The sequence below is a fragment of the Streptomyces sp. NRRL F-2580 genome (genome assembly GCF_000720115.1).
Lineage (GTDB): Bacteria > Actinomycetota > Actinomycetes > Streptomycetales > Streptomycetaceae > Streptomyces.
Genome location: NZ_JOIR01000006.1, coordinates 54,714 through 110,493 on the forward strand (window position 1 = coordinate 54,714; position 55,780 = coordinate 110,493).

General features: G+C 73.7%; 52 protein-coding genes and 2 pseudogenes (2 of these 54 only partly in view). 31 read left to right on the forward strand and 23 right to left on the reverse strand.

Going from position 1 to position 55,780, the window contains the following annotated elements; all coding sequences use genetic code 11:
* Positions 1-132: the 5' portion of a SigB/SigF/SigG family RNA polymerase sigma factor gene (locus IF88_RS0108335; RefSeq protein ID WP_078892769.1), read on the reverse strand. Its footprint begins 801 nt before the window's first position; only the first 132 of its 933 coding nucleotides appear in the window; the start codon lies at positions 130-132; the stop codon falls past the left edge of the window.
* Between the two features lie 168 nt (positions 133-300).
* On the opposite strand from IF88_RS0108335, the gene IF88_RS40135 reads away from it, so the two are divergent.
* The gene (locus IF88_RS40135; protein ID WP_051836599.1) at positions 301-690 is read left to right on the forward strand and encodes a helix-turn-helix transcriptional regulator; all 390 of its coding nucleotides are present in this window, start codon (positions 301-303) and stop codon (positions 688-690) included.
* Between the two features lie 56 nt (positions 691-746).
* Positions 747-1,013: a DUF6296 family protein gene (locus IF88_RS0108345; RefSeq protein ID WP_051836601.1), complete on the forward strand. Its 267-nt coding sequence runs from the start codon at positions 747-749 to the stop codon at positions 1,011-1,013.
* An 83-nt stretch (positions 1,014-1,096) separates the two neighbouring features.
* On the opposite strand, the gene IF88_RS0108350 is transcribed toward IF88_RS0108345, so the two are convergent.
* From IF88_RS0108350 to IF88_RS0108360, 3 genes are all read right to left on the reverse strand, one after another.
* The gene (locus IF88_RS0108350; protein ID WP_030708840.1) at positions 1,097-3,520 is read right to left on the reverse strand and encodes a SpoIIE family protein phosphatase; all 2,424 of its coding nucleotides are present in this window, start codon (positions 3,518-3,520) and stop codon (positions 1,097-1,099) included.
* Positions 3,517-7,536: a HAMP domain-containing protein gene (locus IF88_RS0108355; RefSeq protein WP_030708842.1), complete on the reverse strand. Its 4,020-nt coding sequence runs from the start codon at positions 7,534-7,536 to the stop codon at positions 3,517-3,519. Before IF88_RS0108355 ends, IF88_RS0108350 begins: the two co-directional genes overlap by 4 nt.
* Positions 7,537-7,774: 238 nt before the next feature.
* Positions 7,775-8,119, reverse strand: coding sequence for an STAS domain-containing protein (locus tag IF88_RS0108360; protein WP_030708844.1), 345 nt, complete (start codon positions 8,117-8,119; stop codon positions 7,775-7,777).
* Positions 8,120-8,337: 218 nt separating this feature from the next.
* On the opposite strand from IF88_RS0108360, the gene IF88_RS0108365 reads away from it, so the two are divergent.
* From IF88_RS0108365 to IF88_RS0108400, 8 genes are all read left to right on the forward strand, one after another.
* Complete coding sequence (locus IF88_RS0108365; RefSeq protein WP_030708846.1) at positions 8,338-9,264, forward strand: SigB/SigF/SigG family RNA polymerase sigma factor; 927 nt, start codon at positions 8,338-8,340, stop codon at positions 9,262-9,264.
* A gap of 9 nt (positions 9,265-9,273) precedes the next feature.
* Complete coding sequence (locus IF88_RS0108370) at positions 9,274-9,633, forward strand: STAS domain-containing protein (RefSeq protein ID WP_030708848.1); 360 nt, start codon at positions 9,274-9,276, stop codon at positions 9,631-9,633.
* Positions 9,630-10,604, forward strand: coding sequence for a sensor histidine kinase (locus IF88_RS0108375; protein ID WP_030708849.1), 975 nt, complete (start codon positions 9,630-9,632; stop codon positions 10,602-10,604). Before IF88_RS0108370 ends, IF88_RS0108375 begins: the two co-directional genes overlap by 4 nt.
* A gap of 77 nt (positions 10,605-10,681) precedes the next feature.
* On the forward strand, positions 10,682-11,146 hold the full coding sequence (locus IF88_RS0108380) for an ATP-binding protein (protein WP_030708850.1): 465 nt from the start codon (positions 10,682-10,684) through the stop codon (positions 11,144-11,146).
* A gap of 80 nt (positions 11,147-11,226) precedes the next feature.
* Positions 11,227-11,349: a hypothetical protein gene (locus tag IF88_RS49000; protein WP_267884484.1), complete on the forward strand. Its 123-nt coding sequence runs from the start codon at positions 11,227-11,229 to the stop codon at positions 11,347-11,349.
* A gap of 52 nt (positions 11,350-11,401) precedes the next feature.
* A complete protein-coding gene (locus IF88_RS0108390) occupies positions 11,402-12,064 on the forward strand; it encodes a DUF4230 domain-containing protein (RefSeq protein WP_030708851.1) in 663 nt (220 codons plus the stop codon).
* Positions 12,065-12,179: 115 nt separating this feature from the next.
* Positions 12,180-12,629 (forward strand): SRPBCC family protein, encoded by a 450-nt coding sequence (locus IF88_RS0108395; protein ID WP_030708853.1) that lies wholly within the window; start codon positions 12,180-12,182, stop codon positions 12,627-12,629.
* Between the two features lie 194 nt (positions 12,630-12,823).
* Positions 12,824-13,432, forward strand: a complete 609-nt coding sequence (locus tag IF88_RS0108400) for a response regulator transcription factor (protein WP_030708855.1) — start codon at positions 12,824-12,826, stop codon at positions 13,430-13,432.
* A gap of 58 nt (positions 13,433-13,490) precedes the next feature.
* Here the strand turns inward: IF88_RS0108400 and IF88_RS0108405 are convergent, their stop codons facing one another.
* From IF88_RS0108405 to IF88_RS0108445, 9 genes are all read right to left on the reverse strand, one after another.
* A complete protein-coding gene (locus tag IF88_RS0108405) occupies positions 13,491-15,269 on the reverse strand; it encodes an ATP-binding cassette domain-containing protein (protein WP_063754766.1) in 1,779 nt (592 codons plus the stop codon).
* Positions 15,266-17,110 (reverse strand): ABC transporter ATP-binding protein, encoded by a 1,845-nt coding sequence (locus IF88_RS0108410; protein WP_063754767.1) that lies wholly within the window; start codon positions 17,108-17,110, stop codon positions 15,266-15,268. Before IF88_RS0108410 ends, IF88_RS0108405 begins: the two co-directional genes overlap by 4 nt.
* Positions 17,111-17,178: 68 nt before the next feature.
* Positions 17,179-17,313, reverse strand: coding sequence for a SapB/AmfS family lanthipeptide (locus IF88_RS0108415; RefSeq protein WP_030708858.1), 135 nt, complete (start codon positions 17,311-17,313; stop codon positions 17,179-17,181).
* Positions 17,310-19,952: a class III lanthionine synthetase LanKC gene (gene lanKC / locus IF88_RS0108420; RefSeq protein ID WP_030708863.1), complete on the reverse strand. Its 2,643-nt coding sequence runs from the start codon at positions 19,950-19,952 to the stop codon at positions 17,310-17,312. Before lanKC ends, IF88_RS0108415 begins: the two co-directional genes overlap by 4 nt.
* A 132-nt stretch (positions 19,953-20,084) precedes the next feature.
* Positions 20,085-20,693, reverse strand: a complete 609-nt coding sequence (locus tag IF88_RS0108425; protein ID WP_234323459.1) for a VanZ family protein — start codon at positions 20,691-20,693, stop codon at positions 20,085-20,087.
* Positions 20,694-20,703: 10 nt separating this feature from the next.
* Positions 20,704-21,186, reverse strand: a complete 483-nt coding sequence (locus IF88_RS0108430; RefSeq protein ID WP_030708867.1) for an ATP-binding protein — start codon at positions 21,184-21,186, stop codon at positions 20,704-20,706.
* Between the two features lie 114 nt (positions 21,187-21,300).
* Complete coding sequence (locus IF88_RS47200; protein ID WP_199808042.1) at positions 21,301-21,456, reverse strand: DUF6131 family protein; 156 nt, start codon at positions 21,454-21,456, stop codon at positions 21,301-21,303.
* 155 nt (positions 21,457-21,611) lie between these two features.
* A complete protein-coding gene (locus IF88_RS0108440; protein ID WP_030708869.1) occupies positions 21,612-21,983 on the reverse strand; it encodes a PRC-barrel domain-containing protein in 372 nt (123 codons plus the stop codon).
* A gap of 207 nt (positions 21,984-22,190) precedes the next feature.
* On the reverse strand, positions 22,191-22,370 hold the full coding sequence (locus tag IF88_RS0108445) for a CsbD family protein (RefSeq protein WP_030708871.1): 180 nt from the start codon (positions 22,368-22,370) through the stop codon (positions 22,191-22,193).
* A 499-nt stretch (positions 22,371-22,869) separates the two neighbouring features.
* Between IF88_RS0108445 and IF88_RS0108450 the strand changes: the two genes are divergently transcribed.
* The 5 genes and pseudogenes from IF88_RS0108450 to IF88_RS47700 form a co-directional block, all read left to right on the forward strand.
* Positions 22,870-25,314, forward strand: a complete 2,445-nt coding sequence (locus tag IF88_RS0108450; RefSeq protein WP_030708874.1) for a SpoIIE family protein phosphatase — start codon at positions 22,870-22,872, stop codon at positions 25,312-25,314.
* Between the two features lie 134 nt (positions 25,315-25,448).
* Positions 25,449-25,811, forward strand: a complete 363-nt coding sequence (locus IF88_RS0108455; protein WP_030708876.1) for an STAS domain-containing protein — start codon at positions 25,449-25,451, stop codon at positions 25,809-25,811.
* A gap of 12 nt (positions 25,812-25,823) precedes the next feature.
* Positions 25,824-26,264 (forward strand): ATP-binding protein, encoded by a 441-nt coding sequence (locus tag IF88_RS0108460; protein WP_030708878.1) that lies wholly within the window; start codon positions 25,824-25,826, stop codon positions 26,262-26,264.
* Positions 26,265-26,461: 197 nt separating this feature from the next.
* Positions 26,462-26,833: an SAV_915 family protein gene (locus IF88_RS40140; RefSeq protein WP_037805586.1), complete on the forward strand. Its 372-nt coding sequence runs from the start codon at positions 26,462-26,464 to the stop codon at positions 26,831-26,833.
* Positions 26,821-27,105 (forward strand): annotated as a pseudogene (locus IF88_RS47700) (diaminopimelate decarboxylase); the annotation flags it as partial. The gene IF88_RS40140 and the pseudogene IF88_RS47700, both read left to right, overlap by 13 nt.
* Before the next feature lie 40 nt (positions 27,106-27,145).
* Here IF88_RS47700 and IF88_RS46445 read toward each other — a convergent pair.
* Complete coding sequence (locus tag IF88_RS46445) at positions 27,146-27,319, reverse strand: hypothetical protein (protein WP_158754321.1); 174 nt, start codon at positions 27,317-27,319, stop codon at positions 27,146-27,148.
* Between the two features lie 113 nt (positions 27,320-27,432).
* Here IF88_RS46445 and IF88_RS49005 point away from each other — a divergent pair, with 113 nt between their 5' ends.
* The 3 genes from IF88_RS49005 to IF88_RS0108485 all read left to right on the forward strand — a co-directional run bounded on the left by IF88_RS49005 (position 27,433) and on the right by IF88_RS0108485 (position 28,798).
* On the forward strand, positions 27,433-27,564 hold the full coding sequence (locus tag IF88_RS49005) for a hypothetical protein (RefSeq protein ID WP_267884485.1): 132 nt from the start codon (positions 27,433-27,435) through the stop codon (positions 27,562-27,564).
* A 185-nt stretch (positions 27,565-27,749) separates the two neighbouring features.
* Positions 27,750-28,364 carry a dihydroxyacetone kinase subunit DhaL gene (dhaL, locus tag IF88_RS0108480; protein ID WP_030708882.1) on the forward strand — a complete coding sequence of 205 codons (615 nt, stop codon included), beginning with the start codon at positions 27,750-27,752 and terminating at the stop codon, positions 28,362-28,364.
* Positions 28,361-28,798: a PTS-dependent dihydroxyacetone kinase phosphotransferase subunit DhaM gene (locus IF88_RS0108485; RefSeq protein ID WP_051836603.1), complete on the forward strand. Its 438-nt coding sequence runs from the start codon at positions 28,361-28,363 to the stop codon at positions 28,796-28,798. The genes dhaL and IF88_RS0108485 overlap by 4 nt, the downstream gene beginning before the upstream one ends.
* A 105-nt stretch (positions 28,799-28,903) precedes the next feature.
* On the opposite strand, the gene IF88_RS0108490 is transcribed toward IF88_RS0108485, so the two are convergent.
* Complete coding sequence (locus tag IF88_RS0108490) at positions 28,904-29,296, reverse strand: RNA-binding S4 domain-containing protein (protein WP_030708890.1); 393 nt, start codon at positions 29,294-29,296, stop codon at positions 28,904-28,906.
* A 134-nt stretch (positions 29,297-29,430) separates the two neighbouring features.
* Between IF88_RS0108490 and IF88_RS0108495 the strand changes: the two genes are divergently transcribed.
* The 3 genes from IF88_RS0108495 (at position 29,431) to IF88_RS0108505 (ending at position 32,972) form a co-directional block, all read left to right on the forward strand.
* On the forward strand, positions 29,431-29,826 hold the full coding sequence (locus tag IF88_RS0108495) for a TOBE domain-containing protein (protein ID WP_030708892.1): 396 nt from the start codon (positions 29,431-29,433) through the stop codon (positions 29,824-29,826).
* Between the two features lie 162 nt (positions 29,827-29,988).
* The gene (modA, locus tag IF88_RS0108500) at positions 29,989-30,801 is read left to right on the forward strand and encodes a molybdate ABC transporter substrate-binding protein (RefSeq protein ID WP_030708894.1); all 813 of its coding nucleotides are present in this window, start codon (positions 29,989-29,991) and stop codon (positions 30,799-30,801) included.
* 143 nt (positions 30,802-30,944) lie between these two features.
* Complete coding sequence (locus IF88_RS0108505) at positions 30,945-32,972, forward strand: ABC transporter permease (protein ID WP_030708896.1); 2,028 nt, start codon at positions 30,945-30,947, stop codon at positions 32,970-32,972.
* A 113-nt stretch (positions 32,973-33,085) separates the two neighbouring features.
* Here the strand turns inward: IF88_RS0108505 and IF88_RS0108510 are convergent, their stop codons facing one another.
* Positions 33,086-35,155 carry a SpoIIE family protein phosphatase gene (locus tag IF88_RS0108510; protein WP_030708898.1) on the reverse strand — a complete coding sequence of 690 codons (2,070 nt, stop codon included), beginning with the start codon at positions 35,153-35,155 and terminating at the stop codon, positions 33,086-33,088.
* 419 nt (positions 35,156-35,574) lie between these two features.
* Between IF88_RS0108510 and IF88_RS0108515 the strand changes: the two genes are divergently transcribed.
* The gene (locus IF88_RS0108515; RefSeq protein WP_051836605.1) at positions 35,575-36,516 is read left to right on the forward strand and encodes a S41 family peptidase; all 942 of its coding nucleotides are present in this window, start codon (positions 35,575-35,577) and stop codon (positions 36,514-36,516) included.
* A gap of 12 nt (positions 36,517-36,528) precedes the next feature.
* Here the strand turns inward: IF88_RS0108515 and IF88_RS0108520 are convergent, their stop codons facing one another.
* Both IF88_RS0108520 and IF88_RS0108525 read right to left on the reverse strand, forming a co-directional pair.
* Positions 36,529-37,137, reverse strand: a complete 609-nt coding sequence (locus IF88_RS0108520) for a response regulator transcription factor (RefSeq protein WP_234323464.1) — start codon at positions 37,135-37,137, stop codon at positions 36,529-36,531.
* 137 nt (positions 37,138-37,274) lie between these two features.
* Positions 37,275-38,462 (reverse strand): sensor histidine kinase, encoded by a 1,188-nt coding sequence (locus tag IF88_RS0108525; RefSeq protein WP_030708903.1) that lies wholly within the window; start codon positions 38,460-38,462, stop codon positions 37,275-37,277.
* 126 nt (positions 38,463-38,588) lie between these two features.
* On the opposite strand from IF88_RS0108525, the gene IF88_RS0108530 reads away from it, so the two are divergent.
* The gene (locus IF88_RS0108530; protein ID WP_030708905.1) at positions 38,589-38,828 is read left to right on the forward strand and encodes a hypothetical protein; all 240 of its coding nucleotides are present in this window, start codon (positions 38,589-38,591) and stop codon (positions 38,826-38,828) included.
* Between the two features lie 363 nt (positions 38,829-39,191).
* On the opposite strand, the pseudogene IF88_RS41995 reads toward IF88_RS0108530, so the two are convergent.
* Positions 39,192-40,454 (reverse strand): annotated as a pseudogene (locus tag IF88_RS41995) (DUF6777 domain-containing protein); the annotation flags it as partial.
* A 93-nt stretch (positions 40,455-40,547) separates the two neighbouring features.
* Between IF88_RS41995 and IF88_RS0108540 the strand changes: the two are divergent.
* A complete protein-coding gene (locus IF88_RS0108540; protein ID WP_030708908.1) occupies positions 40,548-41,837 on the forward strand; it encodes a streptophobe family protein in 1,290 nt (429 codons plus the stop codon).
* Positions 41,838-41,943: 106 nt separating this feature from the next.
* Here IF88_RS0108540 and IF88_RS0108545 read toward each other — a convergent pair whose 3' ends face one another.
* Complete coding sequence (locus tag IF88_RS0108545; protein ID WP_030708909.1) at positions 41,944-42,678, reverse strand: hypothetical protein; 735 nt, start codon at positions 42,676-42,678, stop codon at positions 41,944-41,946.
* Positions 42,679-42,684: 6 nt separating this feature from the next.
* On the reverse strand, positions 42,685-45,087 hold the full coding sequence (locus IF88_RS0108550) for an FHA domain-containing protein (RefSeq protein WP_030708910.1): 2,403 nt from the start codon (positions 45,085-45,087) through the stop codon (positions 42,685-42,687).
* A 179-nt stretch (positions 45,088-45,266) separates the two neighbouring features.
* Between IF88_RS0108550 and IF88_RS0108555 the strand changes: the two genes are divergently transcribed.
* The 5 genes from IF88_RS0108555 to IF88_RS0108575 all read left to right on the forward strand — a co-directional run bounded on the left by IF88_RS0108555 (position 45,267) and on the right by IF88_RS0108575 (position 50,580).
* Positions 45,267-46,286 (forward strand): cation diffusion facilitator family transporter, encoded by a 1,020-nt coding sequence (locus IF88_RS0108555; RefSeq protein WP_030708911.1) that lies wholly within the window; start codon positions 45,267-45,269, stop codon positions 46,284-46,286.
* A 145-nt stretch (positions 46,287-46,431) separates the two neighbouring features.
* Positions 46,432-46,929 carry an NUDIX domain-containing protein gene (locus tag IF88_RS0108560; protein WP_030708912.1) on the forward strand — a complete coding sequence of 166 codons (498 nt, stop codon included), beginning with the start codon at positions 46,432-46,434 and terminating at the stop codon, positions 46,927-46,929.
* 48 nt (positions 46,930-46,977) lie between these two features.
* On the forward strand, positions 46,978-48,231 hold the full coding sequence (locus tag IF88_RS0108565; RefSeq protein ID WP_030708913.1) for a Tm-1-like ATP-binding domain-containing protein: 1,254 nt from the start codon (positions 46,978-46,980) through the stop codon (positions 48,229-48,231).
* A gap of 139 nt (positions 48,232-48,370) precedes the next feature.
* Positions 48,371-49,981: a serine/threonine-protein kinase gene (locus tag IF88_RS0108570; protein ID WP_030708914.1), complete on the forward strand. Its 1,611-nt coding sequence runs from the start codon at positions 48,371-48,373 to the stop codon at positions 49,979-49,981.
* Positions 49,978-50,580, forward strand: a complete 603-nt coding sequence (locus IF88_RS0108575) for a hypothetical protein (RefSeq protein WP_030708915.1) — start codon at positions 49,978-49,980, stop codon at positions 50,578-50,580. The genes IF88_RS0108570 and IF88_RS0108575 overlap by 4 nt, the downstream gene beginning before the upstream one ends.
* 370 nt (positions 50,581-50,950) lie before the next feature.
* Here IF88_RS0108575 and IF88_RS0108580 read toward each other — a convergent pair whose 3' ends face one another.
* Positions 50,951-52,240 (reverse strand): ATP-binding protein, encoded by a 1,290-nt coding sequence (locus IF88_RS0108580; RefSeq protein ID WP_030708916.1) that lies wholly within the window; start codon positions 52,238-52,240, stop codon positions 50,951-50,953.
* Positions 52,241-52,400: 160 nt separating this feature from the next.
* Here IF88_RS0108580 and IF88_RS0108585 point away from each other — a divergent pair, with 160 nt between their 5' ends.
* Both IF88_RS0108585 and IF88_RS0108590 read left to right on the forward strand, forming a co-directional pair.
* On the forward strand, positions 52,401-53,855 hold the full coding sequence (locus IF88_RS0108585) for a hypothetical protein (RefSeq protein ID WP_030708917.1): 1,455 nt from the start codon (positions 52,401-52,403) through the stop codon (positions 53,853-53,855).
* A 147-nt stretch (positions 53,856-54,002) separates the two neighbouring features.
* Entirely contained in the window at positions 54,003-54,779 is a 777-nt protein-coding gene (locus IF88_RS0108590) for a trypsin-like serine peptidase (RefSeq protein ID WP_234323460.1), read from the forward strand.
* A gap of 11 nt (positions 54,780-54,790) precedes the next feature.
* On the opposite strand, the gene IF88_RS0108595 is transcribed toward IF88_RS0108590, so the two are convergent.
* Positions 54,791-55,780: the 3' portion of an acyltransferase family protein gene (locus IF88_RS0108595; RefSeq protein ID WP_078892772.1), read on the reverse strand. 228 nt of this gene lie beyond the right edge of the window; 990 of the gene's 1,218 nt are visible here — the last part of the coding sequence; the start codon falls outside the window, past its right edge — the gene reads right to left on this strand; its stop codon occupies positions 54,791-54,793.

Below are 55,780 nucleotides of genomic sequence, written 5' to 3' on the forward strand. Positions count from 1 at the left end.
TTCCCGCGGGCGGGGCACGTACGGCAGCCCGCTGAGGGCAGGGACGGCTCCGACCCCGCCGGTGGGGGCAGGGGTCGCCGTCGGGGCGGGCGCGGCCGGGCTCTTGGCCTCGGCTGTGGCCGTGGGGGTCATCGTCGCTCCTTGGGCACGGGTGCTTGCGGCGCGTTGTGCGTGCTCGGGTCATGCGGAAGTCCGCTTCCGCTCACCTGCACCCTGCCGGGGCCACGGACACACGTCAAGTCATACCGGAAATCCATTTCTGGATTTGCTTTTCTCGGGTGGTCGTCCAAGGATGTCTGCGTGGAGAACGAGCACGCCGGTTCCCGCCGGAACCACTGGACCTTCCTGACGAACCACGCCCGGGTGCTGATCGCGATCGCGCGCGACCCGGGGATCCGGCTGCGCGACCTCGCGGCGATCTGCGACCTCACCGAACGGACCGTGCAGACGATCGTCACGGACCTGGAGGCCGACGGATATCTCACACGGACCCGGGACGGCCGGCGCAACCGCTACGCGATCGCCCCCGGGGCGCGCTTCCGCCACCCGGCGGAGGCCGGCCGCGAGATCGCCGGACTGCTGGCCTACCTCGCCGGTCCCCTGACCGGGCCCGCGGCGTCCGCCGCGCAGGCGTCCCCCGCCGGGGCGGGCGCGCCGCCCGGTGAGGACAGAGGAGCGGGTGAGGCTTAGCGTGGCTGGTGGGGGGCAGCCACCCCGGGCGAACGCCCACGGCAGGAGGGTCCGCCATGAGCACAGGCCACGAAACTGAAGCCCCGCACGAGGACCGGCAGGCGGAAGCCTACGAAGTGGTCTTCGCGGCCACCGACCGCCCCGGGGAGGACGTGGTGCGGATGACCCGCACCGACGCGGCGGGGCCGGGGGGCCACCCCGTCTACGAGGACGCCACCGGCATCCTCCGGGCCGAGATCAGCAGCGGGGGCGAGGTCCGCGTGCTGGCGACAGGCGGCGGTCAGGACCCGGCCCGCGTCCTGCGGGCCCGGGCGGTGGCCTGACCGGCCGCGCCGTGCGGGCGATGGCCCGAGGCCTGACACCGGTGCCGGCACCGGCACCGTAACGAAGTGCGGCGGCGGCGGCCTCAGCCGACCTGGATGCCGATCACGCACGTGTCGTCGTCCGTGTCGGACCGGCTCTGGGCGAGCAGGCGGTCCAGCCGCCCGTCCAGATCCCCGGCTCCGGCGGCCGCCGCCTGCACCAGATGGCCCAGCGAGTCCTGGACCGAGCAGTCCCGCCGTTCCACCAGTCCGTCCGTGAACATCAGCAGCGTGTCGTCCGGTTCGAGCCGCACCTCCCGCTCGACGTACGTGACGTCCGGCAGCGCGCCGAGGAGCAGGCCCTCGATCAGCGGGAACGCGTCGGCCCCGCCCCCGCGCAGCAGTACGGGCGGCAGGTGCCCCGCACGCGCCCAGCGCATCACCCGGGTCCTCGGGTCGAAGAGCCCGCAGACGGCGGTGGCCGTCACGTGCTTGGCCAGGTGGTGGGTGACCGTGTTGAGCCAGGACAGCAGCTGGGCGGGGCCCGCGCCCGTGACGGCGAGGCCGCGCAGGGCGTTGCGCAGCACGACCATGCCGGTGGCCGCCTCGATGCCGTGTCCGGCGACGTCACCGACGGACAGCATGATCAGTCCGGAGGGCAGGACCACGGTGTCGTACCAGTCGCCGCCGACGAGCGACTCGGTCTCCGCCGGCCGGTAGCGGACGGCGACCCGCAGGCCCGGGGCCTCGATGGCCGGTGGCGTGGGGGGCATGATGGCGTGCTGGAGCTGGAGGGCCAGCCGGTTGCGTTCGGCGGATTCCGCCTCGCTGTGGGCGAGCTGGTCCCTGGTCGCGGCCAGCGCGACCTCGGTCCAGTGCTGGGCGGAAATGTCCTGGTAGGCGCCGCGCACGGCGTGCAGCCGCTGGTCCGCGTCGAGTACGGGCTCGGCGACGACCCGGATGTGGCGGGTGATCCCGTCGGACCTCTGGAGGCGGAAGTTGACGGAGGCGGGACGGCAGTGGCGGAGCAGCGCCCGCAGGAAGCGGTCGAGGGCGGCGGAGTCGTCCGGATGGGCGTGCCCGGGCAGTTCCCTCAGCCGGACCGGGGGCGCGGTGGCGGGAAGTCCGTGCAGGGCGTAGAGCTGCGCGTTCCAGGTGGTCTCCCCGGTGGCGAGATTTTCCTCGAAACCGCCGATGCGGCCCAGGCGCTGGGCGTGCTGGAGGAGGTTGGCCAGCCGGGCCCGCTCGTCCTCGATCCGCCAGATCAGCAGGACGGCGGAACCGTGACGGCTGACGCTGATGTCCGCGACCGAGGTGAGCGGGATCTGGTCGACGAGCGCGGTCAGGCTCATGCGTTCGGCCCTGAACGCCTCCCCCGTCGCGTGCACGCGCTCGATGATGTCGAACAGCCCGCTCTCGCCGGCGGCCATCGGATAGGCCTCCAGCAGCAGCGCGCCGTTGACATCGCCGCGCGGCCGTCCCACCGGGTCGACGAACCGGCTGCCCACGTGCCGGATCCGGAAGTCGCCGAGCCGGCCCTCGGCGTCGAGGACCGGAGTGAGCACCACGGCGGGGTCCTGCAGTCCTTCGGCGAGGTCGATGAGCTCCGCGACGTCCGGGAGCACCCCTTCGGTGGCCGCGAGCTCGCGCGGGGGTGCGGCGTCCATCGTCCGGGCGCACAGCTCGGCGAGGGCCTCGACCTGGCGCTCGATCTGCGGCGGCTGCGGCGCCAGGGGCTGCGGCCAGCAGATCTCCAGGACGCCGTGGATGCGTCCGCCCGTCCCCGTCGGTACGGCCATCCGGCCGCCGTCGGGCCACTGCAGGTGGCCGATCGAGGGCAGCCCCTCGCGCTTGAGGCGGGGGAGGGTGACCAGGCGGCGCTCGCGCAGCGCCAGGCGGGCGACGGTGGAGACGCCCGGGGGGACGTGGCGCCAGCGCACGGCCTCCCCGGGCGGGAACCCGGCGTGGCCGGCGAGGGCCAGCGAGCCGTCGGGCACCGCCGTCCACACGGCGACGGCGACCGCTCCCAGCGGGCTCAGGGCGTTCGTCAGGAGGGAGTCGGCCACCGCCTGGGTGTCGGCGTCGGCCGCCAGCATGCCGCTCTCGGCGGTGCGCAGCCGGACCGACACGGTGGAGTACGGCTCGGCCGGGTCCTCGTCCGTCCCGGCGCGCTCGACGAACGCGGCGGCGATCTCGCTGACGTGGTCGCGGGACGCCTGGTTGACGATGTCGGCGGCGAGTTCGAGCGGGGAGGTCCCGCTCTCCCGGCACAGCAGGTCGAGCTGGCGCGCGGCCGCGGCCGGCGTGCAGTGCAACTGCCCGATCAGGATGCCCTTGGCCAGCTCGACCAGGGCGCGGCCGTCGGCGGCGGCCTGTGCCTCCAGGACCTCCCGGCGCAGCCGTTCCACGGTAGCGACGAGGCGTCCCATCGGGGTCGGGACCTGGTGGGGGACGACGCCGGCCGCCGGGTCGCCGACCGGCGTCGGCTGCGGGCGCGCACCGTCGTGGGGCTGCGTGTCGCCGGTCATCGCGTGAGCCAGTACCGGACGCGGCCGATGAGGTCGTCGGCGTCCACCGGCTTCGTCACGTAGTCGCTGGCGCCCGCGGCGAGGCTCTTCTCCCGGTCCCCGGGCATCGCCTTGGCGGTGACCGCGATGATGGGCAGGCCCGCGTACGCCGGCATCTGCCGGATCTCGGCGGTGGCGGCGTAGCCGTCCATCTCGGGCATCATCACGTCCATCAGGATGAGGTCGACGCCCGCGTGGTGGGTGAGGGCGTCGATGCCCTTGCGGCCGTCCTCGGCGTGGACCACGCGCATGCCGTGCAGTTCCAGGACCCCGCTGAGGGCGAAGAGGTTGCGCGCGTCGTCGTCGACGACGAGGACGGTACGTCCGGCCAGGTCGCCGTCGAGCACGTGGGCCGCCTGCTGCCGTTGGCTGTCTCCCTGTACGAGGGGCAGCACGTCCCCCGGCTGTTCGGCGGACAGGTGGAGCGCGATGCGTTCGCGCAACTCGTCGAGGCTGGACAGCAGTTCCACGTGGCGGGCCCCGGGCCGCTCCCGCAGGGCCTCCTCCTGGCCGGTCCTGCCCCGCGGGTTGTTGTGGGCGAGGACGGGGAGCGAGGAGAGGGCCGGGTCCCCGTCGAGCGCGTCGAGGAAGCGCAGTGCCTCGCCGTCGGGCATGTCCAGCTCCAGGACCACGCAGTGGAAGGAGTCGGACGCCAGGGCGGCGGCGGCCTCCCGTGAGCTCGTGACGCCGACCACGTGGATGCCGGGGTGCTCGCGCGTCGTCTGATGGCGGGGGGCGAAGTCCCGGCCGGCGCTCTCGGCGACCAGGGAGAGCAGCCCGCCCGACCGTTCCTCGATCACGAGCAGGCGGCGGGCCCGCCGCTGCGCCGGGAGCACGGGCGTGCCGGGACGGCCCGGAGCGGCCTGCCCGGAGGCGTCCGCGTACGAGGGCTCCGCGGGGGCGTCGGGGTCGGGGGCGTCCTCGTAGGCCGCGCGGCTGACCGGCAGGTAGAGGGTGAAGGTGCTGCCCTGGCCGGGTGTGCTCTCCGCGGTGACGGCCCCGCCGAGCAGCTGGGCGATCTCACGGCTGATGGAGAGCCCGAGGCCGGTGCCCCCGTACTTGCGGCTGGTGGTGCCGTCGGCCTGCTGGAAGGCCCCGAAGACGGACTCCAGCTGCTGTGCGGGGATGCCGATGCCCGTGTCCCGTACCCGGAAGGCCAGCATGGGCCCGCGCCGGGGAAGCCCGGCGGGCATCTCGGAGGCCGTGGCCGGTTCGATCCGGAGCTCGACGCCGCCGCGCTCGGTGAACTTGACGGCGTTGGACAGCAGGTTGCGCAGGATCTGGCGCAGCCGCGAGTCGTCGGTGAGCAGGTCGTCGGGGGCGTCCGGGGCGGTGGTGACGGTGAAGTCGAGGCTCTTCTGGGTGGTCATCGGCCGGAAGGTGGCATCGACGTACTCGAGCAGCTGGGGCAGGTCGACGCGCTCGGGGTTGATGTCCATCTTCCCGGCCTCGACCTTGGACAGGTCGAGGATGTCGTTGATCAGCTGGAGCAGGTCCGAGCCGGCCGAGTGGATGATGCCCGCGTACTCGACCTGCTTGGGGGTGAGGTTGCGGGCGGGGTTCTGGGCGAGCAGCTGGGCGAGGATGAGGAGGCTGTTGAGCGGGGTGCGCAGCTCGTGGCTCATGTTGGCCAGGAACTCGGACTTGTAGGTGGAGGCGAGCGACAACTGCTGTGCGCGGGTCTCCAGTTCCTGCCGGGCCTGCTCGATCTCCAGGTTCTTGGCCTCGATGTCGCTGTTCTGGCTGGCGAGGAGGGCGGCCTTCTCCTCCAACTCGGCGTTGGAACGCTGGAGTTCCTCCTGCTGGACCTGGAGTTCCTCCGAGCGGGCCTGGAGTTCGCCGGCGAGTCTCTGGGACTCGCCGAGGAGCTCGTCGGTCCGTGCGTTGGCGACGATCGTGTTGACGTTGGCGCCGATGGTCTCCATCAGCTGGGCCAGGAAGTCGCGGTGCACGGGGGTGAAGGCGGTGAAGGAGGCGAGTTCGATCACTCCGAGCACCTGCTCGTCCACCACGATCGGGAGGATGATGAGGCTGCCGGGGGTGGTGTGGCCCAGCCCGGAGGAGATGACGTAGCCGCCGGGGACCTGGTCGGTGGCGATGATCCGGTGGCTGCGGGCCGCCTGCCCGACGAGGGACTCGCCGAGGGCGAAGGTGACGCGCTCCTCGGCGTCCGCGGACCGTCCGTAGGAGCCGACGAGGGTGAGCACCGTGCCGCCGGGGCCGTCCTCGGCGAGGTAGAAGGCGCCGTACTGGGCGGCGACGAGCGGCGTCAGTTCGTCCATGACGAGTTCGGCGACGGCGGCGAGACCCCGGTGGCCCTGCATCAGGCCGGAGATGCGGGCCAGGTTGGACTTGAGCCAGTCCTGCTCCTGGTTGGCCCGGGTGCTCTCGCGGAGCGAACCGACCATGGAGTTGATGTTGTCCTTGAGTTCGGCGACCTCACCCGAGGCGTCGACCGTGATCGAACGCGTCAGGTCGCCCTCGGCGACCGCGCTGGCGACCTCGGCGATGGCCCGGACCTGCCGGGTCAGGTTGCCGGCCAGCTCGTTGACGTTCTCGGTCAGACGCTTCCAGGTGCCGGAGACGCCCTCGACCTCGGCCTGGCCGCCGAGCCGGCCCTCGCTGCCGACCTCGCGGGCGACCCGGGTGACCTCCGCCGCGAAGGCGGACAGCTGGTCGACCATCGTGTTGATGGTCGTCTTCAGTTCCAGGATCTCCCCGCGGGCGTCCACGTCGATCTTCTTGGACAGGTCGCCGTTGGCGACGGCCGTCGTGACGAGGGCGATGTTGCGGACCTGGCCCGTGAGGTTGTTCGCCATGGAGTTGACGTTGTCGGTGAGGTCCTTCCAGGTCCCGGCCACATGGGGGACGTGCGCCTGGCCTCCGAGCCGGCCCTCGGTGCCGACCTCGCGGGCCACGCGCGTCACCTCGTCGGCGAAGGCGGAGAGCGTGTCGACCATCGTGTTGATGACCCCGGCCAGCGCGGCGACCTCGCCCTTCGCCTCCACCACGATCTTCTGTGAGAGGTCCCCGCGAGCCACGGCGGTGGCCACCTGGGCGATCGACCGCACCTGGCCGGTCAGGTTGGAGGCCATGACGTTGACGTTGTCGGTGAGGTCCTTCCAGGTGCCGGAGACCCCCCGGACCGTGGCCTGGCCGCCCAGGTTGCCCTCGGTGCCGACGTCGCGGGCCACCCGCGTCACCTCGTCGGCGAACGCGGACAGCTGGTCGACCATCGTGTTGATGGTCTCCTTCAGCTCCAGGATCTCCCCGCGCGCGTCCACCCGGATCTTCTGCGTGAGGTCGCCCTGAGCCACGGCGGTGGTGACCTCGGCGATCGAGCGCACCTGGGCGGTCAGGTTGTCGGCCATGACGTTGACCGATTCCGTCAGGTCCTTCCAGGTCCCGGAGACGCCCATGACGTCCGCCTGGCCGCCGAGCCGGCCCTCGGTGCCGACCTCGCGGGCCACGCGCGTCACCTCCCCGGCGAACCCGGAGAGCTGGTCGACCATCGTGTTGATGGTCTCCTTCAGCTCCAGGATCTCCCCGCGGGCCGTGACGTTGATCTTCTGCGAGAGGTCGCCCTTGGCCACGGCGGTCGCGACCTGGGCGATCGAGCGCACCTGGGCCGTGAGGTTTCCGGCCATGAAGTTGACCGAATCCGTGAGGTCCAGCCAGGCGCCCCCGACGCCCGGCACGTGGGCCTGGCCGCCCAGGGTGCCCTCGGTGCCCACCTCGCGGGCCACCCGGGTCACCTCGGAAGTGAACAGCGACAGTTGGTCGGCCATCCCGTTGAAGACGGTGGCGATCTCCCCGAGCAGCCCGTCCGCCGTATCGGGCAGCCGGGTGCGGAAGTCCCCGTCGCGTACGGCGGTCAGCCCGGCCAGCAGCTGCCGCAGCTCCGACTCGCCGATCCCGCCGTCACCCGGCAAAGACGGCACCCCGTTCAGTGAATCCGTGCCCGCCCGCTCGGCCATCCGCCAACCTCACTCTCGATCTCACTTGCACCGACACCCGGGACAGGACGGGCCCCTGGCATCAGGGCGCGCCGGAGCGCCCGGCTCTGTCGGGATTCCGACATCGCCCGGGCACCGGTCGGGTGAAGGCTAACGCCACCGCAGGGACGACGGACCCCAGTCGATCACACCGGAGGCAGCGCATCAGGCCGCGGGGCACACCCTCGGCAGGCTGCCCGCGCGCCGGGCCGCCCGGGCCTCACGCCCCCAGTGCGTCCTCGACGCTCGCGTGCAGGGAGAGCACGGTATCGGCGCCGGTCACCGCGAATAGCCGGCGCAGCTGCTCGCCGGGGGCGGCGATGCGCAGGGCGGTGAGGTGGTGCACACGCAGCAGCAGGTTCAGGAACGAGGAGTCCCCGAAGGTGATGGCGCCGGCGTCCAGCACCACCAGCGGGTACCGGTCGGTGGCGGCGGTGAGTGCCTCCTCCAGCGGCGCCAGCGTGTCCTGGTCGAGTTCCCCGTGGGCCGCCACCACCCACCCGGTCCCCGCCGGGTAGGCCTCCCCGACCACACCCTGCTGGTGCGCGTCCCTTGCTCCGGTCATGTCCGCCTCCCCGGATCGCCGCCTGTACGTCTGTACGTCGTCCTCAGGGAGTATGCCTGCTCATCGCGTCGACGCGGCCGCCCCCGTCCGAGTCGGCCCTCCTTCGGCCGGGCGGCGCGACCCTGCGGAAAAAGTAATTCCGCTGAGCTGTGTAGAACCGCGAAGTCGGGGCAGAAGGGCCCGGGCAGCCGTCAGTCAATCGGGAGGGAGCGGCCACCATGTCTCGCTCGTCCACCGCAGTAGGCCCCATTCGTGCAACAGAGGCGCACGTCCCTGCTTGTGACCGAGGCACCGCGGGAGCACCAACGCAGGACGAGGACCTGCTTCATGTGGAGAACGCGCGGGAGATGGCTCCCGCCGACGCACGCGAACTGTCGCGGCTCTTCTTCGGGAAGCTGCGCACGCTGGAGGAGGGGACGCGCGAGTACCAGTACACGCGCAACACCCTGATCGAGATGAATCTCTCCCTCGTGCAGTTCGCCGCGCGCAGGTTCCGCTCCCGGGCGGCCGGCGGGGGTCTCGACATGGACGACATCATCCAAGTGGGGACGATAGGCCTGATCAAGGCCATCGACCGCTACGACCTGGAGCGCGAGGTCGAGTTCTCCACCCTCGCCCTCCCCTACATCACCGGTGAGATCAAGCGCTACTTCCGCGACACCACCTGGGCCGTGCACGTCCCGCGGCGCCTGCAGGAACTGCGCATGGAACTCGCCAAGGCCCAGGAGACCCTGACCGACGACCTGGGCAGGGCGCCGACGGTCAAGGAGGTCGCGCGCCACCTGAAGCTGTCCGAGGAGGAGGTCATCGACGGGCTGGTGGCCGCGAACGGCTACACGAGCGGTTCCCTCGACACCGCCGGCGCGGAGAGCGACGCGACGTCCACGGCGAGCCCGACGACGCGGCCGCTGGCGGAACGCCTCGGCGAGGTCGACCCCGCCATGGAGCTCTTCGAGGAGTTCCACACCCTCGCGCCCCTGCTGGAGCAACTGGACGAACGCGACCGGTGGATCCTGCAGATGCGCTTCGGCGAGGAGAAGACCCAGGCCGAGATCGGCGCCGAACTGGGCATCTCGCAGATGCAGGTCTCCCGCATCCTGTCCCGGACCCTGGCCCGCCTGCGCGCCGGCATGCTCACGGTATAGGGCCGGGCCATGACCTCCCTGCGGACGGGAACGGGAGCAGGAGCGGGAAGGGGCGCGGCGGCGCCCCTGACCGTCCTGCCGCTGTCGGGTCGGCCCGGCGCACGCCTGAGCGGCAGCTGTGACCTCGACACCCGGCAGGCCCTGTCCGCCGCGCTCGGCGTCGTGACCGGGATACCCGGGCCCGTCGTCCACCTCGACCTCTCCGCCGTGGCCTTCCTCGACACGGCCGCGGTCGCCGCCCTGGTGCAGGCGTCGGCCGCCCTCAAAGGGCAGGGGCGGCGCCTGCTGCTCCACGACCCGCCATACTCGCTGCGCAAGGTAGTGGAGATGTTCCCGGACGAATGCGCCGCGCTGGAGGTCGCAGCATGATCACTGTTCCTGCGCCCCCCGGGCCCGGGGCCTTCGTCCACCCCGCCCTCTTCTACCGGGATCTCGACGAGTACCTCACCGGTGTGGGTGGCTTCGTACGGACGGCCCTGTCGGCCGACGAGCCGGTGCTCGTCGCCGTGCCGGGCCCGCACCTGGACGCCCTGCGCGAGAGCCTCGACACGGGCGGGGCCGAGATCGCCTGGACGGACATGACGGAGCTGGGCCGCAATCCCGGGCGCATCCTGGCCGCCCTGCAGGACTTCGCCGACCGGCACGCGGGCCGGGCGGCCCGGATCGTCGGCGAGCCGATCTGGCCCGGCCGCTCCCCCGCGGAGGTGCTGGAGGCCACCCGCCACGAGGCCCTCATCAACACGGCCTTCGCCGGCCGGCCGGCCACCATCCTGTGCCCGTACGACGTACGGGGGCTCGCGCCCTCGGTGGTGGCCGACGCCCGGCGCACCCACCCCACGCTGATCGAGGAGGGCCGGGACCTGCGGAGCCCCGCCTACACCGACGCCTCCGAAGTCAGCGGCGACTGCGATCTCCCCCTGCCCGAGCACGACGGCGAGGTGTCCCGGCTCGACTACGCCCCCGGAGGGCTGGCCGAGGTGCGCGAGCACGCCGAGAACTGGGCGCGCGGCACGGCCCTGACCCCGGCGCGGCGCGGCGACCTCGTCCTGGCCATCAGCGAGGCGGCGGCCAACTCCCTCTCCCACGGAGGCGGGAAGGGCACCCTCCGGCTGTGGACCACCACCGGAGCCGGAGCCGGGGCCGGATCGGGAGCGGGAGTCGTCGCCGAGATCCACGACGGCGGTCGCCTGGCCGACCCCCTGGCCGGGCGCCGCCGCCCTTCCCTGGCGTCGGCCCGCGGAGGCCGCGGACTGTGGATGATCCACCAGCTCTGCGATCTGGTCGAGGTCCGTGCCATGGAGAGCGGCTTCACGCTGCGGCTCCACATGGCGACGCTCTGAGAGCGGCGGTCGCCTAGACTGTCACGGGCAAGTACCGAGAGCAGAGTCCAGAGTCGACGTGGGGGTGAAAGACCACAGTGGAGACCATCGGTCCGGAAACGGGCGATACCGTGGGCGCCGCTGTTCCCGTCCGGGGGCAGCGCCGTCGGCTCGCCCTGACGGGCGTCCGCGGCTCCGTGGCCAAGGGCCGCGACTTCACGCGCCAGGCCCTGAAGGACTGGGGCTGGGACGGGACCGAGACCTCCGAGGACACCCTGCTCCTCGTGTCCGAGCTGCTGACCAACGCCTCGCTGCACGCGGGCGGTTGTCAGGAGCTCGTGCTCACGTCCGGGGAATGCCTGCGCATCGAGGTGTGCGACGGTACGACGACGCTGCCCTTTCCCCACCCGGCGCCGCAGCGCGGCCTCCCGGGCGGCCACGGGCTGCACATCGTGGAGCGGCTCTCCGACCGCTGGGGCGCACAGACGCACGAGGGCGGGAAGGCCGTCTGGGCCGAGATCGACGCCGCCCGGCTGGTGTCCGGCAGGCCCACGGGACGCTGACCGCCGGCCCCGTCGGACCGGACCGCCCGCCTGCGCGGTACCCCGGGCGTGAATCCCGCCGCCGCGGGCACACGCGCGACATGACCTCCCATCAGCTCACCACCCTGTCCCTCACCCCGGCGCCCGGGCCCGCCTGGGTGCACCTGCTCGTCATCGGCTTCGCCCTGATCGTCCTCGTACAGTCCCTCGCCCGGCACCGGTAGCCCGGGTACGCGGATCCGCGCTGGAGCCGCGTCCACGGGGTATCCGTGGTGCATGGAAACCTCTTCGGCTCGGCCGGGCGGCTCGTGGCGCCCGTGGTGGGGGCGGATCGCCGTCGGTCTGGCGGTGGTCGTGGTGCTGATCGTGCTCGCGGAGCGCTTCAGCCTGGTTCCGGGATTCGGCGGCCTCTTCGGCGAGGACACCCGGGACCGCTCCGGTCCCGCGCTGCTCAAGTCGATCCAGGACATGGACCGTTACGAGGCCGCCGTCGGCAACTTCCAGGTGGTCGTGGACCTGGAGAAGGACGCGGCGCTGCTGCCGGACGTGATCCGCGGCACCCGCACCCTGTACGTGGGCGCCGGCACCGTCGGGGGCTACGTCGACCTCGGCGGGCTGGACGAGCGGAGCGTCACCGTGAACGGCGACCGCACCAAGGCCTCGATCCGGCTGCCGCACGCGGTGCTCGGCACCGCGGCCCTCGACCCGGCCCGCTCGTACGCGGTGTCGAAGCAGCGGGGCCTGCTGGACCGGCTCGGCGACCTGTTCTCCGACAACCCGGCGGGCGAGCAGGCCGTGCAGAAGCTCGCCGCGCAGCACATCAACGAAGCGGCCCGCGACAGCGGTCTCGTGGAGCGCGCCGAGCAGAACACCACGTCGATGCTGGAGGGCCTGCTGCGCTCCCTGGGCTTCCGCGAGGTGACGGTGGCGTACGGCTGAATCGTGCCGGCCGCGGCGTTTTCCGCTCCGGGCCGGGTAGCCGCGCCTCAAGACGTCCTGACGGACGACCCGCACCCCAGGGTGCGGGGCCGCCCACCACACGGAAGAGGTGCACATGTCGCACGTCGAGGAGTACGTCGAGGTCAACGTCCCCGTACGCACGGCCTACAACCAGTGGACGCAGTTCGAGGAGTTCCCCGCCTTCATGGAGGGGGTCGAACGCGTCGACCAGCGCACGGATACGCTCACCCACTGGGTGACGAACGTGAACGGTGTGCAGCGCGAGTTCGACGCGCAGATCACCGAGCAGCTCCCGGACCGGCGCGTCGCGTGGATGACGGTCGACGGGGAGGCCCGCCAGGCCGGGCTGGTCGTCTTCCAGCCGATCGACGCGACCACCACGAAGGTCGTCCTGCACATGAACTGGGTGCCCGACGGTCTGGCCGAGACGGCCGCCGACAAGCTCGGCTTCGTCAAGCGTCAGGTGACGGGCGATCTGAAGCGGTTCAAGCTGTTCATCGAGTCGCGCGGGGTGGAGACGGGAGCCTGGCGCGGCGAGGTGTGATCCCGGCCGGAGGGGCGGGCAGGGCGGTACGGGCCCCGGTCTTCAAGGGGGTTACCCGCCTAAGGGAAGCCGATTCCCCGGGTATCTCGGCCAAGTTGTCCGTGAGCCCCTGCACGCCCCCCGCAGTGACGTTCCATCACCCCTGATCGGGGGCACCCGTGGTGCGGTTGGTACGTCTACCGAGGAGAGCACTGATGACGAAGGTCCTCGTCCTGCACAGCGTCAGCCTGGTCAGGTCGGCACTGGCCGCCCTGCTCAGATCGGAAGGGCGCTTCGAGGTCACGTCGGCGGGCTGGCGGACCGCCGTGCGCCAGGCCGATTCCATACGACCAGATGTGACGGTCGTCGACCTCGACTGTCCGGGGACCACTGCCGTCCTGGCCGACGACGGGCGCGCGGACCGCCAGGTCCTCGCGTCCCCGTCGCCGGTCCTGGTCCTCGCGTCGACCGGAGCACCCGGTTCCCTCCACCGGGCCTTCCGGGCCGAGGCCCTCGGCTACGTGGACAAGGACGGCTCGCCGGGGCGGCTCGTCCGGGCGGTCCGGAAGGTCGCCGCGGGGGAACGGTTCATCGACGCCTCGCTGGCCTCCGCCTTCATGGAGGCCGACCCCTTACCGCTGAGCCCGCGGGAACTCAGCGTGCTGGCCCGGGCCGCGGAGGGCGATTCCATCGCCGAGATCGCCCGTTCACTGCACCTGGCGAGCGGGACGGTGCGCAACTACATGGCCGCGGCGACCCGCAAGACCGGCGCGCGCAACCTCATCGACGCGATCCGCATCTCCCGGGGGGCCGGCTGGGTGTGATCCGCGGCCGCCGCGGACCGGTGCGCCGTGGGCCGCCCGGCGGTGGCGGCCGGCCGCGTCACTCGTCCGTCCCGTTCCACCCGCCCACCAGATCGCGGTACAGGGGCGACCTGGCCGGGAGTTCCGCGTGCGTACCGCACACGGCCCGGGTCCCGTCGAGGACGAGGACCCGGTCGGCGCGGGCCGCGGACGAGACCCGGTGGGCCACGACGACGAGGGTGCCGGGACGCTCCGCGAGGGCCCGTTCCGCACGTTCCTCCGTACGCGGGTCCAGGTGGCAGGTGGCCTCGTCGAGCAGCAGCAGCGGGGCCGGCGAGAGGTAGGCGGCGGCGAGCGCGAGGTGCTGGCACTCCCCTCGGGACAGCAGCCGGGGGGACACCTCGGCGTCCAGGCCGCCCAGCCGCTCCACCAGCTCCTCCAGCCCCAGGGCGCTGATGGCGCGCCGCACCGGTGCGTCCCCGGACCCTGGGGCGCCCGGTGGCAGAGACAGGTGGGTGAGGTTCTCCCGCACGGTGCCGGTGAACACGTAGGCCTGCTGCGGCAGCAGGGTCCGCCGCGGGTCCGGTCCCGTGGCGGCCCGGTCCCGGCGGGCGGCCGCGCCGGCGACGAGGACCGTCCCCGCGTCGGGTGACAGCATTCCGGCGAGCAGCGCGGTGAGCGTCGACTTGCCGATGCCGCTCGGCCCGACCACGGCGAGGTGCTCCCCCGGCCGCACCACCAGGTCGAGGGCGTCGAGTACGGGGACCGCGCCGGGTCCGTAGGCGAAGGTGACGTCCCGGAGCTCGGCCGCGGCGGCGGTCCGCGGGGCGGTGGGGACGAGTGCCCGCGGCTTCGTCGCGCAGTGGCCGTCCGGCTCCCCCGGCGACGGGTCACAGAAGCGTTCGAGGACCACCACCAGCCGGGTACCGGCGGAACCCAGCGCCGTCATCAGCGAGTCGAGGGCGGGCAGCAGCGCCTGCACCACGTACGTGAGGCCGCCGGCCAGCGTACCGGCCGTGATCCCGCGGCCAAGCAGCCAGGGCGTCGCGGCGAGGAGCGCGATCACCGGGAGCCGGCCCGCCGTCGCGAGGGCCAGGGTGCGCACGGCCGCCCAGCGGGCGAGGGTCCGCGCCAGCCGCTCCTGGGCGGCGATCAGCGGCTCCACCCGGGCGCGCGCGGCCTCCTGGCCACCGCAGGCGACGACGTCACGCAGGCCCTCCCCCAGGGCCCCCACCCGGTCCGCCAGCGCCTCGTCGGTGTCCAGGGAGCGGCGTTGCGCGGACGCCATGGGGCGCAGGGTGGCCAGGAAGGCGGCCACGCCCAGCAGCAGCGGGGGCAGCACGACCAGCAGCAGTACGGGAGCCAGGGCCGCCATGCCCGCGAGGACGCCCACGGCGGTGACCGCGAACGAACGCACCGTCAGGACCAGCCCCGCGAAGGAGTCCCGGGCCATCTCCGTCTGCTGGGTCAGCCGGGACACCGCGCCCGTGCCGGGGGCGCGCACCGGGTCGGCGACCGCGCGGTCCAGTGCCTGCCGCACCGCCCGCCGGACCAGGCCGTCCCGCAGCGGCTCCACGAGGTCGGCGAGTGCGGCGAACACACCGCGCAGTGCGTACCCGCCGAGCAGGGCTCCGGCTCCGGCCGCGGCCAGCCAGGCGAGACCGGTGGCGGTGCGGCCGGCGAGGAAGCCGTCGTCGAGCGCGCGGGCGACGCCGTAGCCGCCGAGGAAGGTGTGCGCGGACTCCAGGAGCGACCAGGCCGCCAGCCGTCCCACGGCGCCCTTGCGGCCGCGCAGGAACCGCCGGCCCTCGGGGGCCACGCGGCGCCAGGCCTCTCCCTCGCCCTGGCCCTCGGTCACCGCGTCGCCTCCGATACCGCTCCGGTCGCCGCCTCCGTCACCGCTTCGATCGCCGCTCCGGGGGCCGCTTCCCCGTCCGCCGCGGCCCCCGCGTCGGCGGCGAACACCGCCCGGTAGGCGGGCTCGTCCCGCCACAGTTCGGCGTGGGGGCCGGCCGCCCGCATCCGCCCCTCCTCCAGCCATACGACGAGGTCGGCGCGGGCCGCGGACGAGAGGCGGTGCGCGACCACGATCCGGGTGCCGGGCCGGATCCGGTGGGCGAGCGCCCGCTCGACCTCACGGGCGGTCACGGTGTCGAGGCTGGAGGTGGCGTCGTCCAGCACGAGGAGCCGGCCCGCGTGGCAGAACGCCCGCGCCAGGCCCAGGCGTTGGACCTCACCACCGGACAGGGGGGCGTCGGCGAGGCGCGTGCCGTAGCCGTGGGGCAGGCGCCGTACGAACGGGTCGGCGCCGGCGGCACGGGCCGCGGCGCGCACCGCTTCGGGGTCCGGCGCCGGACCGGCGCCGCATCCGATCGCCTCGCCGACCGTGTCCCCGAGGAGCACGGGCCGGTCGAAGGCGTGCCCGACCTCGCGGCGCAGCGCTTCGGCGGTCAGCTCCCGCAGGGGTACGCCGTCCAGCAGCACCTCGCCCGCGTCGGGGTCGGTGAGCCGGCCGGCCACGGCGGCGAACAGCGTCTTGCCGGCGCCCGACCGGCCCACCACCGCCACCGTGGAGCCTCCGGGGACCACCAGGCTGATGTCGTGCAGGACCGTCGCGCCTGACCGTACGACCCGGACCCCGCGCAGTTCCAGGGTGCCGGGGCCGCCGTCCGGCAGCTCCGCCCGGCCGTGGTCGAGCACGGGCAGCGTCAGCAGGTCCGCGGTCCTTCGGGCGGCGGCCCGGCCGCGGACCACGGCCGCCAGTCCGCCCGTCACGGCGCCGATGCCGGCCGCGAGGCCGGCGTACCGCAGGACGGCGAGGAGTTCGCCGACGCCGATGGCTCCGGCCGACAGGCGGATGCCGCCGACGGCGAGGACCGCGTACAGGAGCATCGGCATGAGGGCCGCGGACCGGGCCGTGGTGCCGCCGTAGACCTGCCACATGCGCCTGCCCTCGGCGCCGAGTTCGGGCAACCGCGCGAGGATCCGGGCGCGTTCGCGGTCGGCGGTGCCGGCGGCGGCGATCGTGCGCGCTCCGGCCAGGGCCTCGACGAGGCGGCCTGCCGTCGCGAGCTGGACCTGCTGGTAGCGGGCGATGCTGGTACGGGTGTCGCGGGTGAAGGCCCGCAGCAGGAGCACCAGCAGCGGCACCCCAGCGAGGAAGGCGAGCGCCGTCCAGACGTCGATGAGGAAGAGCGCGACCATCGCGCCGAGCGGCGGCAGCAGTGCGGCGAGGGCGTGCGCGACGGCGGCCGGGACCTTCCCGGCCTCGGCGGCGTGCGCGGTCAGCCGCGCGGCGGTTTCGCCGGGCGCGTGGCGGGCCGCGTGGTGCGGGGCCGTCCGCAAAAGTGCGGCGAGGCCGAGCCTGCGCAGCCGGGCGGTGGAACGGCCGTCCACCTCGCCGGTCAGCCGGGCGGCGACGGCGTCCAGGGCCACCTCCGCCACGATGACCGCGGCGCACAGCAGCGTCCAGGCGGGGCCCGACGGGGCCCGGCGGAGCAGCAGGTCGAGGGTGTGGCCGAGGACGGCGGGCTCGGCGAGGGCCGCCGCGGCGGCCGTCACGGCGCATCCGAGGACGGCGGCGGTGCGCCCCCCGCTGTGCCGGGCCGCTGCCACGAGCGCCCGGTCGGCGGTCCGTCCCACGGACGGCTCCCGAGCCGTGTCGGGCACCGTGTCGGGCGCCGCGTCGGGAGGGCTCATCGGCGGATGCCTCCAGAGATGTGGTGCGGGCCCGGGCGGCGAACCGCCCGGGCCCGGGGTGACCTGGGTCAGTTACAGGTCGTGACGCTCAGGCTGCTGTCACCGCAGAGCAGCAGGCTGGCCCGGCTGCCGCCGCCCGTCATCGCGACCTCGGCGGTCTCTTCCTTCGGGGTCTCCATCGACTGCAGGTCAAGAAGCGTCATGTCAGATTCCTCTTCTTCTCTTGAGTGGTGCGATGGGTCACGGCCCCGGACGGGACCGGCTTGGGGGCCGCTGCGCGCTCGCGCAGCGGCGGGAGGAACGGCAGGTGCGCGCGCCCGCCGGGCGCCGCGCTGCCGAGGGCGAGGAGAGCGCCGGCCGTGCCCGTGGCGAGGTCCATGGACAGCCGCATCATCTGCTCGCCCGGGAAGGCCAGATGCCCCTGGTACGGCACCGCGTGCCGGGCCAGTGCGTCGATCTGGCGGGCGATGGCGTCGGGCCCGGTGCCCGGGCCCGGTGTAGTGGTCCGGGCCAGGTAGAGGATCATCCCGGCGGCACCCCGCAGCAGCCCGGGCTGGGCGTAGAACGTCGCCTGCGCCGCCCGTACGATCTCGCGCCGGGCCTCTTCGAAACGGTCGTCGGGACCGTGCTCGAGCCAGTCGTCGAGCACCATGCCGATGCCGACACTGCCCTCGCCGAGGTACGGCATCGTGCGCCAGCCCTCGTTGACCTGGAGGGTGCCGTACGCGCTGGTGACGCAGCGGTCGAGGTCGCGGTGGAGCGCGTGGGCGGCCTGGACCAGCAGCTCTTTGTCACCGGTGCGCTCGTACAGCCGCACGAAGAGCAGGGCGGGACCGGAGTTGCCGTACAGCAGCCCCGCGCGGGAGGGCCGCTGCTCCGGGCGGGCGAGCAGTTCGGCGCAACGCAGGGCCGCGGTGCGCAGCTCGCTCTCGCCGCACGCGGTGCCGAGCGCGTCCAGGGCCAGACCGATGCCGGCGAGTCCGCTGTGCAGGTCGGGGCCCGCGCTCTGCCAGGGCTGGTGCAGCAGCCGGTCGGCAAGGGCAAGGGCACGGTCGTGGTGTCCGAGCCGGTGCAACGTCCAGGCCGTACCGGCCAGGCCGTCGTAGAAGCCGAGCGGAGTGCCGGAGACCGGTTCCGCGGACCGGTCGAGCAGCCACTCCTCGGCCTCGGGCCAGGGTGCGCCGCCGGTCTCGGCGAGGGCGTGCAGCACTCCGGCGATCCCGTAGCCGAAGCCGATGCCTCCGCCGGCGGCCGCGAACTGGGCGATGTCGCCCGGGACGAGGCGGTCCTCGCGGTCCGGGGTGGCGCTCGCGCGCAGCGCCGCGGTCATCGACGTACGGGCGGCCGGCCATTCCCGTGGCTCGACGGGCAGGTACCGCCCGGCCGGTGCGGGCCGACGGCCACCGCCGCCCGCTGCGGTCCGCGGGACGCCGGACAGGATCTCCTCGACAGCCTCGTCGAGGAACCTCCGCGGTACGGGGAACTGCTCGGCGGCGACGGCGGCCAGGTGCGCGGCCTTCGCCCGGTCCAGGACGAGCAGGCTGGTCAGCGGGAGGAACAGGGCGAGCCGCAGGCAGGCGAGGGCGTAGCGGTCCACGGAGAACCCGCGCCGCTCGGCCGGGGCGACGAAGGCGGGGTTGGCCACGGTCTGCCGCATCCCCTCGTCGACGTGCGCGGCGGCTTCGAAGTCCAGGAGCGCGACGGTGGGTTCGCCGCTCTCGTCCTCCGCGACCATGATGTTGAAGAGGTGGAGGTCGTTGAAGACCACGCCGCGGGCGTGCACGGCGTCGACGGCCTCCGTGACCCGCCGGTGGATCGTCAGGGCCCACTCGGTGTAGGAGGCGAGCTCCGCCGGGTCGGGATCCGCCTCGATCAGCGGGTGGCGGCGGGCGAAGTACGTGTTGAGCGGTTTGCCGGCGAGGTGTTCCAGCACCAGGAAGTGGTGGTCGCCGACCGTGAACGCGCCGCGGACCGCCGGGACGCAGTCCAGGCCCGCCAGCCTTTCCAGTGCGGCCCGTTCGCGGTGCAGCCGGGTCACGGCGTCGGCGCCGTCGGCGGCGAGTCCGGCGTGGGGCCGGGCCTCCTTGAGGACCACGGACTCGCCGGTTCGGCTGTCCTTGCCGACGTAGACACCGCCGCCGTTGGAGAAGTGCAGCGCCCGCTCCACCGTGAAGGGGATGTCGGTCAGAGTGACCGCGGAGCGCGCGGCGAGATGCGGCTTCAGGAAGTCGGGCAGTTCGAGCCACTCGGGCGGCTGGAAGGCCGGCCCGCGCCGGTCCGGTACGAGGCGCCCGTCGGGGGCCTCGATCGCCGGGACCAGGGCGCCGTGCTCGTCGTAGCAGTGCCGCAGGGTGAAGCTGCCGTAGCGCAGGTGCACCGGTCCGGCGCCCCACCGCAGGTCGCTGAGGATGTACGGGCCGGCCGCCCCCGCCAGCGCGGCGTCGAGGTCCTCCGCGATCCGGTGGCACTGCCGCTCGTCGGCCGGATAGACGGTGATGAACTTCCCGCTCGCGGCGCGGTCGGCGTACTTGGCGTTGCGCAGGTGCAGCAGGTACCGGCTCGGTATGAACTTGAAGGCGATGTCCCGGGCGGTGCAGTACTCGTACACCGTCGCCAGGAGCGACTCGGCGTTGTCGAGCGTGGCCGATACGTGGATCTTCCAGCCCTGCGAGGGCAGTTCGGCGTCGACGGGACGCAGGGCGAACCAGTCGCCGCTGCGGTGCGAGCGCCACCCCGCCGGGACGGGGGCGTCAGCCGCCGCGTAGTTCTCACCGGCCCGCCGGTACGGCGCGTCGTAGAACCAGCGGTCCGTGTCGCAGAAGGCTGCGTACCCCTTGTTCACACCTGCTCCCTCGGTCGGCGGCAGACCGAAGGTGTCACGCCCGGCGGACGCCGCGACAGTCACCGCTGTCACCGATGGGGTGTGCAGTACTCATGAGTCACAAGTCAGGGCTCACGCGTAAGGGCTCACAAGTCAGTTGTCGCGAGGCTCCGTTGCCGTCCCGCGAACGCCAGGACGGCGGCGGGGCAGGCGGGGGTGGGGCAGGCGGTGCCACCAGTGCCTGCGGCGCGGGTGCACGGCCCGGCCCAGCCGGCGGCCGATCAGCAGGTACCCGAGGAGCGCTCCGGCCGTGTTGAGGATGACGTCGTCGATGTCGAAGACGCGGCCGGTGACGAGGGCTCCCTGGGTGAGCTCCACCAGCGTCATCAGACAGACCGTCACGGCGGCGACCCGCAACAGCCCCCGGGCCGGGGGCAGCAGGACGGGCAGGAGCACGCCGAAGGGCAGGCCCAGCAGGAGGTTCCCGCCCAGCTGGCGCACCGCCTCGGTCGTCGAGGCCCCTTCCAGGTAGGCGTTGATCGAACGGCCGGGGTGCACGTTGCTGTGCACGAGGGCCGCCGAGGCGGCGGACGGTTCCAGCGTCAGCCGGCCCAGGACCACGCTGAACGCGACGGTGCCGGCGAAGGCCGCCACCATGGCCAGTGCCCGGACGGCGGGGTGCGCCGGACGGCGCCGCCCCCCGGAGACCGGTACGGCCACTTCCTCCGCCTGCTCACCGCGTCGCGCTCCACTCCATGTCATACGGGCCCGCCTACCCGGCGAACGGCACGGTACGCGCGCCGGGCTGACGGTCCGCTAGCCGCGAGGCCTCGATCTCCGCCCAGACGACCTTGCCGCTCCCGTGGGCGTAGGAACCCCACCGGTCGGACAGCCGCTGCACGATGTGCAGGCCGTGGCCGCCGGGGACACCCGGCCGGGACGCGGCCCCGGGGCGTGGCAGCGTCCTCGCGCCGTCGAGCACGTCGATGCGCAGGGTCTCACCGGCGGTCAGTACGAGTTCGTGGCAACCACGGGCGTGCAGGGCCGCGTTGGCCACCAGCTCGGACACGAGGAGCAGGGCGTCCTCGGCGCTCTCGCTGCGGTCCCAGCCCCAGTCCCGCAGGGTCTGGCGGGTGAAGTCGCGGCCTTTACCGACTGCGCCCCGGACACTGCGCAGCGCGAGCCGGCGGCGCTGCCCGGTGACCGGTACTCCCGTACGCCGGGTTTCGCCGGCGGCTGCTCCCGTCGTGTCCACTGTCGCCTCACCCCGACCGCCAAGCTGCTGTCTGTGTCGGACGGAGCCGTGCCGCTCCGCCCACGGACCACCCCCGGACCGGCCGCTTCCCGCGTCCGGCCCGGGGCCGGCCGGCTACCAGTAATGGCGCCGGCCGCCGACCGCGTGCCCGACCGACCCCAGGATCCACAGCACCGCCCCCACCACGAGCAGGATGAGTCCGATGGTCCACAGGATGGAAATTCCGGTCAGGAATCCCACGACCAGGAGAATAAGTCCGACGAGAATCATGATGTCCCTCGTTCTCACGTTGGGAATTCGGCGGAGCAATGGGAACCGCCGTGGCCTCTCGGATCGCGTCTACCCTCGAAGTTCGGGTACGAACAGGCCAGCGGCAACAGAAATGGGCCCGAACTCGTCGAGTCCGGGCCCATTCAGGTGCCGGGTCAGACCGGGCGACGGCCGAGAGGGCCGCCGGCCGAGTAGTAGTACGTGCCGAGCGCCTCGCGGTAGTCGACGTCGCCCAGGTGCTTGTCACGGTGGAATTCCGGGGCGTTCCTGATCTGCTCCTTGGTGCCGTCGACGTAGACCTTCTCCTCGTCCGCATCGATCCGGATCACGGTGCTCGCCGGGAGCAGGACCTCCTTGCCGAAGATCCACACACCGGTGTCGACGACCAGGTAGGAGTCACCGGCCTCGTGGGAATGCTTGTCCACCTTGCCGATGTCGCCGTCGGTCGCCTCGACCTTGTAGCCGGTCAGATCGGCGCCGGCCAGGTGGCCTGCGGTCGACCGGTAGGTCCACACATGTTCGGTCACGCGAAAACAACTCCTCCGACGGACAGGGGACGACGAGGTCTTCCTGCCGTCCTGCTCGATGTTCGATGGCGTACGCGGTGGCATCGGTGCCCCGCCCGGAGTCGGTTGCCCCGCCCCCGGCGCTTCATTCACCGGAGTGCGTGCGAGTGCCCCGCCGGGCTGCTGCCCGGCGGGGCACTCCGTACGTGAATCGGGTCGGGAGGCGGGTCAGGACTTGCGCGTGGCGCTCTTCGTCTTGTCCGATGCCTTCGCCGTCGTTTCCTCCGCCTTGCCGCTCATCCGCTCGGCACCGCCTTCCGCCTGCATGCCCTTGTCGTCCATGGCACTGCCGGCGCTCTCCTTGATCTTGCCCTTGACCTGCTTGGCCTTGCCCTTTGCCTTGCTCATGACGGGGTGGTTCCTTTCTGGAAGGGGTGCTGCCCACCTTGCTTCCGTGGCAGGCGCTCCGCAATTCGGGCCGGAATTCCCTGATGGATACGGGTGGTGTCGGTGCCGCCCTCAGTCCGGGGGTTCCGGCACTGCGGGCGGCTCGCCGGGCGTGGGCCGGTCGGGAGCAGGACGGGGATCACGGGGCTTGGGGCCGGGACTCGGGTGGGCCGGCTCGCGGGGCACCGGATCGCGCGGTACCGGATCCGGACTCCCCGGAGTGGGCCCGGGGCCTTCAGGTTCCGGTTCGGTGGTCCAGTCCATGGGGTTCACCTCGTGTTCCTTGGCGTACGTGGCCTCGTCGGCCGGTCCTGCCGAGCAGGCGCCCTTGGCGCCTGCCCCGTCGAACGCGCCTCAAGCGGGGACGGCGGCGGCCGCGTCCGGGCTCCCGCCGCCGGGCTGCCGCCGGGGGCCCCCTCACCTGGGCGCACGCCGAGTACGGCCGTGGCATGCTCAAGGAATGAAGGGCGATGCCGCACCTGCGGGCGAGGGCGCCGGGCCCGAGCTGCTGGCGCTCGCCAAGGTGGTGGCCAGGCTGCGATCGGAGGTCGCGGACCTGGAGGGCGTGGCCGCGACCACGGCCGTCGTGGAGCGGGCCAAGGGCGTCCTGATGGCCCGGTCGGGCGTATCCGCCGACACGGCCCACGAGATCCTGCTCGGCCAGGCCGGTGCGGGGGGCCGCACCCTTCTGGAGGAGTGCTGGCTGACCCTGGGGCAGATCCCCTCGAACCCTCCGCCCGCAACCGCGACCGCACCCGCCGCCGCGCCCGCCACCCGCTCGGCCGACGCGGGGAGCGAACCGGCCACCGCGGCCTTCGGCTCCGGGCGCCGGCTCGTCGGCAGTCGCGCAGGTACGGCCGCCCTGCGCCCGCCGCTGGCCCGGCTCGCCGACGGCCTGGCGGCGGCGCACGGCGGTGACGACGTCGCGGAGCTGCTGCGGACCGTGCTCGGCACCGGGGCCGGTGTGGACGCGGTGTTGATCTACGCCCTGACGTCCGCCGGAAACCTGGAACTGGTCGGCCATGCCGGCATCGACGACGTGCTGGCCGAGCGGTGGCGCCACATCCCCCCGCTCGCGGGCGTGGCCGCCCACGAGGCGGTCACCGGGCGCCGGGCCCTGTGGCTGGAGGATCCGTCGCAGGACGCCCGCCACTACCTGCTGATCGGGGACGCGACGGACCGGTGGCACTCCCGCGCCTGGATCCCCGTCCCCGCCGACGGACCCCCGGACAAGGCCATCGGCTTCCTGCGGACGCGGTGGGGGCCCTTCCCCTCCGACATCCGGGCACTGCTGCGGCGGGCGGCCCGGTTGTGCGCCGGCCCGCTGGGGATGCCGGAGCGGCCCCGCGACCCCGAAGGCGAGCCGGCGGACGTGGACGTGGCCTCCGCCCAGCGGATGCTGGACGCGCTGGCCGGGCCCGCGATCCTGCTCACGCCCCTGCGCTCGGAGACCGGCGAGGTGGAGGACTACCGCATCGACGCGGCCGCGCCCGAGTCGGTGGACGTCGCCGGGCGGCGCGGCAAGGAGCTGGTCGGCCGCCGGGTCCTGGAGACGTACCCGACCGTGGTGGGCACCGCGCTGTGGGACGGGTACCTGGAGACGCTCACGACGGGAACGGCGTACGAGGGCGAGCCCTTCACCTACGAGGAGGTGGTCGCCGGTGTCCCGCAGCAGTCCGTCTACTCGGTCAGGGCTTCCAGGCTGGGAGACCGGCTGGTCGTGTCCTGGATCCGCCATGACACGAGCGAGCGCGAGGCACGGCGGCTGGCCGACATGCAGCGGCTGGGCAACCTCGGCTGGGCCGGATGGAACCTGGCGGCGGACACGATCACCTGGTCCGATCAGGTCTACGCCATCTTCGACCGCGACCCCCGCCACGGGCCGATGGCACTGGAGGAACTGCCGCGGCACGCCGTCCCCGACGACCTGCCCAAGCTGGGCACCGCCCTGCGGCAGCTGCTCGGCGAGGGGGAGCCCGTCGACCAGCCGTTCCGGATCACGACCGCGGACGGCGTACGTCACCTGCGGCTCGTCGCCGAGGCCCAGACGGACGCGGACGGCACACCGGTGGAGGTGCACGGCTTCTTCCAGGACCTCAGCGCGCAGCGCGGCGTCGAGCTCGCACTGCGCGAGAGCGAGCGGGCCGTCCTCCTCCAGCGCGGCATGCTCCAGGCCGAACGGGCGCTCGCCGCGAGCCTCCAGGACACCCTGCTGCCGATCCCCGAGCAGTCCCTGGAACTGGCCGGCCTGCGCATCGACGTCGCGTACGTCCCGGCCGACCGAGGGGTCAACGTCGGCGGCGACTGGTACAGCGCCATCGAACTGCCGGACGGCAGCGCCCTCTTCGTCGTCGGGGACGTGGCCGGGCACGGTCTGGCCGCCGTCGGCACGATGGCCCAGCTGCGGTTCACCACGAAGGGCATGACGATCACCGGCTCGCCCCTGCCCGACGTACTGCGCCGGCTCAACACCCTCCTGCTCCACACCGCCACGGACCCGTCCGCCACCGCGACCGCCACCATGGTCATGGGCCGCTACCAGCCCTGGGACCGGCGCCTGACCTGGGTACGGGCCGGCCACCTGCCCCCCTTGCTGGTCCGCGGCGGTCGGGCGAGCTTCCTCGAACAGCCGCGGGGCAACCTCCTCGGCGCGACCTTCGACGCCTCCTACGGCCAGGCCGTCCTCGACCTGATGCCCGGCGACCGCCTGCTGTTCTACACGGACGGACTCGTGGAGGAACCGGGCGAGGACATCGGCGTCGGACTCGACCGGCTCGCCACGTCCACCCTGCGGCTTCTCCGGGCGGGACGCGGCGAAACCCTCGCCCGGACGCTCGCCGCACTGTGCCCGGGCAACCGCGACGACATCTGCGTCCTCGACGTCCACGTCCCGGACGACCCGTGATCCGGCCCACGGGGCGCGGCCAGGCCACGGCGCCGACCGGCGCTCCGTGCCCGGGCCGCAGGCTTGGACGGCAGCCGACGGGGTAGGCGCGCTGTACCCCGAAAATCCCGGACGGGAGAGGGAGTGTGTGCCTGATGTCCACGGCGAACGGAGAACGATTCACCGTCGAGGCGCGGTCCCTCGAGGGGGCCACGGTCCTGGCCATGACGGGGGAACTCGACCACGACACCGCCGAGCCCTTGCGGCAGGCCCTGGACACCGCCTGGCCCGACGGCGGGCGGCTGCTCGTCGATCTGACCCGCCTGGACTTCTGCGACTCCACGGGCTTGAACGTGCTGTTGCGCGGCCGGCTCGCCGTACAGGAATCCGGTGGCACCCTTGAGCTGGTCGGCCTGCACCCACCGGTCGCACGCATGTTCCACATCACGGGGGCGGACCGGCTCTTCCGGCTCCACACGGACGTGGAATCCGCACTCGCGACGTCGCAGCACCCGTAGGGAGGAGCACCGATGGACGCGGGCCGGTCGCCGGAGCTGACCCGGCTCCTCGTGCTGCACGAGGCCGCGCACGCGGTCACCCGGTGCCGCGACTTCACGCGCCGGGCCCTCACGGACTGGCGCTGGCCGCCGGGACCCGTGGAGGAGGGCACCCCCGGGGCAGACGTCACCGACGACGTCCTGCTCCTGGTGTCCGAAGTCGTGGCCAACGCCTGCCTGCACGCGGGCGGCCCCACGTCCCTGGCGCTGCGCTGTACGAGCGAGCGGCTGCGGATCGAGGTGACGGACGCGAGCCCCGCCGCACCACGGGCCACGCACCGGGCCGACCCGTCCCGGCCCGGAGGCCACGGCCTCCTCATCGTGGAACGGCTGGCCCGCGACTGGGGCTGGAGTCCGGTGGGCGGCATCGGCAAGTGCGTATGGGTGGAGATCGGCTCCCCGCCGGGGGTGTGAACTCGAATTCACCGGTCCGTGCGGGTCCGTCAGTGAAACGTATGGACTCGGCCCGATGCCGTAAAGGTCCCGTCAGGGGGTGGCCGGGGTGGCCGCGAGTGCGTACCGGCGGGGATAGCTTCGGTGTCGCGCCCCGGACTGCCTCCCCGCATCCCGGGGCCCCCAGCCGCCACTCGTGGTTCCTGTGGGAGGGCCTCATGTGTTTGTTCCAGTACGACGACGACCCGGAGCCTGAAGAACGCGTCCCGGCCGGGCCCCTGTACGTGCCGGTCCTGCCGGGAAGGGCGGAAGTGGCGGTACGCCTGTTCCGCACCCCGCTGGGAGCACGTACCGCCGTGGGCTTCACCAGTGCGGGGCGGCTGGCCGCGACGCTCGGCGCCGGCCAGCGCTGGATCCGGCTCTCCGAGTCCGCGCTCCGCGCGATGGCCGAACCGATCGGGGCGCCGTTGCTGACCGTCGACCCGACCCTCACCGCGCCGGCGGTGGCCGGGACGCCGACGGGGGCCGCGACCGGGGCGGTCGCCGCTACGGTCCCGCAGGCTCCCGGGACCGTTGCCCGGACCGTCTGATCGGCCGTCACTCCACGGCCGAGGCCTGCACGGCGACGCTCGTCGGCCGGCACTGCGAGGCCGGGGACGTGCTCGCCGCCGAGGTGGAGCTGCCGGGCGACATCCACCCCGGTGACCGGCTCGCCGTACCGGTGGCCGGCGCGTACCAGCTGTCCGTGGCCTCCGGTTACAACATGGTGGGGCGTCCCCCGGTGGTCGCCGTCCACGAGGGCGCGTGCCGTTTGCTGATCAGGCGCGAGACGCTGGACGACTTCCGCAGCCGGGACATCGGCCGCGAGCCCGCCTCTTGCGGACCGTCCCTTCGGCCCGTACCTACGGTTGGTAGACGAGCTCGATCACCATGGCGGCGATGAGGGCCCAGACGCCGATGCCGAGCAGCCACAGGGCGTCGAGGGCGGCGCCGGTGGTGATGACGGCGAGGCCGGCCGCCGCGAGGGCGAGTACGGTCCGGCGGACGGTGCGGTCGGAGCGCGAGCGAGTGGTCACGCCAGTGAGAATCCCGCCGGGCCTTCGCCGTGGCGAGGGTCCGGCGGGATTCCTGTCGGCATGCACGCGTTCCATACGCGGTGGTGGGAGCGGCGTCAGGCGTCCGTCAAAAGGTGGCGCCCCGTGTTGCCGACCCGCACCCGGGCCGCCCCCTGGCGCCCGAGGAAGCCCGCCAGGTGGCCGTCACGCCGGCCGCTCAGGCCGGCGCCGCCCTGGACCCGGCCGGCCTGCCCCACCAGGCCTGATCGCCGGAGGACGACCCCCGCCGCGTCAGGGGTGGCGTCAAGGGTTCCGTGCCCACTGGACGTACGTGGGTGCCCCGACAACGCGGCGCGGTGCGGTGCCGGGCGGCGCGGGTCAGGCAAGATCCGAAAGAGACGGCCTAAGGTGTCGTGGGACTGGCCAGACCGATGCGAGGCGAGGAGATCCGGTGCGCGACACAGACTTCTTCCGGCGCTGGATGGCGGCCGCCGCGGCCGCGGTCGAGCGGGAGGCGGACCGGCTGACGGAGCTCGACTCCCCCATCGGGGACGCCGACCACGGCAGCAACCTGCTCCGCGGGTTCAGGGCGGTGCTCCCGGCTCTGGAGGCGGAGGACCCGGGGGCGCCGGGCGAGGTGCTGCAGCTGGCCGGGAGGACGCTCATCTCGACGGTCGGCGGCGCCTCGGGGCCCCTCTACGGGACGCTGCTGCGGCGCACCGGCAAGGCGCTCGGGGAGGCGGCCGAGGTCTCCGACGCCGAGCTGCGCGAGGCCCTGGACGCGGGGGTGGCCGCGGTGGCGCAGCTGGGCGGGGCGGCGCCGGGTGACAAGACGATGCTGGACGCGCTCGTGCCGGGGGTGGCCGCGCTGAGCACCTCGTACCGGGCGGCCGCGGAGGCGGCGGAGAACGGGGCGCTGGCGACGGTTCCGCTGCAGGCGCGCAAGGGCCGGGCCAGCTACCTGGGCGAGCGGAGCATCGGGCACCAGGATCCGGGCGCGACCTCGTCGGCGTTGTTGCTCCGGGCGCTGGCGGACGTGGCGGACCCGGGCGAGGACGCGGCATGACCGGCGCGGACGCAGGCGCGGACGCGGGTCCGGGCCCGGCCCTGGTGGGCATCGTGCTGGTGTCGCACAGCGCGTCGGTCGCGGAGTCGGTGGCGCAGCTGGCGCGCGGCCTGGCGGCCGGCGGCCCCCTGGCCCCGGTGGCCGCGGCGGGCGGCACCGCCGCCGACGGGCTCGGCACGAGTGCGGAGCGGATCGTCGCGGCCGCGCGGGAGGTGGACCGGGGCGCCGGGGTCGCGCTGCTGGCGGACCTGGGCAGCTCGGTCCTGACGGTGAAGTCCCTGCTGCTGGACGACGAACTCCCGCCGGACTCCCGGCTGGTGGACGCCCCCTTCGTGGAGGGCGCGGTGGCCGCAGTGGTGGCCGCCTCCAGCGGCCTCCCCGTCCAGGAAGTGGCCTCGGCGGCCACCGAGGCGTACACGTACCGCAAGACCTGACCGTCCGGACCGCGGGTCCGGGGGTCAGGGGGTCGGGGTTCCGCGCCGGCGGCCGGGCCCGTACCGCCGGACCGCCACACCGCCGGACCGCCCCACCGCCGGAGGCTACGGGCGGCCCCGCAGGGATTCGATCTCGCGCCGTTCGCGCTTCGTCGGGCGGCCGGCACCGCGGTCGCGGATGCCGACCACGGCGGCCTCGACGGGGGTCGGCGGCGGCGGGCTCTTGTCGATCATGCATTCCGCGGCGACGGGAGCGCCCACCCGCTTGGACACGGGCCGCTTCACCACCACGATCCGCTCGCGCCCCGCGTGGAAGAGCCGTACCTCGTCACCCGCGCGCACCGCCTGCGCCGGCTTCGCGCGCTCCCCGTTGACCTTCACATGGCCCGCCCGGCAGGCGGTCGCCGCGATCGAGCGGGTCTTCGTCAGACGCACGGACCAGATCCACGCGTCGACCCGCACCGTGCCCGGATCCGTTCCCGATACCTCATCAGCCATGCCCCGACTCTAGCGAGGCGGAGGGGGCGGAGCGGAACGAGTTTTGGCAGATACACCAAGAGGCATGGCATCTGCTATGGAGATGAGCCCAACAGGATTGCAAACGCGCCACATATGCACCTACCTTGTCGCACATGCAGTCCTACACCATCGGACAGGCGGCGCGTCTGCTGGGCGTCAGCCCGGATACCGCGCGCCGCTGGGCCGACGCGGGCCGGGTGGTGACCCATCGCGACGAAGCCGGCCGTCGCCTGATCAGCGGCCGTGACCTCGCGGCCTTCTCCGTCGAGGTGGGCCAGGGCGCACACGCGGAGGACGGCGAGCCGTACACCTCGGCACGCAACGCCTTTCCCGGCATCGTCACCGCCGTCAAACTCGGCGACGTGGCCGCCCAGGTCGAGATCCAGGCAGGTCCCCACCGTCTGGTCTCGCTGCTCACCCGTGAGGCCGTCGAGGAGCTCGGGCTGGAGGTCGGCATGCAGGCCACCGCCCGCGTGAAGTCCACCAGCGTGCACATCGACCGCACCTGAAACCCGGACGGCCCCGCCCGCAGGTCGCCGCCGTCCCCCGCGGTCCCCGCACCACCAGCGCCACCGCACGCCCCCACCCGCTCCGCCCGTCACCGGCGCGGGTCACCACCGCGCGGAACCGGTACCTGCCGGCCGCCGACCCGACCGAGGAGCCCCCCGCTCATGTTCCCGCCCCTGACCCGCCGCCGCGCCGCGGTCGCCGCGCTGACCGCCGCCCTGCTCGTGCCGCTGGCCGCCTGCGGCACGGCCGACGAGAAGCCCGCCGCCGGCCCCACGTCCGGCTCGGCCCCGGCCTCCGCCGAGCCCAAGGCCGCGAACCTCACCGTCCTCGCCGCCTCCTCCCTCACCGACGTCTTCAAGACGGCGGGTGAGGCGTACCGGAAGGCCCACCCCGGTACGAAGATCACCTTCTCCTTCGCCGGTTCGCAGGAGCTCGCCGCGCAGGTCAAGCAGGGCGCTCCGGCCGACGCGCTGGTGACCGCCGACACCAAGACCATGGACGGGCTGAAGGCCGAGACCGGCGAGCCCACGGTCATCGCCAAGAACCGCCTGGTCATCGCCACCGGCAAGGGCAACCCGTTCAAGGTCGACGAGCTCAGGGACCTCGCCGACGCCAAGCTGAAGGTCGTGCTCGCCGCGCCCGAGGTCCCCGTCGGCCGCTACAGCAAGCAGATCCTCGACGCCCAGAAGATCGAGGTGAAGCCGGTCTCCCAGGAGCCCAACGTCCGCGCCGTGCTGAGCAAGGTCGAGCTGGGCGAGGCCGACGCCGGCCTCGTCTACAAGACCGACTCCGCCAAGTCCGGTGACAAGGTCGTCACGGTGGACATCCCGGACGAGCAGAACGCCGTGGCCTCCTACCCGGCCGCTGCGCTGAAGCAGTCCAAGAACGCCGAGGCCGCCGCAGCGTTCGTAGCCTGGCTGAGCACCCCCGAGGCCCAGAAGATCCTCCAGGACGCGGGCTTCCAGAAGGTCTGAGCGCCGCCGGCGTCCGTGTCCGGCGTCCGTGTGACGAGGGGCTGTCCGGTCCGGGGGGACAGGCAGCCCCTCTCGGCGTACCCGCGCGAGTCCGTCCGTACGATCCTTCCCCCGCAGTCCCCCCTCCCCAGCCAGGAACGCCCATGAGCAGCAGACCCCGCACCCGCACCCGGCCCCCGCTGACCCTGGCGATCCCCGCACTGCTCGCCGTCGCGTTCCTGCTGATGCCGCTCATCGGCATCCTCGTCCGCACCCAGTGGGGGGAGCTCGGCACCCATCTCGGCAGCCCCGGCGTGGTCGAGGCGCTGAAGCTCTCGCTCCTGGTGTCCCTGTGGGCCCTCGGCCTCTCGCTGCTCCTCGGCGTACCGCTCGCCTGGCTGCTGGCCCGCGTCCCCTTCAAGGGCAAGGCGCTGGTCCGCTCCCTCGTGCTGCTCCCGATGGTGCTGCCGCCGACCGTCGGCGGTGTCGCCCTGCTCCTGGGTTTCGGCCGGCGCGGGCTGCTCGGGCCCTGGCTGGAGGACGCCTTCGGGATCACCCTGCCCTTCCACACCTCGGGCGCGGTCGTGGCGGCCACCTTCGTCGCCATGCCGTTCCTTGTCATCAGCCTGGAGGGCGCCCTCGGCGGGCTCAAGCAGAGCTACGAGGAGACCGCCGCCTCGCTCGGCGCCTCTCCGGTCCGCGTGTTCTTCACCGTGACCCTGCCCATGGTGGCCCCCGGCCTGATCGCCGGAGCCGCGCTCACCTGGGCCCGCGCGCTGGGCGAGTTCGGCGCGACCATCACCTTCGCCGGGAACTTGCCCGGCACCACCCAGACCCTGCCGCTCCAGGTGTACCTGCTGCTCCAGGACCAGCCCGAGGCCGCCACCTCCGTCTCGCTGCTGCTGCTGGCGATCGCCATGGCCGTACTGATCGCCCTGCGCGGCCGCTGGACGGGGACCCCGGTGACCGCCCGCGAGGCCGTGGCCAGCCCGCCGGTCCCGGACGAGGCGCCCGCGGCCGTGTCCGACGCCGGCCCCGCCACCGGGGCCGCCGCACCGCCGGAGTCAGCGCCGGAGGCCGCGCCGGGGGCCGCACCGGGGGCCGCGCCGAAGTCAGCGCCGGAGTCAGCGCCGGGGGCCGCGCCGCACGAGGGCGGCCACTGGCCGCTGCACGCCACCGTCACCGGTTTCAACCAGCTCACCCTCACTGCCGAACCGGGCACCACCATCGCCGTCGTCGGCGAGAACGGCGCCGGCAAGACCACCCTGCTGCGGGCCCTGCTCGGCCTGACCCCCCGAGCCCACGCCGACCTCCGGCTCGGCGACGCCGACGTCACCGCGCTGCCCCCGCACAAGCGGCAGGTCGCCTGGGTCCCGCAGGACGGTGCCCTGTTCCCGCACCTGAGCGCCCTGGCGAACACCGCGTACGGACTGCGCGCGCACGCGGTGCCGCGTGCCGACGCCCGCCGCGAGGCGCAGGCCTGGCTGGACCGGCTCGGCGTCGGCCACCTCGCCCAGCGCAAGCCGGCCCAGCTGTCCGGGGGCCAGGCCCAGCGGGTGGCCCTGGCCCGCGCGCTGGCCGCCCGCCCGCGGCTGCTGCTGCTCGACGAGCCGCTGGCCGCCCTCGACCAGACCACGCGGGCTCGCGTCCGGCACACCCTGCGCACCCACCTGGCCGGCTTCGGCGGGGTCTGCCTCATCGTCACGCACGATCCCGTCGAGGCGGTGTCGCTGGCCGACCGGGTCCTCGTACTGGCCGACGGCCGCACCCTCCAGGACGCGCCGCCCGCCGAGGTGACCCGGCACCCGCGCTCGCCGTGGGTGGCCCGCATGCTGGGGCGCAACGCCTGGCCGGGCATCGCGTCGGCGGACGGGCTGTCCCTCGCCGAGGGCGGGCGGCTCGTCGTCGCGGAGGCGCTGCCCGAGGGGGCGCAGGCGCTGGCGATCATCGCCCCGGAGGCGGTGTCGGTGCACCGGGAACGCCCGGCCGGCAGCCCCCGCAACGTCTGGCCGGGCACCGTACGGGAGATCACCGCGGTCGGCAGTCGGCTGCGCGTGCTGATCGCCCCCGCCGGTGCGCCCGACCTGGTCGCGGAGATCACCCCGGAGGCGGCGTCCGAGCTGGGCATCGTCGACGGGGCCGAGGTGTGGACCAGCGTGAAGGCCACCGAGATCACCCTCGTCCGCCTGTGACGATCGGACGATCGGACGATCGGGCCGTCGGGCGGGTCGGGCGGTCGGACCCCTCCGCCCCGCACCCGGACGCGGGCACCGGACCCGAGGGCCCGTCGCGGCGGAGCCGCTGCTCAGCCGGCCCGCTCCGACCCGTCCACGGCGAACTCGCACCACACGCGCTTCCCGCCGCCCCGGGGCTCCACGCCCCACTCGTCCGCGAGCCGGTCCACCAGCATCAGGCCGCGCCCCGACACCGCCCAGTCCCCCGCCTCCCGCCGCCTCGGCAGGGCGCTGCTGGAGTCCTCGACCTCGATGCGGATCCGGCCCTGGGCCGTGAGCCGCATGCTGACGTCGCCACCGCCGTCCGTGTGGACCAGGGCGTTGGTCATCAGCTCGTCCGCCGCCAGTTCGATCTCGTCGGCCCGGTCCCGCGCCCCCCACGCGGCCACCGCCGCCCGGATCAGGTGCCGGGCCAGCGCCGGCGCCTCCGTGTCCCCGGGTTCCAGGCGCTGGCGCAGCGGACCGCCGCCGCGCGCGCCGGGCGTGCCGCGGCGGCGCAGGACGAGCAGGGCCATGTCGTCGCCCCCGCCGGAGTCCCCGACCAGGTCGCACAGCACGTCGGCGAGTTCCTCCACGTCGACAGGGCCGCTGTGGACCGCGGCCATGAACTCCCGCATGCCGGTGTCGTGGTCCGCGCCCGGGCGTTCGATCAGGCCGTCCGTGCACAGGACGAGGGTGTCCCCGGGGTGGAGCTCCAGACTGGTGACGGGGTAGCCGGTGCCGGAACCGGACTGTTCGCGGGGCGGCAGGCCGAGCGGCAGCCCGCCCGCCACCTGGATCCGGTGGCAGCTGCCGTCGCCGCGCCGTACCACGGGGTCGAGGTGGCCGGCACGGACCATCCGGAGCATCCCGGTGGTGAGGTCCACCTCGGCGTACGTGCACGTGGCGAACCGTTCCGTCTCCAGTTCGAGCAGGAAGGCCGCGGCCCGCGCCATCGCCGCCGCCGGGGTGTGCCCCTCGACGACGTACGCGCGCATCACGATCCGCAGCTGTCCCATGACGGCGGCCGCGTCCGTGTCGTGCCCCTCGACGTCGCCGATCATCACCCCGACCCGCCCGTCGCCGAGCGGGATCACGTCGTACCAGTCGCCGCCGATGTCCCGCCCCATCCGGGCGGACCGGTAGCGTACGGCGATCCGCGCACCCGGCACCTCCGGGATCCTGCGGGGCAGCATGGCCCGCTGGAGCCCTTCGGCCAGGTCGTGCTCCTGCTCGAAGAGGATGGCGCGCTGGAGGCCCTGCGCGACGCCACTGCCGAGCGCCATCAGCAGGTTCCGCTCCTCGGCGGTGAATTCCCCTTCCCGCGTGTACAGCAGCCCGAGCGCCCCGATGGGCCGCCCCTGGGCGATCAGCGGCAGGTAGACCCCGCTGCGGACGGCCAGCGGCTCGATGTACGGCCACAGCTCCGGGTAGCGGCGCTGGAACTCCTCGCGCGAGACGAGGAACACCGGCTGCATGGTGCGCACGGCCTCGCTCATCGGGAACCGCGCGTCGATCCGCGTGTACTCGATCTCCGGTACGTACGAGCCGAGCTGCCCCTCCGCGACCAGGTGGATGCGGCCGCCGTCGACGATGCCCAGCATCACGCTGACCGCGCCGAGGTGCCCGAGGGCCTGGGGGTCCTTGAGGACGTCGGTCACGTCGTTGACGGTGCGGGCGTGGGCGAGGATCGCGGTGGTCCGCTCGACGACGCCCGTCATCCGGGCCCGTCCCTCGGCCTGCTCCCCGGCCGCCCCGGGCTCGCCCGGGTCATGGGCGGCGTCGCGCAGGATTCCGATGACGCGGTACGGGCGCCCGTCCGGGTGCCGCAGGATGTGGCCCTGGATGTGGGTCCAGGCCGGCGACCCGTCCCGGCGGCGCGTGCGGACGTAGGCCCCGTAGTGGCTTCGGCCCTCCTTGATCGCCTGCGCGACGCGGGTGTCGAGGCGGGCCTCCTCGGCGGGGGCCAGCCGCACCCGGAGCCCCTCGGGGGTGCCGTTGTACTCGTCCGGGCGCAGGTCGAGAACCTCGAGGGCGGTGGGATCCAGGTGCATCCGCCCGCTGTCGAGGTCCCAGTCGAACGTGCCCATGCGGTTGAGCGCAAGGCTCGTATCGGGCCGCGCGGGCCAGTCGACCTCGGGGTTCTTTCCCCAGCGGGCCATGCAGCCAGGGTCTCACTCTCCCCCGCCGGTGTCCCCGTGGGACGCGACCACCTCACGGACCCGCCCGGGTCGACCGTTCCCCCGTCGGCGACCGGCAGCGGACGCGGACGCGACACCGTTGCGGCCCGAAACGCACTTCTGGGTCGCCCAGTGCTTCACGAGACCGGTGACGTCGGCGTTGATCCCACCGTCCGGAGCCGAAGCGCAGCCGGGGTTGCCGCGGGTTTCGGTCGAGGTCGCGTACTTCGCGGTCCTCCGCGGCTGGTTGGTCCAGCCCGAGGCCGTGGTGGGGCCGTCGGCGCCACGGGCCAGGGGCCGCGGCGACGCGCCCCGGACCGTCGCCGACCTGCCGCAGCGCCGCCGCGGGCGCCGGAAAACCCTGTGGTCCGCGGCCTGTTGGCCGTCTAGCATGGCCCGCTATGCCCACGAACGAACAGATCATCGAACAGGCCCTGGACCGGATCGGTGCAGGCTACGTCTTCCCCGAGAAGACCGTCGTCATCGACGCCGCGATCCGCGGCCGTCTCGCGGCCGGCGCGTACGAAGGCCTGGACGGGCCGGCCCTCTGCGAGACCGTGACGGCGGACCTCCAAGAGGTGTGCCCGGACAAGCACCTGCGCCTGCTCTGGACCGAGGAGCCGCAGTCCCTGGAACCGGTGGACGCCGACGGAGGCCAGGCCGCGTTCCTCAGGCTGCTGAGGGAGCACAACCAGGGCGTCCGCCTCGTCGAGCACCTCGAAGGCAACATCGGGCTCATCGAGATCGGGCGCATCGCCACCGCCGTCGAGGGCGCGAGCGTGATCGGCGCGGCCATGCAGCTGGTCGCGGGCACCTCCGCACTCGTGCTGGACCTGCGCGGCTGCCGCGGCGGGGCGCCGGAAGGGGCCGCGATGTGGTGCAGCTACTTCTTCGGCGACGACCAGGTGCACCTGAACGACATCTACGACCGGAGCACCGACACGACCCGCCAGTACTGGACGGCCGGGCACCTGCCCGCGCCGCGTTACACCGACCGCCCCGTGTACGTGCTCACGAGCGAGACCACCTTCTCCGGCGGCGAGGACGTGGCGTACACCCTGCAGGCCCACGGCAGGGCCGTCGTCGTCGGTGCGACGACCCGCGGCGGCGCCCATCCCACGGCCCGCCACGCGGTCGCCGAGCACGTGCTCGTGACCGTTCCGACGGCCCGGACCGTCAACACGGTCACCGGCACCAACTGGGAGGGCGTGGGCGTGGTTCCCGACGTTCAGGTCCCGGCGGACCAGGCGCTCGACACCGCGCTCAAGGCCGCGCTGCGGCAGCCGGAGGCGGAGGTAGGGGCAGCGGGAGTGGCGGAGTCGGGCGGCGAGACGGCCCGCTGACGCCGGCCCGCCTCACCCGGGCGGCGCCTGCGTGCTCGCGTCATGGACCAACAGGGCGATCTGGACACGGTTGTTGAGGTCGAGCCGGGTCAGGATCCGTGACACGTGCGTCTTCACCGTGGGCAGCGCCAGGTGGAGTTCCCGCGCGATCTCCGCGTTGGACAGGCCCCGCCCGACCGCCAGGGCCACCGCGCGCTCGCGTTCGGCCAGCAACGCCAGCCGGGCGCGGGCGGCGGCCACCCGGTCGTCCTGCACCGAGCCGCCCGCCACCTGGTCGATCAGGCGGCGCGTGACGGCCGGGGAGAGCACCGGGTCCCCCGCGGCCACCGTCCGGATGGCCGTCACGATCTCCTTCGGTGGCGTGTCCTTGAGCAGGAACCCGGCCGCGCCGGCGCGCAGCGCCCGCAGTACGTGGGCGTCGGTGTGGAAGGTGGTCAGGACGAGGACCTCCGGAGCTCCCGGCCGCGCGCGCAGGGCCTCGGTCGCGGCCAGCCCGTCGACACCGGGCATCCGGATGTCCATCAGCACCAGGTCGGGTCCGTGGGCGGCGACCAGCCCGGGCACCTCCGCCCCGTCGGCGGCCTCGGCGACCAACTCGATGTCCGGGGCCCCGCCCAGCATCAGTCGCAGCCCGGCCCGGACGATCGCGTCGTCGTCGACCAGCAGTACGCGGATCACCCGCGGCCCCTCCCTCGTCCCCGTCGGCCTTCGCACCTTCGGCCTTCGCGCCCTCGGCCTTCGCGCCCTCGCGCCTTCGGTCAGCCCTGCCAGGGTAGCCAGGCGTCCACCCGGAACCCGCCCTCGGCGGGGACGGCCGTCAGCTCCCCGCCCGCCATCCGGGCGCGTTCCGCCAGGCCGATCAGCCCCTGCCCGCCGCCCGCACCCGCTCCCGCTCCCCCGGCGGCCGGCACCGCGCCCGGAGCCCGATCCGGCCCGGGCGGCCGGGCGTTGCGCACTTCCACCGTGAGCCCGTCCCCCGGGCCCCCGGCCACCCGTACGTCGACGTCCGCGCCCGGCGCGTGCTTGCGTACGTTGGTCAGCGCCTCCTGGACGATGCGGTACGCCGTACGCCCGACCAGGGGCGGCGGCTCGGCCCCCGCGGGCGGCCCGGCCAGCTCGATCCGGCCGCCCGCGACCCGCGCCTGCGCCACCAGCCGGGCCAGGTCCGCCAGTTCCGGCTGCGGCCGCTCGCCCTCGGCCGGCCCCGAACCGGACCCCGCCCGCAGTACGCCGATCACCTCGCGCAGATCGTGCAGGGCCAGGTGGGCGCTCTCCCGCATCACCCCGGCGGCCCGTTCGATCTCGGCCCGCGGGGCGCCCGGGTTGAACTCCAACGCACCCGCGTGCACGCTCAGCAGCGACAGCCGGTGGCCGAGCACGTCGTGCATCTCGCGGGCGATCTCCTCCCGGGCCTCCATGCGCGCCCGCTCCGCGCGTGACTCCGCGTCCGCCTCGGCCAGTTCGGCACGCTCCCGCAGGGAGGCGATCAGCTGCTGCCGGGACCGCCGGAACAGCCCCCAGCCGATGGCCCCGGCGATCAGCGCGAAGTACGTCACGGCCGCGCCCGCCCGCTCCTCGGGCATGTCCGTCACCTGCCACAGGAAGACGGGCAGCGGGGCGAAGGCCAGCGCCGCCACCCACGCCGTGACCTTCCACGGCCGGGTCGCGGCCACCGTGAACACCGCCACCATCGTCGGGCCGGTCAGGTAGTGCGCCTGGCTGCCGGCCAGCAGCAGGACCACGGCGAGCCGGACCGGCCAGCGCCGCCGCAGCAGGACCGCCGCGCACGCCAGCCCGCCGACCGCCTGGTCGGCGGCCCGCCACCCCGGACCGAGGTCCTCCGCGACCGGGATCGACTGCGAGCTGATCGCCGCGAAGCAGGCGGCGAAGAGGAAGAGCCCCAGATCGACGGCCCAGTCGCGGCGGGTTCGGTGGATGCGGCGCATAGCTCCGGAATCTACGCGGGCGGGCCCGTGACGGGACCCGCCCGCCCCGGATCGGATACTTAAGTACGAGCGCTGAGCGCCCTTGGACCGATCCTGGGGCCGGTGCCCGGCTCCTACCGTCGGAACATGACCTCTTCCCACCGGAAATCCCCGCTGACGGGCGTCACCGGGCTGCTCTCCTTCGTGCTCGTCGTCGGCGGCGCGAGCGGTCTCCTGCACGAGTGGCTCGGCTGGATCCGCTTCATGGGCTTCGTCCGTTTCCTCGTCCCCGACGGCTACGAGGTCTACGGCTACGTCGTCATGGTCGTCCTCGGCCTCGCGGTGGGCGCGGCGGGCGACGCGCTGACGCGGCGCGGCCGCGCCTGACCCGGCACCCGGGGATGTACGTGGTGCGCCCGCGTCGTGGGAGTGCGCCGGTTCCCCCGTTCGGGGGAACCGGCGCACTCGGGGGTGCTGCTGGAGGCTGCTGTCGGGCTACTCGGACTGGTCGCCCGTGACCTCCGGCTCCGGCTCTACGGGCTCCGGCTCTACGGGCGCCGGCTCAATCGGGGTTTCGGGCCGCGCCGGGGCCGCTGACTCGGGCTGCTTCGTGGGCGTGTCCGGGATGGTCTCGGGCGTCCTCTCAGGGGTCGTCTCCGGGATGGTCTCGGGCGTCGTCTCGGCCGACGCCCGCGTGTGCGTCTCGGTCGGCGTCACCGGCGTGGGAGTCTCCTTCTCCTTCGGTGTCGTCGGCGTCTCCGTCTTGGGCGTCTGGGTCTCCGTGGGCGTCGTCTTGGGCGTCTCGGTCTCCGTGGGCGTCGTCTTGGGCGTCCCGGTCTCCGTGGGCGTCGTCGTCGGCGTCCCGGTCTCCGTGGGCGTCGTCGTGTGGGTGTCACTCGGCGTCGGCGTCGTGTGGGTGTCCGTAGGCGTCGGCTTCGTGTGCGTGCCCGTGGGCGTCGGGGACGTGTGCGTCCCTGTCGGCGTCGGAGGGGTGTGCGTCCCCGTCGGCTTCGTCGGGATGAGCGTCGGCGTGTGGATCGGCGGCGGGGGCACCGGGCGGTCGGGCCTGCCGTGGTGGCTGCCCTTGTCACGCTCGTACCAGCGCCGGTTGTGCTGGTCGTAAATCACGATCTTGTGGACCACGGTCGGTGCCGGCGCGATGACCACCACCTTCTGCGGCTGGTACGTGGGCCACGTCTGCCCGAAGCGCTTCGGTTCGGCCTTGAGCGCCACCGGCGGACCGAGCGGGTTCCCGCAGGCGCAGCGCACCCTCGGTACCCCTCGGTCGTCCACCAGCACGGCCGTCCCGGCCTGCAGCACGGCCTGGTAGGCGTTGAGCTTGCCGTTCTGGTAGCCGTGGTTCGTGACCCGGGTGTCCATCCGCAGCTGCACCGAGGTGAGCGAGCGGAGGAACGCGGGGACGGACTGCGGCTGGATGCCCTGGGCCGAGGCGAACGCGGCGTTCTTGGACGGATCCGCGGACAGCGACCTGATCAGCTTCTCCACGTCGCAGCTGGCGGTGTCCTTCGTGCCCCCGTACACGCCCGGTGCGGAACCGCTGATGCTCCTGGTGCCCGTCGTGGTGCCCGCGGGGGAGCTCGCGCGGGCGCTGGGGCTACCGGGGGGCCTGGCGCCCGTGGGGGACACCGTCGGGCTCTCCGGCGGCGTGTCCTGGGTGGTCGCGACCGACTCGGTGAACGGGTCGGGACCCGAGGCGGCGGCCGGCTGGAGGAAGACCTCCCCGCCGGCGTTGTCGGTGCCGCTGGGCCGGGTCAGGACGACGGCCAGGGCGACGACCGCCACCACCGCGACGAGCATCGTGGCCAGTCGGGGGACGGATCGCCACCACGGCCCCTTGTCAGGGCCGCCGGGCCCGCCGGGCGGGCCCGACGCGGGCGGTGCGGACGGGGGCGGGGGCGGCGGCGGCCCTTGCTGCCCGCCCGAGAGCGGGCCTGAAGGCGGCCCGCTGGGGCGCTCTGACGAGGGCGGCCGGCCGGAGGGTTGCGTTGTCACGGGCTCTTCTTCCCAGGAGGAGGGAGTTCCCTGCGGACCATTGTGTGCGCCATCCGGGTGGTGCCCGCAAGCCGAGGGTGCCACGGTTGCAGGGTGAGCCGAATACCGAGATCACCCTCGTCCGGGGTCTCCGCGCGAGCATGGCGCGACGCCCTCGTCGCCGTTGTGGCGGGGTTCGCCGTGATGACCGCGGTCGCCGCCGCCGGGCTGGCGTGCGCGGGTGCGGGCGATCTGCCGGGCGGCGCGTTCCCCCGTGTGGTCGCCGCGGTCGTCGTGATGGCGGCCGGCGGCTCGCTGGAGGTGTCGGGCGACGCCGGTCTCCTGGCGGGGGCGGACGTGAGCCTGTCGGTGATCCCGCTGTCGGTGAGCCTGGCCGGCGCCCTCACGGCCGGCTCCTGCTTCCTGCACCCCCTGCACAACCGGGCGGTGGCCCGGCCCCGTGAACTCATCGGCCGGGCCCTGCCGTTGGTGGTGCTGTGGCTCCTCGCCCTGACCGGGGCCGCGCTGCTGGCCCGGCAGACCTTCGGCCTCTCCACCGCCGACTCCCCCGCCGGGGTGATCGGTGAACTCATCGAATCCGCCGCGACGGTGGGGTTCCGGGCCGACCTGCCCGCCACGCTCCTCTTCGGACTGCTGTGGATCCTGGGCCTGTTGCTGATCGCCCTGCTGGTCTCGCGCCGCGCGCCGCTCCCGGCCCGGCTGGTCCGCTTCCACGCGGCGCTGCGCCCGGCCGCCTTCGCCACGATGCTGCTGCTCCTCGCCTACGTCGTCCTCGGCATCGGGGTCGGCCTGGTGGTGGCCGCGACCCAGGGCCACGCCGGCCGGACCTTCGCCGTGATGCTGCTCGGGCTGCCGAACCTCGCCTGGCTCGCCTTCACCCTGGGCTTCGGCGGCGCCTGGCAGGGCCGGGTGGACGGCCCGTTCGGGCTGCCGATGCCGCAGCTGCTGGACCAGGTGCTGCGCGGCTCCGAGCCGTCCACGGTGGACGTGGCCTCGCTCGCGGAGCACGACTCCCGGGCGTGGTGGCTGGTGGCCGTGGCCGCCGTCCTGCTGCTCGGCAGTGGCGTGCTGGCGGCCGTACGGTCCCCCGCCCACGTCCGGCCCCGGCAGCACGCGCTCCACCTGGGCGTGGCCCTGGCCCTGGCGACCTTGACGGTGTGTCTGCTCGGGCGCGTCCAGGCGGAGTTCGGCCTCTCCCTGCTGGGCATCGGCGAGGTGGACGGGCTCGGCGGCACGGTCCTGCTGGATCCCGTCCTGTGGCGCACGGTCGGGCTCGCCCTCCTGGGGGGTGCGGTGGCGGGCTTCCTGGGCGCCCTCCTGGCCCGCCCCCTGCACCGCCGCGGCCGCGTCGCGGAACCCTCCGCGACCCCGGCCGCTCCCTGAGATCCGCCGACCTGAGATCCGCCGACCTGGGAACCGCCGACCACCGGAGACGGAATCCCTTCGTGCCGGGATCCCTCGTGCCGGGATCCCTCGTGCCGGATCGCGTTCAGTCGGCCTCGGGGTCGTGCGTGTCCACGATCCGGGTGGTGTCGTGCTCCGGGTCGGCCCCGGGGTCGTGCGTGTCCACGATCCGGGTGGCGTCGTGCTCCGGGTCGGCCTCCGGGCGGGCCCCGACCGCCCCCTCGGCCTGTGGCGGGCTGGGGGGTACGCCGGACCCGGCTCCCGCCTGCGTCGGCGTCGGCGGGGCGGGTGCGGACGGCGGCTGCGCCGGTCCGGGCGAGGCCCCCGGCGCCGCCACGACCGCGAAGGTCGTCAGGCGGCTCTCGTCTCCGTACAGCCACTTCCCCGCCGTGGGGTCGTAGACCCACACTGCCTCCCCTTCCAGGACCACCCCGGCCCGCAGCCCCCGTACGGTCCGCCGGAAGGAGTCGGCGTCCGTTCTGCCCGAGGCGAGCTCGTCCACGGCACGCCGGTAGCGCTCCAGGGCCTCGGCGGCGCGCGTGAGCTGCGGCCGCGCGTCCTCCGTGCGGGCGAGCGGCCGGTCGGCCGTCGGCGGGGGCTGCGGCACCGACACCAGGAGCCGGCCGTCCACCCAGGCGGACCAGCCGTTGGCGCACAGAACCTCGCCCCAGTCACCGCGCCGGGACAGCAGCTGTACCGGGAGGAAGCCGTCGAGCGGCACGGTGGGCCGGGACACGTCGGGGCTGTCCCAGGCGGGCAGCCCCTCCTGCGGGACGATGTGGGTGGGCCGGAAGTCCTCGGCCGGACCGGGACTGGTCATGGGCGGCTACTTCCTCATGACCGCGGGCTCGTTGCGGCGCAGCATCCGGGCCACCAGAACGGTGAACAGCACGGACAGGACGAGCAGCATCCCGATTTCGAGGAGCCACAGGCTCGTCTTGTGATCGAACAGCGGGTCCTGGGTGATCTTGAGGGGCACGGTCGCGCCGAGGTCGGTGGTGGTGGCCATCGCGCCCATGGCCCACCGGGCCGGCACGAACCAGGCCAGCTGTTCGAGGACGGGGACGCCGGAGATCTTCAGCAGGGCGCCGCAGAACGCGGACTGGACGATGGTGAGGAGGACCAGCAGCGGCATGGTGGCCTCCTCCTTGGTCACCAGGGCGGAGATCATCAGGCCGAGCAGCATCGAGGTGAACGACAGCAGGGCGACGGCGAGGGCGATCTCGACCAGTGGCGGCAGGAAGATCCCCTTGCCGCCGGGGGCGTTGGTGTCGACCCCGGCGAGGCCGACCACGGTGAGGACCACGGCCTGGGCGATGGTGAGCGCGCCGAGGACCACCACCTTTGACATCAGGTAGGCCGACCGGGACAGGCCGACGGCGCGCTCGCGCTGGTAGATGACGCGTTCCTTGACGAGTTCGCGCACCGCGTTGGCGGAGCCGGTCAGGACTCCGCCCAGGACCAGGATGAACAGCGCGTTCAGGCCCGTCTCGGCCGTGAGGGCGCTGCCGGCCAGGGCACGGGCCAGGCAGCCCATGACGAACGGCAGCCCGATCATGATGGCCAGGAAGGTGCGGTCGGCGCTGAGCACGGCGGCGTACCGGCGGATCAGGGTGGAGAGCTGGGAGCCCCAGCTCTGGGCCTTGGGCGGCGGCTGCGGCACGGCGCCGGAAGTGCGTGCCGCCTCCCCCGCGGGAGGTGACGGTGGCCTTCCGGCGGAGACGTCGACGTAGCGGCTCTGCAGCGGGGAGGCCCGGTACTGCCCGGCCCAGTCGCGGTTCTGGTCGTTCTCGAACGCCTCGTAAGCCTCGGGCCACTGCTCGTAGCCGAAGAATCCGAGGGCCTTCTCCGGGGGGCCGTAGTAGGCGGTGCGTCCGCCGGGCGCGAGGATCAGGAGGCGGTCGCACACGTCGAGGTTGAGCACGCTGTGGGTGACGACGATGACCGTGCGGCCGTCGTCCGCGAGGCCGCGCAGCATGTGCATCACCGAGCGGTCCATGCCGGGGTCGAGGCCGGAGGTGGGCTCGTCCAGGAAGAGCAGGGAGGGCTTGGTGAGCAGCTCCAGGGCGACGGACACGCGTTTGCGCTGGCCGCCGGAGAGGCTGTGGATGGTCTGGTCGGCACGCTGCTGGAGGCCGAGTTCGCCGATCACCTCCTCCACGCGGGCCTGGCGTTCGGCCTTGGCGGTGTCCTGCGGGAAGCGCAGTTCGGCGGCGTAGCCGAGGGCGCGCCGCACGGTGAGCTGCGAGTGCAGGATGTCGTCCTGGGGGACGAGGCCGATGCGGCGGCGCAGTTCGGCGTAGTCGCGGTAGAGGTCGCGTCCGTCGTAGAGGACGGTGCCCTGGTCGGCGGGGCGCAGTCCGGTGAGCGCGCCGAGCAGGGTGGACTTGCCGGCGCCGCTGGGGCCGACGACGGCCAGCAGGCACTTGGCTCCGACGGGGAAGGAGACCCGGTCGAGGAGGATCTTGCGGCCCTTGTCGACGGCGACGGTGAGGTTCTGGACGTCGAGCGAGACCTCGCCCGTGTCCACGTACTCCTCGAGCTGGTCGCCTACGAGGCAGAAGGCCGAGTGGCCGATGCCGACGATGTCGCCCTGGCGCAGGGGGGCGGCCCGGCGGTCGAGGCGGGTGCCGTTGAGGTAGGTGCCGTTGTGGCTGCCGAGGTCGGCGATCTCGTAGCCGCCGTCGGCGAGGGCGCGGAGTTCGGCGTGCCGGCGGGAGACGGTGAGGTCGTCGATGACGAGGTCGTTCCCGGGGTCGCGGCCGATGCGCACGGCGGTGCGGGCGAGCAGCGGGCGCACGGTCGTCGGCCGCTGGAACGTACGGGACAGCGACGAGACCCGGGACGGCCGGCCGGCGTACGCGGCGTCCGGCGCCGCGGAGGGCGCGGCGGCAGCCGGCGGGGGCGGCGGGGGACCGACGAGGACGGCGCGCGGGCCGTCCTCCGCGTCGCCGAACCGTAGCTGACTGCCGGCGCCGACGCTCCATTCGTGGACGCGCCGGCCGTCGGCCCAGGTGCCGTTGGTGCTGTGCTCGTCCTCCACCGTCCAGTGGTCGCCCTCCGGGCGCAGGACCGCGTGGCGCCAGGAGACCCTGACGTCCTCCAGGCAGACCTCGCAGAGCGGGTCCCTGCCGACGTGGTACGTCCGGCCCGGGCTCATCGCGACGGAGCCCGTGTCGGTCACCAGGACGAGCTCGGGTGCGGTCGGCACACCGGGGCGCTGGACCATGAGGAGATTTTCCCATGAACCCGCCCACCCGGCAGCGGTCCGGCATCGCCGCAGGTCAGAGGCCTCTTATGGGTAATGACAACGGTCCCCGTTGCAGCCTTTGCCCATCTCGCCGGGGTGCGCTTCACTTCACGCGACGGAACCGAACACACGGGTGCCGCGATGAGACGGGGGACGCCATGAGTGGGCACGACCACGCGCACGACGACCACGGGCCCGGGCACGGACACGGACACGCGGGACACAGCCACGGTGTGTCCGCCGACGCCGACCGCCGCTGGCTGGCGATGGCGCTGGGTCTGATCGGTACGTTCATGGCCCTCGAGGTGGGCATCGGCATCATGGCCAACTCCCTGGCCCTGATCTCCGACGCGGCGCACATGCTGACGGACGCCGTCTCGATCGTCCTCGCGCTGATCGCGATGCGGCTGGCGGCCCGCCCGGCCCGCGGCGGATTCACGTACGGCCTCAAGCGCGCGGAGATACTCTCCGCGCAGGCCAACGGCCTGACGCTGCTCCTGCTGGCGGTCTGGCTGGCGTACGAGGCGGTGCGCCGGCTGATGGATCCGCCGCCGGTGGAGGGCGGGCTGGTCCTGGTGACGGCGCTCGCGGGCATCGTCGTCAACGTGGCGGCGGCCTGGTGCATCTCCCGGGCGAACCGGTCCTCGCTGGCCGTCGAGGGTGCCTACCAGCACATCCTGAACGACCTCTTCGCCTTCATCGGGACGGCCGTCGCCGGTCTGATCGTGCTGACCACCGGCTTCCGGCAGGCGGACGCGATCGCGACCCTCGTGGTGGTGGTGCTGATGGTCAAGGCGGGCTACGGGCTGGTCCGCGAGTCCGGCCGGATCTTCCTGGAGGCCGCCCCGGCCCATGTGGACCCGGACGCGGTCGGCGACCGGCTCGTCGGGCACCCGCCCGTCACCGAGGTGCACGACCTGCACATCTGGACCATCACCTCCGGCCAGGCGGCGCTCTCCGCGCACGTGCTGGTGGAGCCGGCGGGCGACTGCCACGCCGTGCGACGCGACCTGGAGGGGCTGCTGGCCAAGGAGTACGGGATCACGCACACCACCCTCCAGGTGGACCACGCGCAGGATTCCCTCCTCACGGTCGGCCGCGCGGGCGAGGGCCCGTCCGGACCCCACTGCGCGGACGCGCACGGGCCGGTCCACCGGCAGGGCCCGCACGCCCACTGACCGCACGCCCACTGACCACCCGCCCGCTGACCGCACGCCCCCACCCCCGTGCTCCCACCCCCGCGCCCCCGCCCACGCGCCCCTCACCACGTGCCGCTTGGCCCCGGAGCACTGATCCACGCCCGCACGGGGCATGGATGGTCCCATGACGCACAAGCGCAGTGCCGGACTGCTCCTGTTCCGGCGGACCGGCGGACGGCCGGAAGAGGAGGGGGCCGGGGTCGAGGTCCTGCTCGGGCACATGGGCGGCCCGCTCTGGGCCGGACGGGAGGCCGGGGGCTGGGCCATCCCGAAGGGCGAGTACGGACCGGAGGAGACACCGCGGAACGCGGCCCGCCGGGAGTTCACCGAGGAGATCGGGCTGCCCCCGCCGGAGGGCGAGTACCTGCCCCTGGGCGAGGTACGGCTGACCAGCGGGAAGCTGGTGTCCATCTGGGCGGTGGAGGCGGACCTCGACCCGGAGCTGATGGTGCCCGGGACCTTCACGATGGAGTGGCCCCCGCACTCCGGGAACGTACAGGAGTTCCCGGAGCTGGACCGGGTGTCGTGGTTTGCTCCGCCACTGGCTGAAAAAATGCTGATTAAGTCTCAGGTTCCTTTCCTGGAGCGGCTGTTGGGGCTCCTGGGGGGCCTTGAGAGCTGACTCGTACCTGCGCTTGCCAACACCCCCACCTGCGGGGACATTGCACATATGACGAACGTCGTGCTGGTGGGAACCCTGGACACCAAGGGTGTGGAGTACGGCTGGCTGCGCGAGAGGCTGCTGCGCGCCGGCGTCGAAGTGGTACTGGTCGATACAGGAATCATGGGCGAACCCCGGGTGCCCGCCGACGTGCCGCGTGACGCGGTCGCCCGGGCAGCGGGAACGGAACTGTCGGAACTGCGCGCGGCCGCCGACCGGGGCTCGGCCGTGACCACGATGGCCCGCGGCGCGGAGGCGACGCTCTTGCGCCTGCACGCCGAGGGCAGGCTGCACGGGGTGCTCGCGATCGGCGGCAGCGGCGGCACCTCCATCGCCGCCCGGGCGATGCGTGCCCTGCCGCTGGGCGTACCGAAACTGATGGTCTCCTCCATGGCGTCCGGGGACGTCAGCCCGTACGTGGGCTCCTCGGACATCACGATGATGTACAGCGTGGTGGACATCGCGGGGATCAACAGCGTCTCCGGACCGGTCCTGGCGAACGCCGTCGAGGCGGTCGCCGGAATGGCGAGGGCCTACGCCCGCGCCTCCCTGGAGCGCCGCCCGCCCCGGCTGGGAGCGGGCGCCCGCCCGCTGATCGCGGCGAGCATGGCGGGCGTGACCACGGCGGGTGTGGACGCGGCGCGCGAGCGGCTGACGGACCTCGGCTACGAGGTGCTCGTCTTCCACGTCAGCGGCACCGGCGGCCGCACCCTGGAGACCATGGCCGGCCAGGGGATCTTCGCGGGCGTCCTCGACCTCACCCTCAGCGAGCTCGCCGACGACCTGTGCGGGGGCATCCTCACCGCGGGCCCGGACCGGCTCAGCGCGGCCGGGCGCGCCGGGATCCCCCAGGTGGTGAGCCTGGGGGCGCTGGACATGGTGAAGTTCGGCCCGCTGGAGAGCCTGCCCCGGCGGGTCCTGGACCGGGGCGTCCACGTCCACAACCCGTCCATCACGGTGATCCGTACGAACCAGGAGGAATGCACGGAACTCGGCCGCCGCGTCGCCGCCAAACTCCGCGCCGCGGCCGGCCCCACGGCGGTCTGCGTCCCGCTCCGCGGACTGTCCACGCTCGGATCGCCGGGCGGCCCGTACCATGACCCCGGCGCGGACCGGGCTCTGTTCACGGCGCTGCGCGAAGGCTTGCGGGGCAGCGCCGCCCGGCTCTACGACTACGACACGCACATCAACGACCCGGCCTTCGGGCGGGCGGCCGCCGACCGGTTGCACGACATGATCGGCGCGATGGCGGCCGCGGCCTGAGAGCTGCATTTGAGACACCCCGCACGGTGGGGAACCGGCCGTGCCGTAAAGCGTGTCCCAGGGGGTGGCCGCTCACCGAGCGGCCACGGGGACACGGTGCGGCACGGCACGGCGGACAGCCGGACAGGGGGCGGGAACGATGAAGGACACACGGGCGGCATGGTCGGTCCCCGGTTACACGGAGGTCCGGGAACTCGGCGCGGGCGGCAGCGGCCGCGTGGTGCTCGCCGTCCACGACGCCACGGGCACGGCGGTCGCCGTGAAGTACCTCAGCGACCGGCTGCGCGAGGACCCCGCGTTCGTCGGGGAGTTCCGGGCCGAGGCCCGCCTCCTGGGCGGGCTCGGGACCCCGTACGTGGTGCGGCTGTACGAGTACGTGGAAGCGCCCGGCGGCGCGGCCATCGTGATGGAGCTCGTCGACGGCATCTCGCTGCGCGCGCTGCTCAGGCAGTCCGGGCAGGCGGACGCCGAGGCCGCGCTGGTGGTCCTCAAGGGATCGCTGCTCGGGCTCGCGGCGGCGCACCGGGCCGGTGTCGTCCACCGGGACTACAAGCCGGAGAACGTGCTGGTCGCGGCCGACGGCACCTCGAAACTGGTGGACTTCGGGATCGCGGCGAACCGCGGCACCACGCCCGGTGTGGCCGGAACCCCCGCCTACATGGCCCCCGAACAGTGGCAGGGCCGGCCGGCCTCGCCCGCGGCCGACGTGTACGCGGCGACGGCGACCTTCTTCGAGTGCCTCACCGGCCGCAAGCCGTACGACGGGGAGAACTTCGCGGAGCTCGCCGTCCAGCACATAGAGGCGCCGGTCCCGGAGACCGAGGCCCCGGAGCCCGTACGACCGCTGATCCGGCGCGGTCTCGCCAAGCAGCCCGAGCAGCGCCCGGAGAACGCCGAGGGGTTCGTGGCGGAGCTGGAGGGCGTGGCCCTGGCCGCGTACGGCCCCGAGTGGGAGGAGCGCGGGCAGCGCAAGCTGGCGGCGCTGGCCGCGCTGCTGCCGCTGCTGTTCCCCTCGGCGGGCGCCCCGGCGGCGGGCACCACGGCGGTGGCCACCACCACCCTGGGCAGTGGCTCGGGCTGGGTGCCCGGCCGCAGCGGCTGGCTCGCGGCGGGGGTGGCGCTCGTCCTGGGCGCGGTGGTGGTGCTGACCACGGACGCGATCGGCGCGTCCCCCGGCGGGGCCTCCGCGGTGAGTGCCTTCGCCACGACGAGTGCGGCCCCGCCCGGATCGGCGTCCCCGACCCCGAACGCGACGTCCTCCCCGTCCGCTTCCGCTTCGCCGAGTCCCAGCGCGTCGGCCTCGCCGAGCCCTTCGCCGTCCACGTCCGCGTCCGCATCGCCGTCCGCGTCGCCGTCGTACTCGCCGAGCCCCACCCCGAAGCCGACGGTGAGCTGGTCGCCCACACCGACGCCGACGCCGACCCTGGTGGTCACGAAGGTCGACGTGTCGCTGAAGACCGGCGTGTACCGGGGCGATGCGACCGTCTCGGTCGCCGCCCAGGGCACCGGGCCGGTCACCGTGGTGCTGGAGTGGTTCCTGGGCGGTGCGCAGGGCTCCTACTCCGTCGCCGACGGCACGGAGTCGTTCACGGTCCAGGCCGGCTCGCCGGTCACCGTGGTCAAGTCCCACACCTTCACCCGTGACCGCGGCTGCTACGGAGGCGTCCGGGTGACCACGAAGCCGGCCGCCGGGAACAAGTCCGCATCGGCCTCCCAGTACCTTCTGCGCTGCCAGGACGTGCCCCGATGACCGATCCACGCGCCCCCGAGGGCGACGACTACAGCGCCACCGTCCTCGGGAGCCACTGGTTCTCCGGTCCCCCGGTGGCCCCGGAGGTGGCCCCCGACCGGGTCGAGGGATCCGTGCTCCGGTTCGGGCCCGGGGTGACCGCGGCCATGCCCGCGCCGTTCCCCGTGGTGGTGGCCTCCGTTGCCGCGCCCCGGCGCCGCCGCATCGTCGGCCTGCGGCGGTACGCCCTCGCCGCGGTGGTGCTGGCCGCCGTCCTCGCGTACCTGGGGTGGCAGCGGTTCGGGCCCGGCATCGAGGTCCGGGCCGTGGCCGTGAGCACCCAACCCCAGGGACCGCCCTGTGACGCGACGGCCGACGTGGTCGCCGTCGTCGGGACCAACGGGCGCCCGGGCACCCTCGCCTACCGCTGGATCCGCAGCGACGGCACGCAGTCGGAGGAGCTGATGGAGCGGGTGCCGCGCGGACAGCGCGAGGCCCGGCTGCACCTGCTGTGGACTTTCCAGGGCACGGGCGACTACCCCGCTCGGGCCGAACTGCGGCTGCTGTCCCCGGAACAGCGCACGGCCGCGGTGGACTTCACGTACCACTGCTCCCGGTAGCGGGCAGCCTGCCCCGGAAGGGTCGTGAGGACGGCGAAGCCCGTGGCCCGACGGCAGTGGAACCGGCGGTTCGGCCGCTCGGCCGCTCGGCCGAGGGGAAGGTGGCCGTCCGGCCGAGGCGCGGGCGCCGCGCGCGCGTTGGTTCACTGGAAGACGTTGACGAGGGTTCGGGGATGCCCTCAGGCACCGCTGCGTGTCACGTTCCAGCCGGCCCAGCCGGCGACACCCCAAACCGGAACGTGGCCGTCCCGCGCGGATGCCAAGTCCGCGCGGGAGGCCCGCGGCCGCTTTGGGGAGTGGCCGCGGGCCGTTCCGCGTTCCCTCCCCCGCCGCAACCGGGGGACGGAAGTCCGTGGGGGCGTGGCGGAGGTCAGAACCGGGCGTGGGCCGTGATGTCCGCCTCGAACTCGCCCGTCATCGCCGGGGTCACCGTCGGCCGGCACTGCCGGACCGCCGCCAGGTAGTCCTCCGTGGTCGCGCCCAGCTGCGCGGCGGCCGCGCCCCGCGCGCCCACGGCCTCCAGGTCCCGTTCGAAGGACACCTGCGCCGCGATCCGGGCCGCGTGCTCGACGTCGGCCGGCGTGAACAGCTCGGTCGCCGCCACCAGGGCCGCCACGTCGACGTCCGCGCGCCCCGCCGTGTAGCGGGACCAGATCGCGGCGCGCGCACCGGCGTCCGGGGTGCCGATCGGGATCAGGTAGTCGAAGCGCCCGGGCCGCAAGAAGGCCGGGTCGAGGGAGCGGATGGAGTTGGTGGCGCACACCAGCAGCCGTTCGCCGCCCTCCCGGAAGCCCGGTATGAGCTTGAGCAGCTCGTTCGTCACGCCGTGGATCCCGCCGGGCTGCGCGGGCTCGGTGCGCACCGGTGCGATCTCCTCCACCTCGTCGATGAAGACGAGTACGCGCTCCAGCTCGGCGATCCGGGCGAAGGCGTCGCGCAGTGCTGCGGCCAGGTTGCCCTCGTCGGCGAGGCGGGAGGGCAGCAGTTCCACGAAGGGCCAGCCGAGCCGGGAGGCGATGGCCCGGGCGAAGGTGGTCTTGCCGGTGCCGGGCGGGCCGAAGAGGGTGATCGCGCGCGGCGGCCGCACCCCGTGCGAGGCGGCCCGCTCGGGCTCGGCGAGCGGCAGCACCACGCGCCGCTCGATGAGGTCCTTCTCCTTCTCCATGCCGGCGACCTTGACCCACAGGTCGTTGGGGAGGAAGCGGCCGCCGAGGTCGTCGAGGAGGCCGGCGGCCGGTCCGTGCAGGGGCTCGGTCTTCTCGAAGTAGGCGACGGCGGGCTGCCGGGTGTAGCCGGCGTTGAGCAGGCCCTCGCCGAGCAGGTCCTCCTCGGGCAGGACGTAGGCGATACGGCCGACGCGCGCGGCGATGAGCCGGCGCTCCAGCTCGACGAGCAGGGCGCTGGCGAGGCCGCGGCCGCGCCAGCCGGCGGCGATCGCGATGCGCATGACCCAGGCCCGCTCCCCGGTGACGCAGGCCAGTGCCGCGCCGATCGGGACGCCCTGGTGGACGGCGACCACGCAGGGCTGGCGGTCGGTCAGCGCGCTGATGCACTCGGCGAGCGAGAAGACGGACTCCTGGCCGAGTTCGGCCGTGGTGTCGATCAGGTGGACCACCGCTGCGAGATCGCTCTCGCGGTAGTCGTGGATGAGCCATTGCACCGGGTACCGCCCCTCGTTCGTGCTCCTGCGGCGAGGCTAGGGGCGGCAGTACCGGACGATCACGCTCCGTCGTGCACAACAGGCGGTCCGGAAACCGTCCGTGTCGTCCATAGACTGGTGGCTTCCGCCCGAACGCCAGACCGAGGATCCCAGCGCCTTCATGCTTTGCCACATATCCGCGGCCCGACGCGGGCTCCTCCTCCGGCTCGTTCCGTTCCTGTGGACCCTGGCGTTCGGTCTGTGGGGGCTCTCCCGGCAGGACAGCGTGTGGCGGGACGAGGCGGCGACCTGGCAGGTGGCGGGGCGGCCGGCCGGCGAGATATGGCGCATGCTGGGGAACGTCGACGCCGTGCACGGGCTCTACTACCTGCTGATGCACGGGCTCTTCGAGGTCTTCGGCGCGAGTACGACCACCCTGCGGCTGCCGTCCGTGCTGGCGGTCGCCGCCGCCGCGGCGTGCGTGGCGCTGACCGGGAGCCGGCTGGCGGGATTCTGGGCGGGGCTCGGCGGCGGACTGGCCCTCGGGCTGCTGCCGGCCGTCCAGTTCTACCTTCAGGAGGGCCGGCCGTACGCGCTGGTCGCGGCCGGGGCCGGACTGTCGACCCTGTTGCTGGTCTCGCTCGTGGAGGGCGGGCCCGGGCGGCGGGTCTGGCCGCGCTGGACGGCGTACGGGGTCACGGTGCTGGTGTGCGCCCTGCTGAACTGGCTGTCGCTGCTGATCCTGCCGGCGCACGCGGCGACCCTGTGGTGGGTGCGGGCCGGGCGCGGGGTCCTGCTGCGCTGGGCGGCGTACGGCTTCGCCGCGGTGGCGGGGGCGCTCCCCCTGATCCTGTTCAGCCGGGGCCAGTCGGACCAGGTGTCGTGGATACCGCCCTTGACCTGGCACATGCTGATCGGCCCGGGGATCCTCCTCGCCGTCGGCGGGCTCGGCGCGTGGGCGGACCGGCCCGACCGCAAGAGCCTCTCGGCGGCGGCGGTGGGTCTGCCGCTGCTGGCGGTGCCGCAGCTCGGGCTGATCGGTCTGTCGCTGGTCCAGCCGCTGTTCCTGGACCGGTACGTGCTGTTCTCGATGGTGGGCCTGGCGCTGCTGATCGGCGCCGCGCTGGGCGCGGCCGTACGGGCGTGCGCGCCCCGGTTCCCGCGGGCGGCGGGGCTGCTCGTGCCGGGTGTGGTCGGGGTGACGGTGGTGGCTCTGCTGCCGGTGGAGCTGGGCAAGCGGACCCCGGCCAGCCGCGTCGACGACGTCCTGGCGGTGGCTGGCGAGGTGGACCGGCTGAAGCGGGACGGGGACGCGGTGCTGTTCGTGCCGGCCGCACGGCGGGACACCGCGCTGGTCTCCCCCGGCGCCTTCACGGGCCTGACCGATCTGGCGCTGGCCCGCACCCCGGTCGGCTCGGCGACGCTCAAGGGCGAGGAGGCGGAACCGGATCGGATCCGGGCTTCGCTGCTCGGGCAGCGGCGGGTGCTGCTGGTGACGGACTCGGCGAAGGTCGCGAAGGCCCCGTCGGCGGAGCGCGACAAGGCGAAGGCCGCGGTCCTGCGGGAGCACTTCGCGGTGGTGGAGGACCGGCAGGTGCGGGGCCGCCGGGTGACGGTGTACGAGCGACGCGGTTAGCCTCGCGGGGCCGCCGGTGCGCCGAGCCGTCGGTCCGCGGGCCCGCCGGCCCGCCGGTCCGGGTTTCACACCGGGTCCACCGGATTCACAGGGGATTCATACGGAACACCGGGCTCCGGACATAGGTTCGGCGGGCAGGGTGGAAACATGATCCACCGCATGCTCCCCCGGCCGGCCCGGCGCATCCGTGCGCGGCGGGCGTCACGGATCCTGCTCGCGCTGACCGCGATGGCGGCGCTGCTCGGCGTGGACCTGCCCGACGCCGCGGCCGGACCGCCGCTCGGGATCACCGCGTGGGCACTGGCGGACGCGACGGCGGACCGGGTGGGCGCGCTCTTCGCGGACGGGCTCGACGGCGGGCACTTCTGTACCGCCGCCGTGGTGCGCAGCGACGACCGCGATGTGATCGCCACGGCCGCGCACTGCCTGGAGAGCCCGTACACCACCGTCTTCGCGCCGGGCTACCGGGACGGCGAGGCCCCGTACGGCCTCTGGAAGCTCACCGGCGTGTACCTGGCCCCGGGCTGGACCGAGGGCCAGGACCCGGACGACGACATCGCCTTCGCGACGGTGGCCCCGGTGGACGGCGCGCAGGGCGGGTCCGTCGAGGACCTCGTGGGCGGCTTCCCGGTGGCCGCCGAGCAGCCGGACGACGCCGCGGTGACGGTCATCGGGTACCCGCGGACCCTGGAGGCCCCGCTGCGCTGCGCCAACACCACCGACCTGTTCTCCGACACCCAGCGGCGGATCGGCTGCCCGGACCTCAGCGGCGGCACCAGCGGCAGCCCCTGGCTGGTGGACGGCGCGCTGGCCGGGGTGCTCGGCGGCCACGAGGGCGGCGGGAGCGTGCCGGAGATCTCGTACAGCGCGGTGATGGGCGACCAGGCGGTGGAGCTGTACCGGGAGGCGGCCGACGCCGGCTAGGCCGGCCGGGCCTAGCGGACGGCCGGGATGCGTTCCGCCTCGGGCGCGGTGGGCTGTGCGGGCAGCCGTCGGAGCGGGGGCGGGGCCGGGGTGCCCGAGCGGATGTCCTGGATGCCGCGCCGCAGCCGGTCGCGCAGGAAGCGGCCCAGCGGGCGTTCGACGAACCGGTGGATGAGCCAGGCGAGCAGCACCATGAGGGTGGTGACGCCGATGGCCAGGGGTACGGGCGCCACCTCGTGGCGGAAGTGGTGGATCAAGGTCAGCCCGGCCAGCATGTGGATCAGGTAGAGCGGGTACGTGATCGCCCCGGCGTGCGGGAGCCAGCGCCACCGGATGCCGTCGAGGGCGCCGAGGGCTATCGCCGCCATCAGGGTGAAGCCGAGCAGGATGATCACGTGGGCGGGCCAGGCGGGCGTCTGCTGGGTGACGCCGGGGCCGAGGCTGGCGGTCATGCGGTCGTGCACGTGGTGCTGCGCGAGGAGGAACTGGAGGCCGACGACGGCCCACAGGACTGCGTTCGGCCGGAAGCGCCGCATCAGGTGGAAGGCGATGCCGGCGATGAAGTACGGGGAGGCGGACGACGCCGCGAAGAAGGACAGCACGCCGCTGTCGACGGCGGGGGCCACCACGCCGGCGAGGGTCCAGACCCCGCAGAAGAGGACGCAGTTGCGGTAGGTCACGCCGCGCATGACGACGACGGCGAACAGGACGTAGAACTTGAGCTCGACGAAGAGGGTCCAGTACACGTCGTCGATGTGCGGGACCCCGATGCCGGCCTGCAGCATCGACAGGTTCACCACCGCGTCGCCGCCCTTGATCCTCCGCACCTCGGGCCAGTTGAACAGCACGAGGGAGGTGAAGGCCACGGCCGTCCAGTAGGCGGGGAACAGCCTCGATATCCGGGACACCGCGAAGTCGCCCACGGTCCGGCCCCAGGTGCTCATGCAGATGACGAACCCGCTGACCAGGAAGAAGATCTCGACGCCGAGCCAGCCGTAGAC

Bases quoted from the DNA above. Each gene is read 5' to 3' on its own strand.
- modA (WP_030708894.1), top strand. From the start codon at position 29,989: ATGTTCCCGCCCCTGACCCGCCGCCGCGCCGCGGTCGCCGCGCTGACC.
- IF88_RS0108570 (WP_030708914.1), top strand. From the start codon at position 48,371: ATGAAGGACACACGGGCGGCATGGTCGGTCCCCGGTTACACGGAGGTC.
- IF88_RS0108545 (WP_030708909.1), bottom strand. From the start codon at position 42,678: ATGACCAGTCCCGGTCCGGCCGAGGACTTCCGGCCCACCCACATCGTC.
- IF88_RS47200 (WP_199808042.1), bottom strand. From the start codon at position 21,456: ATGATTCTCGTCGGACTTATTCTCCTGGTCGTGGGATTCCTGACCGGA.
- IF88_RS0108510 (WP_030708898.1), bottom strand. From the start codon at position 35,155: ATGGCCCGCTGGGGAAAGAACCCCGAGGTCGACTGGCCCGCGCGGCCC.
- IF88_RS0108590 (WP_234323460.1), top strand. From the start codon at position 54,003: ATGATCCACCGCATGCTCCCCCGGCCGGCCCGGCGCATCCGTGCGCGG.
- IF88_RS0108515 (WP_051836605.1), top strand. From the start codon at position 35,575: ATGCCCACGAACGAACAGATCATCGAACAGGCCCTGGACCGGATCGGT.
- IF88_RS0108505 (WP_030708896.1), top strand. From the start codon at position 30,945: ATGAGCAGCAGACCCCGCACCCGCACCCGGCCCCCGCTGACCCTGGCG.
- IF88_RS0108395 (WP_030708853.1), top strand. From the start codon at position 12,180: ATGTCGCACGTCGAGGAGTACGTCGAGGTCAACGTCCCCGTACGCACG.
- IF88_RS0108365 (WP_030708846.1), top strand. From the start codon at position 8,338: ATGTCTCGCTCGTCCACCGCAGTAGGCCCCATTCGTGCAACAGAGGCG.
- IF88_RS0108565 (WP_030708913.1), top strand. From the start codon at position 46,978: ATGACGAACGTCGTGCTGGTGGGAACCCTGGACACCAAGGGTGTGGAG.
- IF88_RS0108525 (WP_030708903.1), bottom strand. From the start codon at position 38,462: ATGCGCCGCATCCACCGAACCCGCCGCGACTGGGCCGTCGATCTGGGG.
- IF88_RS0108355 (WP_030708842.1), bottom strand. From the start codon at position 7,536: ATGGCCGAGCGGGCGGGCACGGATTCACTGAACGGGGTGCCGTCTTTG.
- IF88_RS0108560 (WP_030708912.1), top strand. From the start codon at position 46,432: ATGACGCACAAGCGCAGTGCCGGACTGCTCCTGTTCCGGCGGACCGGC.
- IF88_RS0108345 (WP_051836601.1), top strand. From the start codon at position 747: ATGAGCACAGGCCACGAAACTGAAGCCCCGCACGAGGACCGGCAGGCG.
- IF88_RS0108455 (WP_030708876.1), top strand. From the start codon at position 25,449: ATGTCCACGGCGAACGGAGAACGATTCACCGTCGAGGCGCGGTCCCTC.
- IF88_RS0108445 (WP_030708871.1), bottom strand. From the start codon at position 22,370: ATGAGCAAGGCAAAGGGCAAGGCCAAGCAGGTCAAGGGCAAGATCAAG.
- IF88_RS0108490 (WP_030708890.1), bottom strand. From the start codon at position 29,296: ATGGCTGATGAGGTATCGGGAACGGATCCGGGCACGGTGCGGGTCGAC.
- IF88_RS0108390 (WP_030708851.1), top strand. From the start codon at position 11,402: ATGGAAACCTCTTCGGCTCGGCCGGGCGGCTCGTGGCGCCCGTGGTGG.
- IF88_RS0108460 (WP_030708878.1), top strand. From the start codon at position 25,824: ATGGACGCGGGCCGGTCGCCGGAGCTGACCCGGCTCCTCGTGCTGCAC.
- IF88_RS40140 (WP_037805586.1), top strand. From the start codon at position 26,462: ATGTGTTTGTTCCAGTACGACGACGACCCGGAGCCTGAAGAACGCGTC.
- IF88_RS0108495 (WP_030708892.1), top strand. From the start codon at position 29,431: ATGCAGTCCTACACCATCGGACAGGCGGCGCGTCTGCTGGGCGTCAGC.
- IF88_RS0108360 (WP_030708844.1), bottom strand. From the start codon at position 8,119: ATGACCGGAGCAAGGGACGCGCACCAGCAGGGTGTGGTCGGGGAGGCC.
- IF88_RS0108415 (WP_030708858.1), bottom strand. From the start codon at position 17,313: ATGACGCTTCTTGACCTGCAGTCGATGGAGACCCCGAAGGAAGAGACC.
- IF88_RS0108520 (WP_234323464.1), bottom strand. From the start codon at position 37,137: ATGCTGGGCGGGGCCCCGGACATCGAGTTGGTCGCCGAGGCCGCCGAC.
- IF88_RS0108555 (WP_030708911.1), top strand. From the start codon at position 45,267: ATGAGTGGGCACGACCACGCGCACGACGACCACGGGCCCGGGCACGGA.
- IF88_RS0108575 (WP_030708915.1), top strand. From the start codon at position 49,978: ATGACCGATCCACGCGCCCCCGAGGGCGACGACTACAGCGCCACCGTC.
- IF88_RS0108375 (WP_030708849.1), top strand. From the start codon at position 9,630: ATGATCACTGTTCCTGCGCCCCCCGGGCCCGGGGCCTTCGTCCACCCC.
- IF88_RS49000 (WP_267884484.1), top strand. From the start codon at position 11,227: ATGACCTCCCATCAGCTCACCACCCTGTCCCTCACCCCGGCGCCCGGG.
- IF88_RS0108350 (WP_030708840.1), bottom strand. From the start codon at position 3,520: ATGACCGGCGACACGCAGCCCCACGACGGTGCGCGCCCGCAGCCGACG.
- IF88_RS0108370 (WP_030708848.1), top strand. From the start codon at position 9,274: ATGACCTCCCTGCGGACGGGAACGGGAGCAGGAGCGGGAAGGGGCGCG.
- IF88_RS0108530 (WP_030708905.1), top strand. From the start codon at position 38,589: ATGACCTCTTCCCACCGGAAATCCCCGCTGACGGGCGTCACCGGGCTG.
- IF88_RS0108550 (WP_030708910.1), bottom strand. From the start codon at position 45,087: ATGGTCCAGCGCCCCGGTGTGCCGACCGCACCCGAGCTCGTCCTGGTG.
- IF88_RS0108400 (WP_030708855.1), top strand. From the start codon at position 12,824: ATGACGAAGGTCCTCGTCCTGCACAGCGTCAGCCTGGTCAGGTCGGCA.
- IF88_RS0108585 (WP_030708917.1), top strand. From the start codon at position 52,401: ATGCTTTGCCACATATCCGCGGCCCGACGCGGGCTCCTCCTCCGGCTC.
- IF88_RS0108425 (WP_234323459.1), bottom strand. From the start codon at position 20,693: ATGACATGGAGTGGAGCGCGACGCGGTGAGCAGGCGGAGGAAGTGGCC.
- IF88_RS0108410 (WP_063754767.1), bottom strand. From the start codon at position 17,110: ATGAGCCCTCCCGACGCGGCGCCCGACACGGTGCCCGACACGGCTCGG.
- IF88_RS0108450 (WP_030708874.1), top strand. From the start codon at position 22,870: ATGAAGGGCGATGCCGCACCTGCGGGCGAGGGCGCCGGGCCCGAGCTG.
- IF88_RS0108485 (WP_051836603.1), top strand. From the start codon at position 28,361: ATGACCGGCGCGGACGCAGGCGCGGACGCGGGTCCGGGCCCGGCCCTG.